Below are 56,550 nucleotides of genomic sequence, written 5' to 3'. Positions count from 1 at the left end.
AGGGCATCCGCTGTTCGCCAGCGTCAGCATTGCCGGGCCGGGCTTCATCAATATGACGGTGAAGCCGGAAAAGTGGCTGGAGGAGTTTGCAAGAATCCCCGCCGACAATTCCGATTTCGGCACGCTCCCGCCCGTTCCCGGCGAAAAGGTGCTGGTGGAATTCGTCAGCGCCAACCCGACCGGCCCGTTGCACATCGGCCACGGGCGGGGCGCGGCGGTGGGCGATGCGCTGGCCCGCCTGCTGAAAAAGGCGGGGTACGACGTCACCGCCGAGTATTACACCAACGACACCGGCCTCCAGATGGAAAACCTCGGGCGCAGCACGCTGATCCGCTACAAGCAGCTTTTCGGCCGGGACGATGCCCTGCTGGAAAACAGTTACCAGGGCCTTTACATCCGCGATATCGCGCAGGAGATAAAGGACGCGCACGGCGACAGGTTTTTGAAGCAGGGCGACGCCGAGTCGCTTCCTTTTTTCACCGCCTGCACCGCCGATAAAATCCTCGGCGACATAAAAGAAGACCTGAAGAAATTCCGGGTGAACTTCGATAACTGGGCCAGCGAGAAAAGCTTTCACGAATCCGGCGCCGTGGAAACAACCATCGCGCATCTGCAACAGCACGGGGCCATCTACGAAAAGGACGGGGCGCTTTGGCTGAAGACCATCGAACTGGCGGGGGACGAAAAGGACCGCGTGGTGAGGCGGGCCAACGGCATCACCACCTATCTCGCGGCGGACATCGCCTATCACGACGATAAATATGAGCGCGGTTTCACGCGCCTGATCGACATCTGGGGGGCCGACCACCACGGCTATGTGGCGCGGATGAAGGCCGCCGCGAAGGCGCTGGGAAAAAATCCCGCCTCGTTCCAGCCGCTGCTCATCCAGATCGTCTCGCTCAAAAAAGGGGGCGAGCTTGTCGCCATGTCCACCCGCTCCGGCAAGTTCACCGAATTGAAGGAGGTGGTGGACGAGGTGGGGGTGGACGCCTGCCGCTTCACGTTCCTCACCCGCGGCTACGACGCGCAGCTTGAGTTCGATGTTGATCTGGCCAAGAGCCAGAGCAACGAAAACCCGGTCTACTATGTGCAGTACGCGCACGCGCGGATAAGCAACATATTCAAAACGGCGGCGGAGCGCGGCATCGAGCCGTTTCCCGCCGCGCCCGATTGGGCGTTGCTCAATCACGAGGACGATCTGCGGGTAATTAAGAAAGCGCTCTTCTTCCCGGCGATGGTGGAAGACGCCGCCAAGGGGCTGGCCCCGCACGCCACAACCCACTACCTGACGGAGTTGGCGGGGGTTTGGCACAAGTATTACACCGTTAACCGGGTGTTGTCGGACGACATTCCGCTCACCGCCGCGCGGCTGGCTCTGGCGGCGCGCGTCCGGACGGTTTTGAAAAACGGCCTTGAACTGTTGGGGGTTTCCGCCCCCGAAAAGATGTAACTTCCAAGAAATTTAGGCTAGAATAGCCGAAATATGGCAGCCAAAAAGAACGACGATCAGGATCAAAATCCCGATAAACTCAATTTTTCCAAAACGCAGCTCACCGTCATAATCGGCAGCATTGCCGCCATCGTGGTGTTGGCTTTGGCGGTTGGATTTCTGACGAAAAAGAACGACGCCCAGGTGGAGGAGCAGGCGGCGGTGGAAGCCCCGCCCGCCGAACAGGCGACGGAGATGCCGCTCCCCGATGGGGCCAAGAAGGAAGAATTAAGCAAGCTGGAAGGAACCCTGCCGAAGCAGGTGCCGTTGACCCCCGAAGAAGAGCTGAAGCAGAAAGCCGAACATAAGGCTGAAAAGAAACCTGAAGCCGCTCCACAACCGGTTCCCGCGGCGCCGGTCCCCGCCGCGCAGCCCAAGGCCGCCGCGCCGGCTCCCGCCCCCGGCGCCATCGTTGAAAAGACCGCTCCAAAGCCGTCTCCCGCGATAGAAGAAAAAAGCGCCGAGCCGAAAAAAGAGAAAAAAGCCAAGCGCGAAAAGCCGAAGAAAAAGAGGGTGCATGCCATTCACCGCAAAACGCCGGAGCCGCTTAAGAAGCAACTGGACGTTAAGAAGGTAAATGCCGCCCCCAAGGCCGAGCCGCGCAAAGAACCCAAGGAAACCGGCGAAGCGCCGGTTCAGGATACCAAGGCCGGAAAACTGGAAAACAAGCCGGGGCCATCGTCATTCAGAACCAGGTTACCCGATACTTTGCGGCCCATGACCGTTGCGGTTGAACCCTCTCCCGACGCAAAGCCCGATGCCATTGAGCCTGGCGCCGCCGCCCCGGTGACGGCCGAAGCCCCCGCGAAACCGGCCCCCGCCGCCGCCCCGGAAGCGGCCGAGCCGAAGTTCGCCCTTTTGGCTGAAACGGTGGCGAGCGAGGCCGACGCGAAGAGCCGCGTTGCCGCCCTCAAAAAGAGCGGCTATCAGGCCTATTACCTGAAAACGGTGACAACCAAAAACACCTGGTACCGGGTGATGGCGGGCGCCTACGCCACGCAGGAAGAGGCGGATGCCGCCGCCGCCGAATTCGGCCGGAAAGAACACGCCAAGGCCAAAGTCCTTCCGTACGAAAAGCCTTAACCGTTTTTTCCCTCCCTCCCATACCCCCTTAATTCTTATAAACCGGATAGAATTGCCGTATGAAGCAAAAAGACACCGGCGGGATAAAGATTGTGGCGACGAACCGCAAGGCGTACCACAACTATGAAATCATGGAGACCGTCGAGGCGGGCCTCGTCCTGCAAGGAACCGAGGTGAAGGCGTTGCGCGAGGGGAACGTTCAGATGGCGGACGCCTACGCCAGCGAGCGGCGCGGCGAGCTCTATCTGGAAAAGCTGCACATCAGCGAATATTCCCACGGCAATGTGCAAAATCACGAACCGACCCGCCCCCGCAAACTGTTGCTGCACAGGGCGCAGATGGTGAAGCTCATCGAAAAGACGCAGGAGAAAGGGCTTACGCTCCTGCCGCTGAAAATTTATTTCAAGCAGCACTATGCGAAGGTGGAGCTCGGCCTCGGCCGCGGAAAAAAGATGCACGACAAGCGCGAAACGCTGAAGAATAAAGCGCTCGACCGGGAAACGGAGCGCCAGTACAAAATAAACAAATGAACCGCTACGCTGTGAGTAATCCGGGATGAACGTCCGGCGCGGCGGTGAACAGGGGACTCCGCTTGTTTTCGTCCACGGCTGGGCGATGAGCGGCGCGGTCTGGCAAAAGCAGTTCGATCATTTTGGCGGCACCCACCGCGTTTTCGCCGTGGATCTTCCCGGTCACGGGTTGAGCGCGCCGCTGGAAGGCCCGATCACCATCCGCCGCTGCGGGGAAGAGCTGGCCCGCTTTCTCGACGAAGAAAAGCTGGAAGGGGCGGTGCTCATCGGCTGGTCGCTTGGCGCTCAGGTTGCGTGCCATGCGGCCCTGTTGAACCCCGCGCGGGTGGCGAAGCTGGCGCTTGTTTCCGGCACCCCCTGTTTTACCGCGCCGTCGAAAGATGACCGGTGGGGTGTTCCCGCCGCCAAATCGAAATGGTTCGCCCGTCAGATGCGCGCCGATTTCGAAAACGTTTTGCGCGGCTTCATTCTCACGTTCTTTGCCGGCGGGGAAGCCATTTCGCCGGAGGAGGAAGCGGTTATCAAGGAGCTTTTTTTCGTCCACGCGCCGGATCGCGCATCGGCGCTCGCCTTGCTGGATGATTTGCACGTGTCCGACATCCGCGAAGAACTGCGGCGGATCGCCGTTCCGTCTTTGATAGTCCACGGGCGGGATGATAGAATCATTCCGGTGGAGGTAACGGGGGTATGGTCGGGGTTTCTGGCGCCACGCGCGAATATCGTTCTTATTCCGGGTTGCGGCCACGCGCCGTTTCTTACCCGCCCGGAACTTTTTAACCGCGTGTTGGAGACATTTTTGGAATGATTCCGGCACGCATAAAAAAATCCTTTGCCCGCGGCGCGCGGACCTATGCGCGCCACGCCGCGCTGCAAAAAGAGGTATCGCGCCGCTTGGTGGCCGAATTTGCCCAAATGCCGGAGGCGCCGTGCCGCGTTCTCGACATAGGCTGCGGCACCGGCTTCACGTCGCTCGATGCGTTGAACCGCTGGTCCGCCGCCCGTGTCTGTGCCATCGACATCGCCTTGCCGATGGCGCGCGAAACGCGCAATGCGGGGATACGGGCGGTGGCGGTGGCCGACGCGGCACGTCTGCCGTTCCGCGATGGAACGTTCGACGCGGCGGTTTCATCGCTCGCATTCCAGTGGGCCGCCGCCGAACCCGGATTTTTCGGCGCCACCGCCCGCGTGCTGCGCCCCGGCGGGCGGCTTTTTTTCGCCACGCTGGCGGAGGGGACGCTGGCGGAATTGCGCGAAGCATATGCCGCCGCTTGCATGGAGTGTACCGGCCGCCCGGCGAATTTTTTGCCGCTTGCCGCTCCCGCCCGGCTGGCACAGCTTATGGAATGCGAGGGCTTCCGCCGTATACGCTGGAACAGCGAAACCGCCGTGCGGCGGTACGCCGGCGTGGACGAACTTTTCGCCGCGCTCAAGGGAACCGGCGCCGCCGCGGCCGGCCGGCCCGAAAACGCGCCGCGCCGCGACATCCTGGCAAAAACACGCCGCTATTATCCGGCGGCCGGCGGCGGTATCACGGCAACGTGGGAAATAGCCTATTTTGAAGGGGAGCGCGCATGAAGCATAAGGGGCTGTTCATCACCGGCACCGGCACCGGCGTCGGCAAGACCGTGGTGGCCGGCGCGCTGGCGCACCTGCTGGCGGAAGAGTGGTACGACGTGGCGGTGATGAAGCCGGTTCAGACCGGCGCTCCGGTGCGGGGGGAGAAAGCCGTTTCGCCCGACCTCGACTTCATGCGCATCATGGCCGGCACGAGCGACAAGGACGACCTCGCCATGCCCTACGCCTTTTCGCTGCCGCTTTCCCCCTATCACGCGGCGCTGGCCGAAAACCGCCGCATCGAACCGGCCAGGATCGTCAACGCGTTCCGCGCCCTTTCCGGACAGCGCAACATGGTGGTCGTGGAAGGGGCGGGGGGGCTTATGACCCCGCTCACCGACGAACTGTTTTGGGCCGATGTCATCAAGATGCTCAACATTCCCGCCGTGATCGTCACCAGCACAAAGTTGGGGATGATCCACCAGACGCTCGCCACCGTGCTGGCCGCCGAAACCTACGGCGTGGAAATCGCCGGCATCGTGGCGGTGGAGACCGACCCGAAAGACAACCCGCCGGTCGACCTGAAATTTCTTGAGAAGAACTGCAATGTTCCGGTGTGGGGCGTGCTCCCCTACTGCAAGGGGCTGGCGCGCAAGATTCCCGATTACCTCGAACTGCGCCGCGCCGCGGCAAACTGTTTCGATGGCGCGAAGCTGGTGGAATACATCGACCGGGAAAACGCCTCCCTGCTCCAGCAGCGGCTGGAGCGGATGGACCGCCAGCACGTCTGGCATCCGTTCACCCAGATGCGCGAGTGGGAAAAGGAACCGGTGCTCATCGTCAGCCGCGGCAACGGCGTCCGGCTCGCCGACCTGGAAGGCGAGGGGTATTACGACGGGCATTCCAGCTACTGGGTGAACGTACACGGCCACGGCCACCCGCGCCTTACCCGCGCATTGGCCAAGCAGGCGGCCCGGCTGGATCACGCCACTTTTTTGGGACTTTCCAACCGGCCCGCCATAGAGCTGGCCCAGCGGCTGACTGAGATCACGCCGCATAATCTCACGCGCGTGTTTTACAGCGACAACGGCTCCACCGCGGTTGAGGTGGCGCTGAAAATGTCGGTGCAGTATTTCCGCAACACGCTGGGAAAGAAATCGAAGAAGACCAAGTTTTTGGCAATCGGCGGCGCCTACCACGGCGATACGCTGGGGGCCGTCGCGGTGGGCGGGGTCGATCTCTACCGCCGCGTGTTTGGGCCGCTATTGGCGGATGTTTTTTTCGCCCCCGCGCCGCACTGCTACCGCTGCCCGCTGGGCAAGACGTATCCGGACTGCGCGCTCGCCTGCGCGTCGGAACTGGAGCGGATGGCCGAGATGCACCACGAAAAGATCGCCGCGCTCATCATCGAGCCGATTGTGCAGTGTCCCGGCGGCGTCATCACCGCCCCGCACGGCTACCTGAAAAAAGCGCGCGAGGTGTGCGACCGATTCGGCATCCTGATGATAGCGGACGAGGTGGCGGTCGGTTTCGGCCGCACCGGGCGGATGTTCGCCTGCGAGCATGAAGAGGTGCAGCCGGATCTGATGGCGCTCTCGAAAAGCCTCGCGGCGGGGGTGCTGCCGCTGGCCGCCACGATGGCCAGCGAAAAGGTGTACGAGGCGTTTTTGGGCGGCTATGAGGAGAAGAAAACCTTTTTCCACGGCCACACCTTCACCGGCCATCCGCCGGCCTGCGCGGTGGCGCTGGAAAGTTTGAAGATGTTCCGGCAAAAGAAGGTGCTGGCGCAAGTGGAGGCGCGGAGCCTTCAGTTGCTGGACGAACTGGTGAAATTCGAGAACCTGCCGCATGTGGGGGACGTCCGCCACAAGGGGATGATCGTCGGGATCGAACTGGTGAAAAACCGCGAAACGCGCGAACCGTTCGCCCCGCACCTGCGCACCGGCCACGCGGTGGCTATGGAGGCGCGGCGGCAGGGGCTGATCGTCCGCCCGCTGGGCGACATCATGGTGCTCTTCCCGATTTTAAGCAGCACGCAGGGCGAGCTGAAGAAGATGGCCGACATCCTCTACCACTCCGTCGCCACCGTCACCGGCGATTTCGCATAGCTTCGCTTTACCGCCGATAAAGCCGGCTCAAGCGCCAAATTTTTCAAAGAACGCGGGCAGTGTGTCAGTTTGAATTATCATGTTCTTTTTCCTCCCCTTGCGGTGCAAGGGGAGGTGCGGGAGGGGTTAAAAACCTCCCCTGTATCCCCTCCTTGCAAAGGAGGGGACTACTTCGTTGCCAAGTTAATTTCAACCTGACCCACTACCCTTTTTTTCCACGGGTTGTTAATTTCCCCTCCATAAATTATGATTCCCGTAAAGGGGGGATTGCATGACACGAAACACGGTTTTGACCCGCATTTCACTTTCCGCTCTAGTGGCGTTTCTCGCCATGATGCCCGTTCCGGCGCACGCCAAGGACATGACCGCGGTGAAAGGGACCGGCTGCCAGGCAATGGGGGAATCGTTCTCCGTCGCCGCCGCCCGCAAGCTGGCCAAAGACAAGGCGGTGAAAAACGCCATCGAATCGGCGATGGTATCGAGCCAAAACCTTTTTGTCGATGTTTCCGGCACGGATGCCAAAGAAGAGCACCAGAGCATCATACGGATCGTGGAAACCACGGTGGCGGGGCGGATCGTCGACCCGCGGTTTTCGGATTTTTATGAAAAACCCAAAGATACCCACTGCATCGACGTTGCCGGCAAGGTGGATATGGATGAGCTGCGCGACCTCGTGAACGCCATTCAGGGGGTGGATCCCGCTTTTGAAACCCAGCTCCGCGTTAAAACCGATGAATACGCAAAAGCGAAAGAGCCGAAAACCGCGGCGGAAGCCGACGCGCGCAAGGCGGCGCTGATGGAGTTCGTGCTGAAAAAACCGGTGGTGCAGATCGCCTACGGCGAAACGCCGGGGACCGACAACAAGACCCCCAAGCAGAGCAAGGCCGAGGCGGAAGATAAGGCGCTGGTTCTTGCGCGCAAGGTGGCGCTGAACCGGTTGGTGGCCCGCCTGGGCGATCTGCCGCCCGATGTGCTGGCCGTGCCGCTGCCGCAGGCGAAGAACATGCTGGATGCCGGGCTCAAGCTGGCGGCTAAATCGTATATGGATCAGGGAGGAAAGCCGGTGGCGGAGCCCGTCTGGGAAGGGGGCGCCGCCATCGCCATCGTAAAGGCGGCCTACGCCTATCAGGGGGATGCGAAGTCCTTTGTCGCCGCGGGCGGCGCCATTGCCGCCAAGGGGGGAGCCCCCAAAGGGGCCGCGGCGGGCGCATCGATGGTGTTGATGAGCCTCAACGTGAACGGGGTGATACCGCCCGACGTGCGCAAGCTGTTCGCCAAGGGGGTGGAGAAAGAACTGGGCAAGAACTATCAGATATTCAGCGGCAAGAAGGTGGAAGCCGCCGAAAACAAGGCCGTGGAAAATTATAAGGCGAACAACTGCCACGAAGACGACCATTGCGTGGCGGACGTGGCGAACGCGCTCGGCGCGTCCTACGCCGCGATCCCCTCGGTGATGAAAGCGAGGGGGAATTATGTCCTCGGGCTGCGGATTTACAGCGTGACGAAGGATGACGATCTTTTTGACGACGAAGCGCAATGCCCCGGCTGCTCGGACGCCGACGCGGCTGTCGCGTTCGAGGCGCTGGCGGCGAAAAGCGCCGCCCCGGCGCAATAACGGCGGAATGAAACCAAAATACATTATGGAGGTGCGGATGAATCGGATTGCGATGCGGGTGTGTATGGTGATGCTTGCGGCGTTTTTTTGCGCCGCGCCGGCGGCGTTCGCCAAGAAAGATAAAATTTCCCTCGGCGTGAAGGAGTTTCGCAACAACACCCACGCCGGGTGGTGGCATGGCGGGGTGGGGGACGACCTCGCCTCGATGCTGAGCAACGAGCTTTCCTCCAGCGGAAAATTCTCGCTGGTGGAGCGGGATAAGCTGAAAGGGGTTCTGGACGAACAGGATCTCGCCGAATCCGGCAAGGTGAATCCCAAAAAGGCGGCCAAGGCCGGCAACCTGACCGGCGCGCAGTATATCGTTTACGGAACCGTGTCGGCGTATGAAGAAGACACCTCCAGCACGGGCGGCGGCCTCAGCTTCGGCGGCATCAGCGTCGGCGGCGATAAGGGAACCGCATACCTCGCGGTCGATATCCGGGTCATCGATACCACCACGGGCGAGATCGAGCTTTCCCGCACGATCGAAGGAAAGTCCGGCAGCGGCGGCCTCAGCGTCGGCTTTTATAAGAGCGGGCTGGGCGGCAACCTGAAAAAAGAGGAGAAAACCCCGGCGGGCAAGGCGATCCGCGCCTGCGTGGTGGAGATATCCGAATACCTCGAATGCGCCATGGTGGACAAGGACGACTGCATGGACAAGTACAAACAGAAAGAGGAAAAGCGCCGCAAGAAGACCAAGGAAGCTATCGACCTCGACGAATAGCCAACGATTGGACATGACAACGGGGCGGCTCCTTTAAAAGGGCCGCCCTGTTTTTTTATATTGCGGTGACGGCAGCTTCGGCGAGGGCGGTTTTCTTGTCGATGGTGAGGGTGAGGTTGCCCATGCGGGTGTCGGTGATGCCGCCGCCGGCGCAGCAGGTGGGAACGGCCTCCTCGAAGCTGACGCCGCAAGTGATGTGCAACGCGCCGCCACGATCTTCCACATCAATATCGTACAGCGAGAAGGGGCCGTCTTTGTAGGGCCATCCCCCTTTTTTGCACAGCTTTTCCAGCGGCAGTTTCCAGAGGTTATCCAGCAGTTCGCGCGCCAGAGTATCATTGAACGCTTCCGTGCCGTATGCGGCAAGTGTTTTTGGCAGCGAGAGCGGTTCGCTCATTCGTTTTCCCCGAAGATTTCGGCGAGCAGCTTTTGGGCCAGCGGATGCCCGGCGATGCAGCTTTCGATGGCGCTGGCCGCTTCGCTGGCCGGCTCGCGCATGCCGTTGGCCAGATAGATTTGCCCCGCCCTGTAAAACCATTCCACCGCGCGCTCCTCGTCCAATTTCACGCCGCTGCCGTTTTGGTACATCACGCCGATGTTGTACGCCGCTTCGGCGGTGCCCCCCTCCGCCGCCTCCTCGAAAAGCGAAAGGGCGCGGTTAAAATCCCGCCGGACGCCGTGACCGTTGTAAAACATCAGCGCGAGGTTGTAGGCCGCGCCGGAGTGGCCGTTGCCGGCCGCTTCCTCATACCAGCGGGCCGCTTCGAGGAAATTCCGCTCAACGCCGTGGCCGTGGAAATGCAGCCCGCCGAGCGAGTTCTGCGCCTCGGCCAGCCCCTCGCCGGCGGCCAGCGTGAACAGCCGGTTCGCCTCTTTAAAGTCCTGCCGTACGCCGTGTCCGCCGCAATACAGGAGGGCAAGATTGCTCTGCGCCTCGGCCAGCCCCTGATCTGCCGCCCGCTTGAACCAGTGCGCGGCCTCCTTAAAATCCTGCTCCACCCCCGCGCCGTTGTGCAGCATGAGGCCGAGATTGTTGGCGGCCCATACGTGTCCCTGCTGCGCGGCGGCGCGGTACCAGCGGGCCGATTCCGCGAGGTCCGGCTCCATCCCCTCGCCCGTCCGCAGCAGTTCGCCGAGGAGATACTGCGCGTTCATATCGCCCTGCTGCGCGAAGGCGCGTATTTGGTCCACGTCCAGATTTTTATTCAATTGAGGTTCCTGTTCGTTTGTCATTGGGAAAAGGGTAAATGATACGGCGCGGAGGCGCAAGCAAAATGGGGCGGCCCCCTGTCATCCTGAGCCAAAGGCGAAGGATCTCTTTCCGGAAAGGGATTCTTCGCGGAGTTTACACTGAGCGGAGCGAACGTGCTCAGAATGACAAGCGGTGCGGCTATCCGAAAAGGGCGTCGGCGATTTTCCGCTTAAGCTCTTCCAGCCCCTGGCCGGTGGCGGCGCTGATGCCGAGCGCGCCGTGGCGGCGGCAGATGTTTTCGGCCTGTTCCGCGTCCGCCAGCTCTATTTTGTTGAACACCGTGATGACCGGAATTTCCGCCAAGCCGATATCCTCGATGATCTCTTCGGTGACTTTCATGTGCGCGTCCAGTTCGGGGTTTGAAATATCGGCGAGGTTGATGAGCATATCCGATTCGGCCAGCTCTTCCAGCGTGGCGCGGAAAACGCCGCGCAGCGATTCAGGCATGTTGCGGATAAGCCCCACCGTGTCGCTGATGACCGCTTCCTTGCCGTTCGGCAGCCAGAGCCGCCGCGTGGCCGGGTCGAGCGTGGAGAACAGAAGGTCTTTCACCAGCAGGTCGCTGCCGGTGAGCCGGTTGAGCAGCGTCGATTTTCCCGCGTTGGTGTAGCCGAGTATCGAAACGGTTTTCACCTCGGCGCGGCCGCGTTTTTTCCGTTTTTGGGCGCGGCGGTTTTTCAGGTTTTCCAGTTCGTGCTCGAACTGGGTGATCCGGCTTTGCAGGTGGCGGCGCTGCGTTTCGGCGGTCGTCTCGCCGGGGCCGCGCAGGCCGATGCCGCCGCGTATGCGCGAGAGGGCCGATTCCTTCGCGCCCAGCCGCGGCAGCAGGTATTTCATCTGCGCCAGTTGGATGCGCACCTTGCCGTCGCGGCTGGTGGCGCGCTTCTCGAAAATGCCGAGGATGAGCTGCGTCCGGTCGACGACTTCCAGATCGGTGAAATCGGAAATCGCCTTTATCTGCGCGGGGGTCAGTTCGGTGTCGAATATCACCATGTCGACCCCCAGCGAGAGCGCTTTTATCATGAAGTCCTGCATCTTGCCGTGCCCCATCAGGAATTTCGGATCCGGCACGTCGCGCCGCTGCGTCACCCGCCCCGCCACGGCGATGCCGGCGCTGCGGGCCAGTTCGGCCAGTTCGTCCAGCGAGATGTCCATTTGCAGCTTCGGCTTGTTGGAAACGTGTATCAACAGCGCGCTCTGTTCCGTCTCCACCTTTTTGGCGATGACGGTTTTTTCGAGGTCGCGCTCCACCTGCTCGATCAGCCCCTGGTACAGCTCTTCCGCCAGCGGGTGGGTGAGCGCGCCGTGCATGGTGTAGCGGTCTTCTTCCCCCGCCTCGATGTGGGCGAGGTGCAGTTTTCCCGCCGTGCCGTCCGGCCGCACATCGATGGCGGCCATCGCGTCCAGCCGCAGCAGCAGGAGGTCGTTCAGGTCGTCCCGCGTGACCGGCTCCCCCTTCAGGTGGGTATGTATGCAGCGGTAGCCGGCCAGCCGTTTGCCGGCCACGCGGCGCTGCCCCAGATTCGGGATGACGATCTGATGGTCGTTGCCGGCGATGACGTGGGTGATTTTCCCCTTGCGGTCGATCAGCAGGCCGATTTGCCGCGCCAGCTCGCGCGAGAGCTTGGCGATGTACGTCAGGAGTTCGTCGGTGATGAGCTGGCCGGACGGGATTTTGCGGCGGTAGACGCGCTCGAGGCTTTTGAGGGCCGCGTGCGGCAGCCCCGCGATATTGCCGTGAACCGTGTGGGAAATGGCGCAGCTCCTTGCCGTTAAAAACCTTCGAGTATGAGTCCGACCAGCCGGTCGCCCAAGTAGTCCGCCGCCTCCCTGTCCGCCTGATTGCGGGCGGTTTCGGCCGCCGGAATATCCGCGCCGACGTTGTAATCCCACTGCACCCGCAGTTCGCGGTCGAACGCGATTCCTTTACCGGCGTTGTCGGTGAATGTAACCTTCACCGTCATCTTAACGCGGTATTGGGAAACCCGGTTGAGGCTGTCGAAGGCGACCGGCTCCAACGAGTAGCTTTTAATGGCGCCGAGCAAGAGGCTGTCGGCCCCGCCGTCCACCACCGCCAGCCGGCCGTCCCTGATGAATTTTTCGGTCACCGCCCGCGTAACGGTGATATCGAGGTTCGGCTGCTGCACATCGTTTTCAAATACGGGAATGCCGATGCTCCTGATCCCTTCGGGAAGGCCGCTCCCCTGCCCCGCGAGGCGGTAGCTGCAACCCGCGGCGAAGAGAACGGCCAGAAAAAGGGGTAACAGCCGTTTCAAGAAATCTCCCCGCCGCAACTGGAGCCTTGACCGGCGGTGCAGCCGTAGCAGTGCGCGCCGGTGACGATCTGCCGCCCGGCGAGGGCGCGCTGGTTCCAGTCGTTGATGTGGAAGGGGGCGCCGTGGTTGACCCGCAGGCCGAGCATCTGGTTAAAATCGCAGTCGAACAAAAATCCGTCCCACCCGACCGATACCATCGAACGGCACATCACGTTTTCGGCGGCCGCCGGGTTGAAGGCCCCCGCGAGACGCAGCAGGTAGCTGTCGTGGGCGTTTTTCCGGTTGAGGTAATCCTTGAACCGGGCTATCGGCATGTTGCTCATGGCGAACAGGTGGTTGAAGGCGACGCCGTGGTTTCTTTTCAGCTCGGCGCGGAACTGCCGCTCCATCGGCTCCTGCGGCGCGGGGAGAAACGCCCCGGCCGGATTGTAGACGAGGTTCAGCGTAAGCCCGCTCCCCTCGATGCCATAGCCCGTTTCGTTGAGATGCTTAAGGGCTTCGATGGATTTTTCAAAAACGCCTTTGCCCCGCACCGCGTCGGTCTCTTCCCGGCGGAAGTAAGGGAGCGAGGCGACGACAATGACGTTATGCGTTTTCCAGAACGCGGGAAGGCCGTGCATTTCCGGTTCGCGCAGGATGGTGAGGTTGCACCGGGTCATGGCCGCCGCGCCGGTGCCGCGCGCGCTTTCGACAAACGTCCGGTAGCGGGGGTGCATCTCCGGCGCGCCGCCGGTGATGTCCAGCACCGGTATCCGTTCTTCCTTCAGCAGGCTCAGGCAGCGTTCCATCACCGCATCCCCCATCATCTCGGTGCGGTTCGGCCCGGCTTCGACGTGGCAGTGGTGGCAGGCCTGGTTGCACTTTTTGCCCAAATTCACCTGCAACGTGGCGATGCCTTCGGCCCTCAACGGGTAGAGGTTGCACGATTTGAGCGCGTCGTCGAACGGCGTGATGGCGGCGGGCATCGTCAAAACGAGATTTTTTCCGCGGCGTTGCGCATTTGCACTCCATGCACCATCGCCGCGCCCCCCTTGATGGCGGCGGCCACATGGATCGCTTCGGTCATCTGGCCGGTGTTGGAGCCTTTTTCAAGGCAGTCTTTGGTGTAGGCGTCGATGCAATAGGGGCATTGCACGGCGTGGGCGACCGCTAAAGCGATGAGCGCCTTTTCCCGTTGGGTGAGGGCGCCCTCCTGAAAGACCTTGCCGTACCACTGCGAAAAAGCCTTCCACAGTTCCGGGGCATCCTTCCCCATGTCGCCAAATTTTTCGAGATCCGCCGGATTGTAATATGTTTCCATTATTTCTCCTTTACTCTTGTCATTCTGAGGAACGAAGCGACGAAGAATCCCTTTCCGGAAAGAGATCCTTCGCCTTCGGCTCAGGATGACAACGCCCGCGTAACAAGCGTTATTTTCCAAACAAAGATACCGCCATTTTTCGTGATTGTAACACAAGAACCGCCAGCCCGGCGGCGTTATAGACGCCAGAAAGCCAGCGTGACCGCCAGCCCGGCCGCCACGGCGGCGGAAGCCCAAGAGAGGGTATTGAACCGCCCCACATACGCGTCGAGCCGCCGCAACTCCCCGCTGCCCGATGAGGTCAGAGAAGGATCGTATGTTCCCACTTCCCGCGCGGCGTGGAGCACCGCTTCACCGTGCGGCGCGGCGGCAATGGCGCCGGTCAGGTCGGCCCCGGCGCTATGCTTGTTCATATGCAAGCCGTTGTTCCAATGGCGTGATTCGGTCACATCGTATACCTTCCCCTTGAAGGCGATGAGCGCGCGCCGCCCCTTGCGGCCGTTAAAGAGTTTGAGGTCGCCGGGTGAAAACGCCTTGAACCGGGAAAAATCGGGCAAGGCCAGCAGTATCTCGGCCTCTTTGCGCCGTCCCGCCGTCTGGCGCGCCACGATCAGCCTGATCGTCATAAGCAGAACCAGCATGTTGGTCAGGACAATCTTGAGGCCAAGAAAAGTGCCGTAGGTGGAATGCCAGAAATCGTTTCCCGGCACATAGACGAACGGAACGAGTAGCGCGCCGCAGCCGATGGCCAGCCCCATCGATGTCCAGATGAATTTGCGCTCCGTGGGGGAAATATCCTCCCGCGCCAGCGGGCGCGGCACAAAGCCGAGGAAGATGGCCGCCCCCGCCAGCGCCACCGCCGCCGCGGCATGGATCGCCAGCAGCAGATGGCGGATTTTCCGTTCAAGCGCGGCGCCCAGGCCGCTCTTCGGCTTTCCACTCGCGGTGTTTGGAAGCTGATAATAATTCCGGACGAACAGGTTGCCGTCGGCGGTGAACTCAAGATTGTCGGGGCGGCCGATATGGCAGTAGTCGCAGTTTTTCCCCGTCTGATCGGCGAATATCTGGGTGGCGCGCGCCTCTCCCGCCAAAAGCGGCGTCAGGGCGAGCAGCGCCACGGCAATCACGGGCCGGAATATCGTTTTCATCGGGTTTATGGAACGACAGTTTACCGCGCCGCCGCGCCGTCGGCCAAACATATTTACACGCTTCTGTCATTCTGAGCCGCAGGCGAAGAATCCCTTTCCGGAAAGAGATCCTTCGCTGCGTTCAGGATGACAAAGAAAAAAGGGTTATTTCTTTTCTTCGGCTTTCTTTTCTTCGGCCTTCACTTCAGCTTTCGCTTCGGTTTTGGCGGCTTTCTTGTCGGCCTTCTTTTCGACTTTCTTTTCTTCGGCCTTCACTTCTTCAGCGAACGCCGGGGCAACGAAGCAGGTGAAAGCGGCGGCCACAAAAGCGATAGTCAGGAACTTTTTCATGGGAATCCTCCAAGGTGTACAACCATTACCGCGGAACCGCCGCGCAACATGCGCGGCAAACCAGTGTCCCGCGGTAAAATTCGTTTAATTATTGCCGGTTGCGAATTGTACCCCAGCCATACCGGAAATAATCAAATTAATTATTTGGCCGATACCGCCTGGAAGTCAGGCCACGAGCAGGAGAAGCGTTTCGGCGGTTTCGTTCACCGCTCCCAGTATGTCGCCGGTCACCCCGCCGATCCGCTTTTCGGCGAACTTCCGCAGCGCCAGCGCCGTTCCCGCCGCCACCGCCGCGAAGAGCGCCAGTTTTTTCGGGTCAATCACAAAGCCGCCGGCAAGAACGGTCGCCGTGGCGATGAGGATTGTTACCGCCGAAAATTTGCCGACGAACGCCGCGCCGGTGCCGGTGGCGCGGGGGTAGGGGGCGTTGCAGGCGGCCACCATCATGCTCCAGCGGGAGAAGGCGAGCGCCGCGGCGATGGCGGCGAACCGGCCCTGTTCGCAGAGCAGCCAGAGCGCCGCGAACTTGCCGATAAGGACAAGGAAAATGGCGGTGTAGCCGAACGGGCCGGTGAACGGCTCCTTCATGATCTCCAGCGCGCGTTGCGGCCCTTTGCCGCTCAGCAGGCCGTCCGCCGAGTCGGCCAAGCCATCGAGGTGCAACGCGCCGGTGACCAGCGTCAGCAGCAGCAGCGCGGCGAATGCGGCAACGCGCGGGTCGGCCCCCGCCGCCATCAGTCCGTATGCGGCGGCGGCCGCAATGCCGCCGATAACGGCCCCCGCCAGCGGGAAGAAGGCGAACGACGCGCCGAAATCGGCCGCACCGTATTGCTTCACCTGCGGCAACGGCAGACGCGTAAGAAACGTGAATGCCAGGTGCAGCGGTTTCAGCATCGGCGGAAACGCGCCCCGCCGCTCACAGCGCGGTGGAAACGCCGGCGCCCCCGAAGGTGGCCATTTCGTTGTAGATTTTCACGGACGCTTCGATAATGCCGATGGCAAGCGCCGCGCCGGTTCCCTCCCCCAGCCGCATATCGAGGTCGAGTATCGGCTTCACCCCCACCTCTTCGCAGATGCGGCGATGCCCCCGCTCGGCTGAGAAATGGGCGAAGAAGACCCGCTGATGAACCGGCGGCGCGCTGCGAATGGCGACGATGGCGGCCGCCATCGAGATGAATCCGTCCACCACCACCGGTATCCGGTTTTTGGCCGCGCCGAGAATGAGGCCGGTCAGCCCGGCGATTTCCAGCCCGCCCACTTTGCGGAGGGCGTCGAGCGGCGAAGCGAACGGCGTGTGCAGCGCGAGAATGCGGTTGAGCACTTCGGTCTTGCGGGCGATGCCCGCGGCGTCCAGCCCGGTGCCGGGGCCGACGATGGTATCGGGCGACAGCCCCAGCATGGCGGCATACAGCGCGGTGGAGGGGGTGGTGTTGCCGATCCCCATGTCCCCCGTGCCGATGATATCGACGCCGTTTTTTGCCGCTTCTTCGGCGAGGCCGATGCCGGCGAAAATGGCCTGCTCAAGTTCTTTTTCGGTCATCGCCGCTTCTTTGGCGATGTTTTTGCTTCCTTTGGCGACTTTCCGGTTGACCAGCCCCGGCGTGTTTTCAAAATCGTAATTCACCCCCATGTCGACCACCACGGTTTCGCAGCCGGTGTGGCGCGCCAGCACATTGATGCCGGCGCCGCCGCGCAGGAAGTTGAGCACCATCTGCGGAGTTACTTCCGCCGGGAAGGCGCTCACCCCTTCGGCGCAAACGCCGTGGTCGGCCGCCATGATGTAGATCGCCTTTTTTTTCAGGCGCGGCGGGTAGCTGTCCGAGGCCCTGATGAAGCGGGCGGCAAAATCCTCCAGCCGCCCCAGCGAGCCGAGGGGCTTGGTGAGATTATTGAGGTGCGCCTGGACCTCGGCGTCGCGCGCGGTGTTCACCGGCTCGATGCCGGCGATGTATTGCTCTATCCGTTTCATGGTTTCATTTCCCCTTTATCATGAGCGGCAACCCCGCCACCATCAATATGACCCGGCCACAGGCCGCCGCCAGCCGGGCGTTCACCAATCCCAAACGGTCGCGATAGGCGCGCGACAGCGGGTCGGCCGGCACGATGCCCAGCCCCACCTCGTTCGTCACCACGATCACCGCCGCCGCCGCGTTCATAACCACGGCGGCCAGCTCGTCCGCCTTGCGGGCGAACGCGGCGTCATCGGCCTGTTCCAGCAGGTTGCTGGTCCACAGCGTTAAACAGTCTATCACGATACAGTTTCCGGCTATGCCATGCGCCGCCACCGCTTCGGCCACCGCCAGCGGCTCCTCCACGGTGATCCACCGGGCGCCGCGCTCGGTTTTATGTTTTTCGATGCGGGCGCGCATTTCGGCGTCGCGCGCTTCGGCGGTGGCGATAAATATTTTCGCGCCCGGCGATTGATCCGCCAGCATAAGCGCGTGGGCGCTTTTGCCGCCGCGCGCCCCGCCGGTGATCAGCGTCTTCATTGTTGCGCCGCCACGTTAAAAAACCGGCGCGCGCCGTGGGCAAGGCAGCGGACCGATTCCACCACGTCCCCCACCGAAAAATTTTCTATGATCACCGCGCCGGCCGGCTTGCAATCGGCCACGGCGGCAAGGACGGCGGTAAGCGTTTCCTCCGGCAGGGCCGACAGCGGGCGGTGGTCGCGGTCCGCCACGCCATGAATATGGCACATCCGTATCCGGCGGCCGTAGGTATCGATGAAGGCGAGCGGCTCGCCCTTTTCGTAAATGTGGTGGCCGATATCAAAGCAGACCGAAACGCCCAGCCCCTTCACGGCCTCCCACACCGGGGCGAAGGGGGTGCCGACGGTGTTCTCCACACAGATGCGCTCCGGGGCGACGCCGGTCTTCTTCAAAATCCGCTCCAGCCGTTTGGCGGCGAGCGGCAGGTCGAAATGGCCGTTTTGCTCTATGTGCAGCACGTAGTTGCCGATGCCGGCCGGGGCGAAGGTTTCAACCGCCTTGATGATGGCCGCTTCGCCGGCGCCGCCGGGGGCCGCCAAACCGCTGGGGGCCGGCAGGTGGAGCGAGTAGGAAAACCCGCCGTCCTTGAGCGCGGCCAGTTGGCGCAATTCGTCATCGGTTACCGGGGATTGATCCAGCGCTTCATATGCCAGCAGTTGCACCTCTCCAAAAACCCCTTTGAGGCGCTTGGCGTTTTCGGCATAACCGGCGGGCCAAACGAATGAGGAAACGCCCATCCTGACGGGAAAGGCGTCCAACGCGCCACGATAGGCATCCAGCGGATTGTCGGCAAACGGCATCAAAACCCCTTCACTGAAAAATGGTTATCGCGTCATATTACCCCCATTGCGGCGGCGATGCCCCCGGAAAATGATTTTGGCGCCCCAGGGCATGGGTGCGGCGGACGCCGGAGCGGAATTGCTCCGTCGCGTGGCTATTGGGCGGAGGTTTCCCGCACGGGTACTTTGGGGGGGATGAGCGGGGCGCTTTTTTCGCCGATGTCGCCGATCCCCTTGAGATTGATGCTAAGGAAAAAGCGGGTTTCCGTTTCGGAGCGCACCCCGCCGTCAGCCAACTGCTCGGTGCGGCGGCGCGAGCCGGCGTTGAACGAAACTCCCCAGCAGCACGATTCCCAGTTCACGGTGGCGAGCGAGCCGGTGGCCTCGCCGCGGTCTTCATCGTAGATGGCCGAGAGTTCGGTGGAGAACGCCTTGTTGAACCGGTAGCCCAACAGCCCGGAGGAGAAGGTTGAACGCGGGGTGTTCACGAAACGCCGGTCATATGAGATATGGAAATCGCCCCAGGTAAGCCCCGCCTCCTGGTTCATGGCCGATGGCTCATGCTCGTAGTGGTTATATGCCAGGTCGGCGTTGAGCAGCAGCCATTCGGCGGGGCGGCTCTTGAATTCCACCGTGAGGTCGGCCCAGGGGCGCGTTTCAGCGATGTCGATCCGTTGCGCTTCGCGGAAGTCGTACCCTTGGCTGATGTTGAGCCGCGCGATTTCGTCCGCCCGTGAGCGGGAATAGATGCGGTTCAGCAGCGAAACGGCGGCGAGGGTTTTGGGGCCGTGCTTGTCCAATATGTCCAGCGGCACAGCCTGTTGGCGGCCATCGCCGCCGGTTTCGTATCCGGGAACGTATGTAAAATCGAGCCGGGGGGTGACGACATGCTTCCAGGCATTTTCATCCCCGTTGAATATCCGGTGGATGCGCGGCCCCTCCACCCCCGCGCCGGCCGCGTAGTAGTTCACCGCGAACGCCCGGTTTTCCGTTTCGGAACGGCTGTACCAGGTGGAACGCCCCTCCGCCCACGGCGTAACGTTAAAAAAAGGCGATAGGGTGAATGGCGCCGATAAGCGGGGACGGGCGTCAAGGCGGCTTATTTCGCCGTCGCCATGCCGGTTCGCGGCGAATGAAACGGCCGATGCGCTCCCCTCCGCCACCAGCGGCAATCCGGCGATTTGCCGGGGCATCGCCGCGAACAAAAGCTCGGGCCGCTTGCCAAATACCTCGCCGCCGGTAACCTCCAGCTCGCGCTGGTCGCGTCCCGTGAGCGACAGGGCGTACGGCCCTCCGGTAAAATGGGCGTTGACGAACGAATCGGTGTAGCGCCGGGTGCGCATCATGATGCTGTTGTCAAATTCCTTGCTGTAACTGGTGCGGCTTTCAATATCCGCGCGGGCCATGCTGTCGGCGTAGTCGTTGATTTTCATCCGGTGGTCGTACTTTGCGCTGTAGAGCGGCTCTTGCAGTTGCCGGTCGTGAAGGTAGTCGAGGTTCAATTGGCCGTAGGTGCGCTCGGCGAAGGCGTAGCGGTATTCCAGCCCTTCGCGGATGCCGCGCCAGTCCATCCAATCAAGGTAGAGGGTGGCGTCGTCCTGATCCGAGATGGCCCAAAAAAAGCTGTTTTTCACCGTGGCTCCCCCCGTGGAGGAATAGCCGATGCCGGGAAGCAGAAAACCGGTGGAGCGCTTGGTAACCGCCGGCGCAAACCAGTAGGGGGAATAAAAAACCGGCACGCCGTAAAACTGGAGCGAAGCCCCTTCAAAGACGGCGATCCCCTCCATCCGGACGTCGAGCCGCCGCGCCTTGAAAACCCATTCCCGGTTATCGGCCGGGCAACTGGTGAGCGATCCTTCATCTATGATAAAGCGGTCGGCGGATTGGCGCTCGATTTTGCCGGCGGTAAAAGTAAGGTTGCCGCCAAAAACCCCTTTGGCGTCCCACAGGGTGCCGAGTCCGCTATCAAGGGAAAACTCCATGTTGTGGGCGGTGATGTCGGCGTTTTGCACCTGCAGCCGCACATCCCCCTGAATGAACCCCCTCTGGATTTCGCGTTGAATCGTGCATTCCTGGCCGGTGACGGTGAAATCGCCATACGTGATCCGGATGTCCCCCTTGGCGGCCAACGTCTGTCCCTTTTCGGAATAGTTGATGCTGTCGGCGGTGATCTGAAGCGTTTTTTGGCCGTCCCGTCCGGCGGCCTCCTGATGCGCCTGCTTCGATGCGGGTGGCGCTTCTTCGGCCGCGGCGGCGGACACAAAAAGAAAAAGCGCGCACACGGGCGCGCTTAGAAGAAAAATCAGCCGGGGACTATGCATGCTCCCCGGCCTTGGTTACAGAATAAAGACGGCTAGCGCGACCACGGTGTGCCACACGCGGCCTTTCACTATTGCGGTTTGGGTGATATTGCGGGTGTTGACGATCTTGTTGCTGATCTTGAACACCTGGCGGCGCTCGTCCCAGCTCTGGCTTTCGTCGAACTCGATGCCCAGCGTGGAGGCCAGCATCGCCGCGGCGAGGTCTTCGGCATAGTCGCCGGCGCTTTTTTCGGTTTCGCCGTAGGAGTGGTGCTCGCTCAAATAACCGTAGGCGTTTTTATCGGTGGGGATGGCGCAGCCGATGCTGGTGGCGACCAGCCGGTGCGGCTCGTTGCTGGCGATGCGGGCCTGCACCACGAACGTGATGGCGCCGGACTCGAGAAGTTTTTCCCCTTCTTTGCGGCTGATGATCTTGCAGCGCGGGGGAAGGATGGAAGACACCGTCACGAGATTGCAACGTTCAACGCCCGCGTCGCGCAACGCCAACTCATACGAACGGAGCTCCTCCTTATGGACGCCGACTCCCCTGGTGAAAAATATTTTCCGCGGTACAAGGTTACTCACTATCTTCTTTTGCCTCCACCCAATCTATAAAAAACCGGTTTGTGATTGGAACCCTTCGATCCTTCCCGAACGCTTTCGGCGTCAGCTTCACGCCCGGCGCCGTCTGGCGCCGTTTATACTCGCTTTTATCAACTAACGAGACCGTCCTCTTCACGTCGCGCCCATCATAACCAAGCGCTATTATCTCCACAACACTTTTTTCTTCTTCCACATATAACCGGAGCACCTCGTCCAGGACGCCATATTCCGGCAGGGAGTCGCTATCCAACTGGTTGGGGCGCAATTCGGCCGACGGCGGCTTGGTGATGGTGTTGTCCGGTATCCGGGGAAGCTCCGGACGGCCGTTGATCCAGCGGCAGAGATCGTATACCCGGGTTTTGGGCAGGTCTTTGATGACGGCGAACCCCCCCGCCATGTCGCCGTAGAGAGTGCAATATCCGACGCCTATCTCGCTTTTGTTCCCGGTGGCCAGCACCAGGGAGCCGAACTTGTTGCTAAGCGCCATGATGAGGTTCCCCCGGATGCGCGCCTGGATATTTTCCTCGGCCAACCCCGGCGCGGTGCCGGTGAATAGCGGCCCGAGCGCGCGGTCAAAGCCGTCCATCAGATCCGTGATGGGGATGACGTCGAAGCGGATGCCAAGGTTGCGGGCCAGCGCGCGGGCGTCGGACACGCTCCCTTCGCTGCTGTATCTGGAGGGCATCGCCACGCCCCAAACCCTTTCCCGCCCCAGCGCCGCCGCCGCCACGGCCGCGGTGAGCGCGCTGTCGACGCCGCCGGAGAGGGCTACCAGCGCGTTCTTGAAGCCGTTTTTCTCCACATAGTCGCGGGTGCCCAGCGTGAGCGCGTTCCAGACGTTTTCCGGATAGGCCAGCGGCGGCGCGATTTTGTTGGCCGCCGCTTCACCCGCGTTCAGCGGCACATCGGCGATAAGCATATCCTCGGCGAATTCGCGCGCGGCGGCAATCACCGCGCCGTCCGCGCCACAGACAAACGACCCGCCATCGAACACCAGTTCGTCCTGTCCCCCCGCGAGATTGCAATAGACCAGCGGCTTGCCGCATTTTTTCGCAAAGGCGGTGGCCGCGCCGCGGCGCGTTTCGGTTTTGCCCAGATGGTAGGGCGATGATGAAAGATTCAACACCAGGCCCACATCGGCGCGGGCGCAGCGCGCCGCCACCGGCGAACCCTCCACCCAGATATCCTCGCAGATGGTGATGCTTATGCGCACGCCGTTAACCGTGACCGCGCCGCCGTCACCGGAGGCAAAATACCGTTTTTCGTCGAATACGCCGTAGTTCGGCAATTCGGTTTTGTGCGCCACCGCGGCCACCCGGCCGTCCATCAGCGCGGCGGCGGCGTTGTAAAGCTTCCCCTCGTGGCGGCGGGGATAGCCCACCACGGCGCAGATGCCGCGCGCCGCTTTGGCGATGTCGTCCACCGCCCGCGCCGCCGCATGAATGAAGTTATCCTTGAAGAGCAGGTCCTCGGGCGGATAGCCGGTCACCGCCAACTCGGGAAAAACGACGAGCGCCGCCCCTTCCCCTTTCGCCGCTTCGATGGCGGCGGTGATTTTGGCGGCGTTGCGGGCGAAATCCCCCATCACCGCATTGATCTGCGCCAGCGCCACGCGGATCATTGCTTCTCCGTCAGCGCGCCGCTGTTGGTTTTGTCCCGCATGACGCGGAGCGCCACTCCTTCCGCTTTTACCAGATTCACAACGATATCGCCAAACGCCATGTTTAGCCTGAGCCGCACCGGAATCTGGTACTCGTCATCGGTGAGCCAGATGTATAACAGGTTGCTGCCGGTGAAGGCTCCCTCGAATTTCAGCCGGGCGATGAGCATAACGGTATCCACCTGGCCGTCCAGCACCGGTATCCGCTCCCGCTTGATCACAAAGATGTCGGCGTGATAATTCTTGTTATCCTCAAAAATCGGAACCAGCAGCTTCTGTTTCGGCTTCAGGCGCGTGGCGCGGACAAGATATGACGCGCTGAAAAAGTCCTGCGCTTCGGGGTTGAGGCGGAACGTTTCGGGCGGCTTCTCGTCCACCGTCACGAGGGCCGTGCCGCGGGAGTGGTCGAATTCCAGCAGCTTGTCCTTGGTGGTGGTGCTTTCGCGTATCACCGCTTTCATGCTCGCGGGCAAACGGGCCGCCGGATCCCACAGCGACTCGAATTTGTCGTCCATCGTAAATATCCTGGCGATAACATTGGTGGTCCAGGTGTGCAGGGTGAACCGCAGATATTGGCGGCCGTCCCGCTCCACCGTTTCGGGTATGGATGCTTCCATTATCCCGGCATCAAAGAAAAGCCACCGGGCGGAATAGATCAGCGATTCGCCCGGTTTGAACGGCAGGTCCTGCGCGCGCGCGGGGGCGGCGAAAAACAACAGCGGCAGCAGAAACACGAATAGCCGGCGGGCTACTCCCGCTTTATTCACGGAAAGCGGGAAAACCGTCAAGCTTTTGAAAAGACGCGGCGGCGCGGCATTTTTAGGGGAAAACATACTGACGGTATGTTGACCGATAAAAATGCAAGCCAACGCGAAAATTTTCAAAAGATCGGCGGTTTCCGGATTATGAACAGCATCGCTGTGAATAATCCGGATTACTTCGTGTTGGTGGCGAATACGATGGACCACGGGTCGAACTTCTTCATCCTGAAGCATGAATCGACCTGCAGCCCCGAGGCCGCGGCCAGATCCGGAAGCGCCAGTGTGGCGCGCCATCCCAACTTGCGGCACACGGGATCCAGCAGCTCCTCCGCCCGCGCCAGCATCCTCTTCTCGCTCAGGAAGTGGTTCACCAGCACGATCGGCTGACCCGGCTTGCAGACCCGTTTCATTTCGGCCACCGCCTTCACCGGGTCCGGCACCACGCTGATGACAAAGGTGGCGAGCACATGATCGAAGTTATCATCGGGAAACCGCAGATCGCAGGCGTCCATCTCCATCAGGGTCACATGATCCAGCCGGTGTTTCTGTTTTTTGCGCTCGGCTTTTTGCAGCATCGACCGGGAAAGATCGATGCCGGTTATTTGGCAATCACGCGGATACAGCGGCAAGGTAAGGCCGGTGCCGACCCCCACGTCGAGCACGCTTTCATTGGGCCGTATCTTCATGCCCTCGATGGCGTGCCGCTGGCGCGGATAGAACATCAGCTTGAAGATGAAATCATAGACGTTGGAATAGTTATGATAAATCTTCTTGATGCTGTCGTGATCCATCGATACTCCCCTTTTCCGTTTCATAACGCCGACGGCCAGAATATCAGATTACCCTTTGATTTCCCAATGCCCGCGGCGCGCGCGGCTTAACGCGGCGCGCCGGAAAGGCTTTCGAAAAGCCCCGGCTGCCGGATATCCATGCCGGGAAGCGGCACCGGGTAGGCTCCGTTGAAACAGGCGGTGCAGAAGTCCGCGCCATGCGCGCCGAACACATTGAGCATCCGTTCGTTGGCGAGGTAGGAAAGCGATTCGCACCCCAGATACCGCTGGATTTCAGCCACCGACTTGTTGGCGGCGATAAGCTCCTCTTTGCGGGGCGTGTCGATGCCGTAATAGCAGGGATTCGTGGTGGGGGGGGAACTGATCCGCAGATGCACCTCGCGGGCGCCCGCCTGCCGGATGAGATTGATGATCTTGCGGGAGGTGGTGCCGCGAACGATGGAATCATCCACCACGACCACCCGTTTCCCCTCGATCAGCTTTTTGATCGGGTTGAGCTTTATCTTCACCCCGAAATGGCGTATCTGCTGCGACGGCTCGATGAACGTGCGCCCCACATAGTGGTTGCGGATCAGCCCCATCTCGAACGGGATGCCGGATTCCTCGGCGTACCCCATGGCGGCCGGCACGCCGGAATCGGGGACGGGGATGACGATATCCGCCTTGACCGGGTTTTCCTTGGACAACTCGCGCCCGAAAGCCTTGCGTATTCCATAAACCGATTCCCCAAAGACCATCGAATCGGGCCGGGCGAAATAGATGAACTCAAAAACGCAGTGCGACGGGCGGCGCTTCGGAAACGGATAGAACGACCGCACCCCCTCGGGCGAAACGACGACCATCTCGCCGGGGTTCACGTCGCGCACGTATTCCGCGCCGATGAGATCGAACGCGCAGGTCTCCGAGGCGAACACCGCCGCGCCGTCCAGCTTCCCCATCGCCAGCGGGCGGAAGCCGTTCGGGTCGCGCACCGCCACCATCTCCTCTTCGGTCATCAACAGCAGCGAGTAGGCCCCCTGCACCTGCATGAGCGCGTCCACCGCGCGGGAGATGAAATTCCCCGCGGCCGACTTGGCGATGAGGTGGACGATCACCTCGGTATCGATGCTGCTGCGGAAGATCGAGCCGGCATCTTCAAGTCGGCTGCGGGCCTCGGCGGCGTTCACCAGATTGCCGTTGTGCGCCACCGCCAGCGCCCCCAGCGAATAATTGATCGCGACCGGCTGCGCGTTTTTCAGCAACGATTCGCCGGTGGTGGAATAGCGGTTGTGGCCGATGGCCAGGTCGCCGCGGAGGAGTTCTATTTTATCTTTGCTGAAAATATCCGCCACCAGCCCCATGCCGATCTCGGCGTAATGCGAGGCGCGGTCGGAGGTGACAATGCCGGAGCTTTCCTGCCCGCGGTGCTGCATGGCGTACAGGCCGAGATATGCGAGGTTGGCCGCCTCGGGATGGCCGTACACGCCGAATACGGCGCACTGATCGTGGAATTTTCCTTCTTCGTTGCGTATCATTTACTGATTATACCTTAGCCCTCCCTCCAACGGTAGCGCCGGGTAGCGCCCCCGTTTGAAAAAATATGGCGGGCAGGACAGACAGCAGCCTATAGGCCATCTCCGGAGCGGATGGAAAAAAGCCATCCCGCTCCTCCCATCTTGTCTGTCATCAGCCCGAAAGGGCTGACAAAATTGGCCCTAACGGACCAACGACACGCGTGTCCCGCCGTGAAAATAAGGCGCCACCCCCAAATTACCGTTCCACCCAAATCTCCGGCTAAGGAAGTGTGTTGCGCCGGTACAACGGAATTCATTCTGTTGTTGGCCCGCAAGGGCCAAGAAGGCTTGCCCCCTTCGGGGACAACCGCAGGATGAATCCTGCGGTACCAAGCCGTCCCCAAATCACCCAATGGGTGTGAAAACCATGTTGGGCCGGAAAGCGGCGTTGATACCGTCAATCATGGTTAGAAGCCGTTTCTTCACGCATGGTGACCCCTTTAGCCGGAGATTGAGGTTCCAAACTGCGCCTTTTCAATTCGGGCGGCCTTTGATATAGTATTGCTCTGGATTGCGGAGAGGATGGGCGGGAGTTTTTCCCGGCCGAAGTTAGTGGAGGATCGGGTGTCCAAACTGTTTGCGGCGTTTGCCTTCGCCCTTCTGGTGCTCCCGGGGTTTGCCTGGGCGGAAGAGTCCTGCCACCGCGGACAAGCCGGGAAGGCCGAAGTGGAAACAATTGACGCCAACGAACGTCACGCCGGTCACGCGCATTCCGCGGCCGGCGGCATCGAAGAGATTCCGCAAACCGCGCCGGTTTCTTCGGCTGACGGACACAACATGAATGGGGACTGCCCCCATAATTCCGGTTTTGGCCAGACATATTCCTCGCGCCTCGCCCTGATGAAATGCGGCACGGGCGGCTGTTGCATAAAAACCGAAATACCGCTCGCGGACGGCGGTTTCTCCCCCAAAGCCGCGCCCGAAATGGCGGTGGATGCCAGCCAAGGGCTTAACACGCTTTCCTCAAAGGAGCTTGCCGCTCCGTATCTCCTCGAAAAACTTTCCAACCTCTATCCTCCCGTCCCGCGCCCCCCGGCCGCCTGATTTCCTCAACCTATCTTAAGTAACGCCTGAAGTGCGTCTTTTTCGCGCGGGTTCCGCGCAAGACCGCCCTTGAGGCGTTAACAACCATGTTTTTTACATCTTGAGGAATTATGTACGGAAGATTTTTTGGAAAACTGTTATTGACGGCGTCGCTCTGCGCGGTGATGGCGATACCGGCGTTCGCGGAAGAACCGGCGGCGGAACAACCGGCGGCGGAAGCTCCAGCACCAACACCGGCGGCGGAAGCTCCAGCACAGGCACCGGTGGCGGAAGAACCGGCGGCCCCGGCGGCGAAACAATCAAAACACGAAGGCCCGGCATTGGTCCTTGATGACGTCGTCGTCACAGGCACGCGCGAAAAGGAAACCAAGGCGGAGACGCCGCTGGCGGTCGGCGGCGTGAAGGAAAAGGAAGTTCAGGAAACGCGGCCGCAGCACCCCGCGGAAATCATGGGGCGCGTCCCCGGCGTGTATGTGAACGTCACCGGCGGCGAAGGGCATATGACCTCCATCCGCCAGCCGATGACCACCAGCCCGGTGTACCTCTTTCTGGAAGACGGCATACCGACCCGCTCCACCGGATTTTTCAACCACAATGCGCTGTATGAAGTGAACGTTCCGCAGTCGGGCGGGATTGAAGTGGTCAAGGGACCCGGCACCGCGCTGTACGGCAGCGACGCGATAGGCGGCACCGTGAACGTGCTCACGCGCCCCGCGCCGGTCAACCCGGAGCTGGACGTATCGCTGGAGATGGGCGGATTCGGCTTTTGGCGCACGCTGGTATCGGCCGGCGGCCACGGCGTCCGCGCCGACGTGAACGTATCCCACACCGACGGCTGGCGCGATATGACCAAATTCGACCGCCAGTCCGGCACCATCCGCTGGGATGTGGAATCCGAAAGCGGCTCGCGGTTCAAGACGGTGGCCACCTATTCGAATATCGATCAGCAGACCGCCGGCACCTCGCAGATTTCGCTTGCCGATTACCAGAACAACCCCACCGTCAACTACACGCCGATCTCCTACCGCAAGGTGAAGGCGCTCCGCCTTTCCTCGGCGTACGAAAAGGAATCGGGCGATACGCTGGTCAGCATCACCCCCTATGTGCGGTCGAACAGCATGGATCTCCTGCCGAACTGGTCGCTCTCGTACGACCCCCAGCGTTCCAGCGGCGGCAACGACTCGTTCGGCGCGCTGGCCAAGTACCGCGTCGATCTGGAATCGCTGCGGGCGCGCATCATCGTGGGAGCCGATTTCGATTACAGCCCCGGCCGCTACGACGAGGACAGGCTGACGGTCACCAAGACCGGCAATATCTACACCGGCTATGCCGTCGGCGCCAAGAGTTACGACTACACGGTGGCCTACCAGGGTCTTTCCCCCTACGCGCATACCGAGTTTTCCCCCACGGAAAATCTGCGCCTGACCCTGGGGCTGCGCTACGACAACATGGGATACAGCTACACCAACAACCTGTCGACGGTTACCACCGGCGCCAAGCGGCGCCCCGCCAACACAAACGTGAACTTTACGCATTTCAGCCCCAAGGCGGGCCTCACCTACCGCTTCGCCGAGTCCTTGAGCGGCTTCGTCTCGTACCGCCACGCGTTCCGCACCCCGTCCGAATCGCAGCTCTTCCGGCAAGGGCAGGCGGAAAACACCGTGGACCTCAAGCCGGTGAAGGTGGACAGCTATGACCTCGGCCTGCGCGGCGAGGCGGGAGAGAGCTTCGGTTGGGAAATCACCGCCTACTCGATGACCAAGACGGACGACATCGTGAGCTACACCAACACCGCGAACAACACCCGCGAGACGCTGAACGCCGGCGAAACGCTGCACCGCGGCATCGAGACGGGAATCACCGCCCGGCTGGCCGACACCGTGGGAATGGAAATCGCCTATTCCTACGCCAAGCACACCTACGGGAATTGGAGCCCCAAAACCGGCCTGAACTACGACGGCAAGGAACAGGCATCCGCCCCGTCCGAAATCGGCAACCTGCGCCTGAACTGGCGTCCGGCGGCGCTGGGCGGCGGCCGCGTGGAAGCGGAATGGGAACGCCTCGGCAGCTATTGGATGGATGACGACAACACCCACAAATACCCCGGGCACAATCTGTTCCACCTGCGGCTTTCATACAAGGCCGGCGAGAATCTGGAGTTTTTCGGCCGCGTCACCAACATCGCCGACGAGCGGTACGCCATGTTATCGGCGTACACCGCCGCATCCGGGGAACAGTATGCCCCCGGCATGCCGCGCACGTATTCGGCGGGCGTGGAATACCGCTTTAAATGAGAATGAAAACCATGTTTGAAGTAACGGCAAAAAAGGGGGCCGCCGCGCTGGCGGCCTCCGTCTTGATGCTTGGCCTTGCCGCCCCTGCCTGGTGCGCCGAGACTTCCGGGGAAATGGAATTCGCGGAGATAGGCGGGGTAACGCATCCCTCCAAGGCGGTCTCCACCCCCGCCGCGGCGATGGACGCGAAGGGCGCGGTTTATCTGGCGTGGTTCGAGGAGGAAAAGGATCACAACCTCTTCCATGTCGCCGCATCGGCGGACGGGAAGGATTTTTCGGCCCCCGTGCGGGTGGATGGCGGGAACGACGAGCCGGCCGGCATCCACGGTTCCCCCATGCTTGCCACCGGGCCGAAAGGGGAACTCTACGCGGCGTGGACCACTCCCCGCGCGGGAGCGGCGTTTGGGGCGGACCTCAAATTCAGCCGTTCGATTGACGGGGGCAAAACCTTTTCCCCCGCCGTGAAAGTGAGCGATTCACCGCAGCCCGCATCCGCCGGATTTGAATCGATGGCGGTGGGGCCGGATGGCGCCATCTATCTTGCGTGGCTCGACGGGCGGGAAAAAGCCACCGTGGGCTCGGCCACCTATTTTGCCGTTTCGCGCGACGGCGGCAAAAGCTTTTCGCCGAACGTGAAGATCGACGGCGGCTCCTGCCCCTGCTGCCGCACCGCGTTGGCTATCGCCCCGGACGGCACGGTCTACGCCGTATGGCGCAAGGTCTTCGCCAACGATGTGCGGGAGATGGTGGCCGCCTCGTCGCGCGACGGCGGCAAAACATTCGGCGCGCCCGCCGTCGTGGGAAACGACAAGTGGGTCATCGCCGGCTGCCCCCACCGCGGCGCGGGCCTCGGCGTGGATGGCGGCGGCAAGCTGCACGTCATCTGGTATTCGGAAGGGGGCGGGAAACCGGCCATCTATTACGCCGTGTCGGCGGACCGCGGCGCGGCCTTCACGAAGGAAGAGATCGCCGTCACCCCCGGATTTTTCCCGGATCATCCCGCGCTTGCCGTGGCGGGCGGGAAGGTTTACCTGACGTGGGAAGAAGTGACGCCGGTTTTCGGCAACATCATGTTCAAGGCGGCCTCCGGCGGCACGGCGCGGCGGCTGAGCGACGGGGTGCGGAAATCCTCCTCCCCCGCGGTTGCCGCAAACGCCAACGGCATGATGGCCGTGGCATGGTCGAAGGATGAGATGCGCAACACCCGCTCGCTGTTGCGCGTGGCCCGGTAAAGGGGAGAAACAGGCGGTATGCAATACATGATGGATTTCGTCGTTCACAGCGATTACTGCATGAAGCTGCTGATGGTCATCAGCATCGCCTCGATAACGGTCATGGTGGCGAAAATCGCCGAGTATAAAAAAATCGGCGAAGAGGTGCGGGCGCTCGACCGGATAACCGGGCTGGGCCAGACCGGGCAACTGCCGGAAGGGATTATTAAAAAAACGTTCGGCGAGATAGCGGCATACGGCAATGGCGCATCGCTGGAGCCGTTTATCCAGACCAAGCTGGCCGCGCTGGACGGCAAGCTGATGGCGCGGGTCACCATCCTCGGCCTCATCGCCACGCTCGCGCCGATGATAGGTCTTATCGGCACGTTCATCGGGGTCTTCCACGTGTTTGAGGGGGTTTCGTCCTTGGGCCTGACCGATCCGAAAGCCGTCGCGCACGGCATCAAAGAGGTGCTGCTGGATACGGTGGGCGGGCTGGTGGTGGCGATCCCCGCCATGGTGGCCTACAAATCGTTCGAGGTACACGCGTCAAAGGTCTCCCTCGCGGTGGAGGAAAAACTCTACCGCCTCCTGGGGGGCGTTTCCGCGCCGGAACAGGGGGAACAGCCGTGAGACGCAGGAGAAGGCCCGAGTTCCACATCGAGATCGCCCCGGTGAACCTGATCGACCTCGTGCTGATTCTCCTTATTTTCTTCATCACCACCACCACGTTCCTGAACCTGAAGCTGATAGAGATGACGTTTCCCGAAGCCTCCAGCGCCGCCGCGCCGGATCAGGCAAAGCCGAAAACCGTCATCAACATCGATGGGCTGGGAACAATGTATATCGACCAGCGGAAGGTCTCGCGCGAGGAACTGGAAAACGCCGTGCAAGGCCTCCCTCCCGAAGCGGAGGTGCTGCTGGGCGCGGACGAGAATTGCCGCCACGGCGATTTTATGGGGGTGATAGACGCCCTCAAGGGACGCGGCATACACAACATCGACATCATCACCCGGCCGAAAAATCCCGCTTGATGGGGCATGGAGGACACGATGAAAAGAGTTAAAGCCGTCTGGTTCCCCGCCGCCGCCGTTTCGCTGGCGGTTCACTGCGCCGTGTTCGGTTGCGCCGCCTGGGCGCTGGGCGCGAAAAAAGATTATCTGCCCACGGAGGTTTACCGCTTCCGGGAAGCGCCGATGGCCGTGCGCAGGGCGGCGCCCGTTTCCCATACCTCCACGGCGTGCGCTCCGGTGCCGCCGCCAAAGCCGGCGAAACCCCTCCCCAAACCGGAGCCGGCGCCCGTAAAGCCGGAGCCGGTGGAACCCATCGTGGCGAAGGCGGAACCCCCCGCGCCGCAACCGGAGACCCCTCCCGCTCCCGAAGTGGTCGCCCAGAATGCGCCCCCCGCGCCGCGGACGGAGAGCCTGCCCCCGGGACCCGCGTATCAGGAGACGGAGCAGCTGTCCAACCTCCCCTATTTCCGCACGAACGTAAAACCGGTCTATCCCCGGACGGCGCTCAGGTCGGGACGGAAAGCCCGCGTGGTGGTGGAAGTTTTTATCAACGAAAAGGGCGGCGTGGATGACGTCCGCATCGCCCAGAGCGGCGGCGAGGATTTCGACGCCGCCGTGATAGCCGCCCTGAAGCAAAGCCAGTTCGAGCCGGGATACATTTCCGGCAGGCCGGTCGCCGTTCGGGTGCGGATACCGTTCAACTTCCGCGTCGGCTAACAGGTTGTCGAAAACCATTCTTGTCATTCTGAGCCAAAGGCGCGGGAGCGGCGGAGAGAAGATGCGGCGGCGAAATGCAATGGAGCCAGCCGCGTACAAACCGCCGCGGAAACGTCCTGTAAGGGCGAAGAATCTATTTCCGGAAAGGGATTCTTCGTCGCTTCGCTCCTCAGAATGACACGGGGGTTTTTCAACGCCCCGATAGAAAGGGATCGCCTGGATTTTATTCCGCCCCCCGCCTTGGCGCGGGGAGCGGATTGCGTTTCAGTTGTTATGCGGCGACTTTGCGGCACTCCGCGATGCATTTCTTGCACGACTCGGCGCAATCCATGCACTCTTTATGCTTCTCGAATTTCCGGCATTCCTTCTCGCTCTCCTCGCACACCTTTATGGTGAGCCGCGCCATTTCCTTCACGCTGGCCGAATCAAAGGAAGAAAACGACCCCAGGGCGGTGCAGGCGATCTTCAGCTCGTTCATTTTGGCCGCGCATTCGGCAAGCGATTTGTCCCCTTTGCCCAACTCCACCAGGCAGTGCCGTATCCCCGTTTCGGCGGCTTGAACGCAGTCGAACGCGGAAGCGGCCAACGCGGCGGTTCCCGGGGCGGCGGCGTGGTGTTCGTGCCCCTTCTCGGCGGCGAAGGCGATACCCGAAGTGGCGGCGATGGCGGCGATGCCGCCGAGGGTGGTAAGCATTTCACGTCTGTCCATAAATCCTCCTGCTGATAGTGTTGGTTACTTTTCCGCCGCCGCCCGGCTCCGCTAACGCGGGCGCATCAGGCGCGGCTTTGCCAAAAACGTGTACATATTTAAAGAGGGCATGCCGCGCGGGGGGGCGGGGATCGGGTTCCGGCGGGTTTCTTTGCGGGTGGAGCCGATGGGGAGCGGCATTCACCAGCCGTCCGCCGGCGCGGGGCTGGCCGGCGGAAATGCCCAATGCGTTGTCGTCGTTGGTGGAAAGGCGGTTGCTGAGGCCGGTGGAGAGCGGGCCATCGGCCTTGATGCAGCACCCTTCCATGTTGCACTTGGGCATCATGCTTGCCTTGATTGTGCGGGGCTGGCCCGGATGATTCGGACAGGGCGCGGCTCCGGCGGCCGGGACGCTTTCGACCGGTTCGGCGCGCGCGGCGTGATTGGCGGCATGACTTTGTTCGTGGCGGCAGTTGGCCGCGGCCGCCGCGGATAGCGGCATGAGCAGCAGGAGCGCGAACGCCGGGAAAACCCACCTCACCATTGTCAATCCACTATAAGGCCGCGCTGTCGGCGAGTCAAACCGCGCCCCAGATTGGTGTCTCAGTTTGAAAAACAGCTTCAAACTTAATCAGCTTGGTGGCGCGGACACTCTTGTCCGCGTTGCGCCTGCAAGGCGCAAATTCTTGCAAACGCAGTTCGCGCGTCCCGGCAGACGCGCCGCGGGCAGGAAAGGAGGAGCGGAATGGAATTTCTCAATCCGCTCCGGAAATGGCCTATAGGCCGTTGCCCGTGCCACCGTTGGGAAGGGCAACTCCGAAAAATTCAAATTGAGACACCCCCCAATCTCCAGTGCATCGGCTTATGGCCGCCCATTTAAAATCAGACGAGGACGCCCCGGTATTCCAACTCGGCCCGGCGCGCTCCTTCCACCCAGGCCGACCAGCGCTTTTCCAGTTCCTCATCCGGGAAGCCGAACTTAAACCAGAGGGAAAGCCCTATGCGCGGGGGGGCGCCTTCAAGGTCGGGAACAAAACCGACGCAATCGACCCGGTTTTCGAATACGCCGGTTTTCCCCCAGGTTTCAAAGCGGAGTCCATGCACCTCGAATTTTTTGGGGGTATCCATTTCCACCCGCGCGCCATGCTTCGATATGGTGATGGGGGCCGCGGTTCGCTCTTCGCCGTTCATGAATTCAACCAGCACTTTCATTTTCACGCGGTCGGCGAAATACCGGTTTTCATGCCGCCGGTTCTTGGCCCGGCGCATTTTTTGTCCGCCCCAATAGTGGCGCAGCAGCGGGTTCATCCGCGTCCGCATGTCGTCCGCCACAAAGGGTTTTAGCAGGTAGTTGTCCACCCCCTCGTAGAGGGCGTTGTTCACGTCGCGCGCCAGCGATTCGCCGGTAGTCATGATAACGGGCAGGTCCTTTATGAACGGCTTGGGGGAATTGCGGATGGCGCGCACCACCTCGATGCCGGGAACCTTCGGCATGTTCCAGTCCAGCAGAACAAGGTCGATATGCCCGGGCAAGGCATCGGGCTGGTTCATAATGGCCGCCAAGGCTTGATCCCCGTCATAGGCCCGGAAAACGGAATTGGATTTTCTCTTGAACGCGCAAATGGAGACCAGCATGTTTTCGATGGTTTTCACCATGTTCTTCTGGTCGTCAACGATGAGAACCTTCATCGCCGCCAACTTGCGCAGAAACTCAAGATCGTTCAAATCACCCATGTGTTAATTCTATCATCCGCGTGAAAACATTTCAGGCGGGCTTGGGCGCCTTTTGCCGCAATTCAAACGCCAGGCAGGATGCGCCGGAATTTTGCAGAACATCCAGTTGCGGGCGGCGTTTGCTCTTGAAGCCGATCGCCCGGCAGCCGTATGGAAATGCCACGTCCCATGTGATGTGGTAATGGGCACATTCCAAACAGTTGGGCGCTTGCGGCTCTGATTCCAACATCGGCTCGGCGATCCCTCCCCTCTTCCGTTAATGATCAGCGCAACTATAAATTGTTTGGAGGACGCTAACAAACAAAAATGGCCGCCATTTTCACCTGCCGCCCCCTCTCCCCGCCAAAGAACTGTCAACGCGATCTGGCGGTTTTGGCGGAATTGGTGGATTTGGAGCATTCGTGGGCGGGCCGGGCGGCCCTACCCCCTCCCCTCCCCCACGTTTTTCAACCGGGCGCACGGTGAAAGATTTGGCGCGGTTGGCGGTTTTGAAAGAATTGAAGGCAAAATAAACGCAAAAAACGCCCCCCGAAAATCGCCGTTCCGCCAAGAACCTAAAAAATAAGGTTCCCCCCTCCCCTCCCCGCGCGGTAAAATCCCGGAATGCTGCTGATGGTCGATAACTACGATTCGTTCACCTACAACCTCGTCCAGTACTTCCTCGAACTGGGGCAGATGGTGGAGACCTTCCGCAACGACGCCATCACCGTGGCGGATATAGAGGTTCTAAAGCCGGACTATATCGTCATCTCCCCCGGTCCCTGCACGCCCAACGAGGCGGGTATATCGCTCGCCGTGGTGGAAAAGCTGCAAGGGAAGTTCCCGATACTGGGGGTCTGCCTCGGCCACCAGTCGATTTGCCAAGCCTTCGGCGGAAGGATCGTAAAGGCCAAAAAACTGATGCATGGAAAAACATCGAACATCCTCCACGACGGCAGAACCATATTTTCCAACATTCCCAGCCCCTTTACCGCCACCCGATACCACTCGCTGGTGGCTGAAAGGGAGAGTCTGCCGGACGATCTGGAGATATCGGCCTATGATGATGAGTTGCACGAAATCATGGGCGTTAGACACAAAACCTTGCCGATTGAGGGGGTGCAGTTCCACCCGGAATCAATACTTACAAACCACGGGAAAGGTATTTTAAGTAACTTTTTGACCATATATGGGGCAAAAGTATGATTAAAGAGGCTATAGCGAAGGTTATTGACCGCCTGAACCTGTCCGAAGCGGATATGGTTCAGGTTATGGATGAGATCATGACAGGGGCCGCCACCCCCGCCCAGATCGGCGCCTTTTTGGTGGCACTCCGGCTGAAGGGGGAGACGGTGGACGAGATCACCGGGGCGGCGCGGGTGATGCGGGAAAAGGCGGTGAAGATCGATACCCCCAAAGGCCAGACGGTGGTAGATACCTGCGGCACCGGCGGTGACTCGGCCGGGACTTTCAATATTTCCACCACCGCCGCGTTCATCACCGCCGGCACAGGGCTGATTGTGGCAAAGCATGGGAACAAGTCGGTCTCCAGCAAATCAGGAAGCGCCGACCTCTTGCAGGCGCTTGGGGTGAATATCGAGGCGGAGCAGAGCCGGGTGGAGGAGTGCCTCCGGCAGTGCGGCATAGGCTTCCTTTTTGCCCCGATGATGCACGGCGCGATGAAATATGCCATCGGCCCCCGCAGGGAGATAGGCGTAAGGACGATATTTAATCTTTTAGGCCCCCTCACCAACCCGGCCGGAGCCGAAAACCAGGTGATTGGGGTCTATTCCGACGCCCTCACCGAGCCGCTGGCCAACGTATTGAAAAGACTTGGCTCAAGGCATGTTTTTGTGGTGCATGGACACGATGGGCTGGATGAGCTAACGCTCACGACTACAAGCAAGGTGAGCGAATTGAAAGATGGAAAAGTAACGACTTACGATTTCGATCCCCAAAAGCACGGTTTTTCCTGTTGCAAGCCGGAAGATTTAAAAGGGGAAGACCCCCAAGCTAATGCCCGGATAACCCTTAGAATTTTAAAAGGGGAGGAAAAGGGGCCAAAAAGGGATATCGCCATCATGAATGCAGCCCTTGCCATTATGGCTGGCGGCAAGGCAAAGGATTTTAAAGAGGCTGTTGCATTGGCCGATACCTCAATAACTTCCGGCGTTGCCATCAAAAAGCTTGATGAAATGAAACGGTTGACCAATTAGCCTCTAAGCATTTCATGATAACAGCTTATTTAAAGTGTTTATTAATGCATATATGAGTATTTATTCCCGTTTTCTTAACAATTTATGAGTGTTGCTTATCTTTTGGTCAGTATTGTGTGCAATGTTAACTAAATGTTTGGTGTTGATGTCGTCGCTATATTGATTTTGGTCATTATCGATCTTTGAAAGTTTAAATATATGTCAATTGACATATATTTTGTGGTTCGGATGGCAATTCCGGCTGGTCTTTTCAACGGCCATTTTTGTATTTCGGTGCACCTAAAAGCATCCTGATAAATCCCAAGATATAATAATACTGGCCGTAAAATGCTATATGTTGACATATTATATGTCAACATATTTATAGTCGGATCGGCCATTTTTTACCCTAGTCTAATGGCTTTGTTAAAATCCTTTTCCCTCTAAATCAGGATGCTGGAATGGCGCTAAACATGGTGTTGGAGTTGCTAAATCCAGCCAATACAACCAGCCTGCGACAAACAAATATAATAAACAGATAATGCTGACCCTTTGGTTTGTAATAGCCATAAAACGCAATTAATATGGTTTTTGAGCCCATATAAATTACATTATGTTCTTATTAATAGTTTATTTTGAGATTGGTATCTACCATTTCCAATTAAGCAATATCCGGAAGCGGGCAAATTCACTGTAAATTGCCATCAAAAGATTGACGTTTAGTCTCATTGGTCTTATCCAATAACAATGACGAACTTTAACAACTATACAACCAAAGCGGCCGAGGCGATCCAAGGGGCAATGCAGCTTGTGGGGAAGCTATCCCATCAGGCGATAACCCCCCTGCACCTGCTCCTCACCCTCATACGGCAGGAGGGGGGGCTTGTTCCGACCCTTCTGACCCGGCTGGAGGTCTCGCCCGAAAAGCTCGCGGAAGAGGTTAAAGCCGCACTTGAGTCCATGCCGCGCGTGACCGGTGTCGAGGGCAGCTACCTTTCCCCCGAAGCCAAAAAGGCTCTGGAGGGAGCGGAAGCGGAGGCGGCCCAGCTTCACGACGAGTACATAAGTACCGAACATCTCCTTTTGGGGATGCTGGCTCAGCCAGCGGTGAAAAAACTCCTCAAAATAACCCGCGACGAGGTTTTAAAGACTCTTGCTTCCGTCCGGGGGAGCCAGCGTGTGACCGATGCCGACCCGGAGGGGAAGTATCAGGCGCTTGAAAAATACACCGTCGATCTCACCCGGCAGGCAAAACAGAACAAGATAGACCCGGTGGTGGGGCGGGAGGATGAGATTCGCCGGGTTATGCAGATACTCAGCCGCCGCACCAAGAACAACCCCTGCCTGGTGGGGGAGCCGGGAACCGGCAAGACCGCCATCGTGGAGGGTTTGGCCAAGAAGATCGTGGAAGGGGACGTCCCCGCCACCATTAAAAACAAGCGGTTATTGTCGCTTGATATGGGCGCGCTCATCGCCGGTACCAAATACCGGGGTGAATTTGAAGACCGGCTTAAAGCGGTCATAAAGGAAATTGAATCGGCGGAAGGGGAGATAATCCTCTTCATCGACGAGTTGCACACTATTGTCGGCGCCGGCGCGGCGGAAGGCTCGATGGACGCGGGCAACCTATTGAAACCGGCCCTTGCACGGGGCAAGCTGCACACCATCGGTGCCACCACGCTGAAGGAGTACCGCAAATACATCGAAAAAGACGCCGCCCTAGAGCGCCGGTTCCAGCCGGTGATGGTGGAGGAGCCTTCTGAAAAAGACGCCATCTCCATCCTGCGGGGAATTAAGGAGAAATACGAATTGCACCACGGCGTACGCATCCGTGACAACGCCATTGTGGCTGCGGTTACCCTTTCGGCCCGCTATATTTCCGACCGTTTTTTGCCGGACAAGGCAATCGACCTGATGGATGAGGCGGCCAGCGGCCTCAAGATGGATCTTGAAAGCCGCCCCGCCGAGTTGGATCGGCTCGACCGCAAAATACGGCAGATGGAAATTGAACGCGCCGCCCTTAAAAAAGAGGCCGACGAAGCGAGCAAAAAGCGTCTGGAAGAGCTGGAAAAGGAGTTGGCCCAATCTGCCGAGGAGTTAAAAACCGTTGAACTTCAATGGCGGAACGAAAAGGGGGTTATCGACGCCATCAAGAAGGCGAAGGAGGAGATCGGCCGCCTGAAGGACGAGGCCGAAAAGGCCGAGCGGGCGGGCGAACTTCAAAAAGTTGCCGAGATACGCTACGCCAAAATTCCCGAGCAGGAAAAACTGATGCGCGAGACGCAGGCGAAGCTCGGTGCGCTGCAGAAAAACCGCTCCATTCTCAAGGAAGAGGTGACGGAAGAGGATATCGCCGCCGTGGTTTCCCGTTGGACCGGCATCCCGGTTACCCGGATGTTGATGGAAGAGAGCCAAAAACTCACTCACCTCGAAGAGGAGCTTGCCCGGCGGGTAGTGGGCCAAAAACAGGCAATTAAAGCGGTCAGCAACGCGGTGCGCCGCAGCCGCGCCGGGATACAGGAAGAAGGGCGTCCAATGGGGAGCTTTATTTTCCTCGGGCCGACCGGCGTGGGAAAAACCGAGCTGGCCAAAGCCTTGGCGGAATTTTTGTTCAACGACGAGCGGAACATCATCCGCGTTGATATGAGCGAATACATGGAAAAACATGCCGTTGCGCGGCTTATCGGTTCGCCCCCCGGCTACGTGGGGTACGAAGAGGGGGGACAGCTCACCGAGGCGGTGCGCCGCCATCCCTATAGCGTGGTTCTTTTCGACGAGATCGAAAAAGCGCATTCCGATGTCTTCAATTTGCTGTTGCAGGTGCTGGATGAAGGGCGGCTCACCGATGGCAAGGGGCGGACAGTCGATTTCCGCAACACGGTGTTGATAATGACCTCAAACATCGCGGCGGAGCAGATCGCCGAATTTAAAGACGATGCCAAGCGGCAGCGCGAAGAGGTGTTCGCCGCGTTGCGCCGTCTTTTTCGGCCCGAGTTCCTCAACCGGATAGATGATACCATCATTTTCCAACACCTTGGGCGCGAAGAGTTGGCCGAGATCGTCCAAATACAGGTGGCGCGGGTTGCTAAACGGCTGGATCAAAAGAAGATAGCCCTGCGCCTCACCAAGCGTGCCACCGAGCGCCTAGCCGTGGCGGGCTACGACCCGGCCTTTGGCGCGCGGCCGCTCAAGCGCGTCATTCAGAACGAGATTCTGGATGAGTTGGCCCTGCGCATCGTGGAAGGAAAGATCGGCGAAGGAAGCAACGTGCTCATAGACTACAAAGATGGATGGGTGATAACGGCTTAATTACTTTGACCGTAATCTTAACCGGAACGCCATCAAATCGTAACCGCCGCCGCCGTATCATGGCGGCATGAATAAGGAAACGCTCGAACGGCAAAGCGCGAGCCTCTCCATCGTCACCCACGATCTGAAATCGCCGATGGTGGCCATCATCGGCTGTTCCCGTTTCCTCCTGCGCGATATGCGGAACAAGCCGCACGATCCCAATTGGCTGCTTATGGTGGAGCGAATGGTGAGGGCGGGGGAAGGGATGCTGGAACTCATAGAAACCATTCTCGCGATGGGAAAGATGGAAGCGGGAAAAGAGCATGTGGAACCGGCATGGACCGCGGACCTCGCCGGCGAACTGCGGGAGACCGCCAAAACTTTCGAATACGAAGCGGGAGCAAAAAATATCCGGCTCTCGGTTGACACACGGACGCCGTTGCCGCCGGTTTTTTGGGACATGATGCGGCTGCGCCACCATGTTTTCAATAACATCATTTCGAACGCCCTCAAATTCACCCCGGCGGGCGGCAGCGTAACACTTTCAGTGGAGCAGCGGGATAACCTGATAAATATCCGCGTGGCCGATACCGGCCCCGGTATTGCGCCGGAGGAGCGGGAAAAAATATTTTCCCGTTTCGAGCAGGGGAGCATGACCTCAAAGCGGGTATTCAACGGGGCTGGCCTGGGCCTCTACAACGCGCGCCTTTTTGTGGACCGGCACGGCGGAACAATCGCCGTGGAAGACTCCCGCGAAAAGGGGACGGTCATCCTTATCTCGCTGCCGCTGGTGAAGACCGACGCTACCGCGCCCGCGATGGCGTAGTCCAAAACGCTTCTTTCCCCCACTCTGTGCTATTGATACAATCGTTTCCATGAACAGATTTTGGAGCGAGGGGCTAAGAACCCTCAAACCCTATGTGCCGGGGGAACAGCCGAAAGAGGGGAGCGTCATCAAGCTCAACACCAACGAAAACCCCTATCCCCCCTCGCCGCGCGCCATCGCCGCCATAAAGGAAGCGGCGGACGCGGGGCTGCGGCTCTATCCCGATCCGGACGCCTCCGCGATGAAAGCGGCCATCGCCCGCTACCACGGCGTGAAGGCCGAAAACGTCTTCGCGGGAAACGGCTCGGACGAGGTGCTGGCGGTCGCGTTCCTCGCGTTCTTCCGCAACAAATTGCCGCTGGTTTTTCCCGACATCACCTACAGCTTTTACCCGGTCTACTGCGAACTGTTCGGCGTGCCGTTCACCACGTTTCCGATTACCGATGATTGGCAGATCGATCCCGCCCGCGCCCCCGCCAAAAACGGCGGCGTGCTTTTCGCCAACCCGAACGCCCCCACCGGCTGCTTCACGCCGGTGGCCGAAATCGACACGCTGCTGCAACGCAACACCGATACGGTGGTGCTGGTGGACGAGGCATACGTCGATTTCGGCGGCGAGAGCGCGATACCGCTGGTGAACAAATACCCGAACCTGCTGGTGACGCAGACGTTTTCCAAATCGCGGTCGCTGGCGGGGTTGCGCGCCGGGTTCGCCGTCGGCCACGCCGAATTGATAACCGGCATGGAGGCGGTGAAAAACTCGTTCAACTCCTACACGATGGACCGGCTTGCCATCGCCGGAGCCGCCGCCGCGATGGACGACAAGGACTATTTTGAAAAGTGCCGCGCGGCCATCATCAAAACACGCGAAGAAACGGTTACCATCCTAAAAAAACATGGATTCGAAGTGCTCCCCTCGAAAACGAACTTTGTCTTCGCCCGCCACCCCCGCCACGGCGGACAGGAATTGTATGACGCGCTACGCGCCAAAAACATTTTGGTGCGCTACTGGAACAAGCCCCGCCTATCGGATTTCCTCCGCATCACCATCGGCACCAACGATGAGATGGCCTCCCTCGCATCCGCCCTGCGCGACATCCTCGCGTAAACTTTTATTGAGAGAACCTTTTTGTAAAAAGGCTCTCTCAAACTCTCTCCAAAAACTTTCTATCTTCCCGAAAAAGCCCCCTTAACAAGGGGACTTTTTCGGGAACACAAAGTCTTTGAAGGGGGTTTTGGGGGAAATCTTTCTACAGAAAGTTTCCCTCAAAAAAGCTTTCAGGCGGGCTGTCAGGCCAGCAGGGCGGCCACGTCTTTTACCGTTACCATTGCTGAAAGAAGGAGCAGAAAGACCATCCCGGCGTTGTTGACCAGCGCAAGCGTCCGTTCGTTGAACGGCGAGCCTTTGAGACGTTCGGCGGCGATCATGACGATCTGGCCGCCGTCCAGCGCGGGGAGCGGCAGAAGATTCATGATGCCGAGGCTCAGGCTCAGCACCGCCACGAAATAAATGATGCTCCAGACGCCAGCGATAGCCGCGGCACCGGCCATTGATGCTATGCCGACCGGACCGGAAAGCCCGTCAAGCGAGCCGGTGCCGACAAGGTGGTATAGAAACCGGCCTGCCGCAACAAATGCGGTGTGCATGAGGGCGGCCGATTTCGCCGCCGCCGCGGGAAGCGGCATCCCGTCATGGAACATGAAATAGAGGGGAAACAGTATTCCCGCGAAAACGATATTAAATGCCGGACCGGCGGCGATCACGAAAAGTTTTTGCCGCGATGAAAGGGCGCCGAATCCGCCCGGCTCGTCCCCGCCGGAAAAACCGACAAAGCCGCCTATCGGCAGCAGCCGGATGGTGAATTCGGTTTCGCGGTGCCGGAAGAGGGTGATGACGCGCGGGCTGAACGGAAAGCCGATGGCGAATTCCCCCACCAGCAGGCCGCACCGGCGGGCGGCGAAAAAGTGCCCCAATTCATGCACGATAACCGCCGCGCTGAACACGGCCATAAACCAGAAAAACGATGTCATCTTTTTCTCCCGCCAATACCAATACTTGTATGCCGTGGCCGCCCGCGCCGGCCGCTTGCCGTTATTCGATATCTTTCTTCATCCGTTGATATTCCTCGCGGCTGATTTCCCCGCTGGCGTAGCGCCGGTCGAGAATTTCCCGCGCGTTTTCCCTCTTGTGCGTTCGATGGCCGCCACACATAGGCCAGCCGCTTCCACGGAAGAGGAAGAGCAGCATCACGATGAAAAAGAGCAGCGGGAATATCCACATCCACGGAAACCCATACCACGGTTCATGCATCCACATAATAATGTTACCTCTTGTGAATTGAGTAAAATTATATCATGAGGCCCAGACGGGAGGGGCGGCGGCGTTCCCTTCGGTGGAGGCGCGGCGGAAGATGCGGTTCTTGAATTTGGCGGCGAGAAGGCGCATTTCCTTTTTGCCGCGTATCATCGTCAGATAGCGCCATGCCACATGCGGGCGGAAATAAAACGCGCGGTACGCGCGGCGGTGCCACCGCTCCATCTCTTCCACGCCGATGCCGCGCGGATGGTATACCAGATGCTCCACCGATTGGTTGCCCCACGCGGGGGTGAATTCCGGCTCGTGTTCGGCGAGGTAGGCCGCCACTTCCGTTCCCGGCGTGGCGCGGAACGGCGCGAAGACCGCCATATCAAGCGGCAGGCGGCAGGCGAGGTCGATGGTAGCCCGCATCGTCTCGCGCGTTTCGGTGGGATAGCCGAGGATAAAGAACCCCTGCACCAGCCAGCGGGTGTTTGCTTTGATGAGCTTTATCTTCTCCTCCACCAACGCGACAGTGACCCCCTTCTTCATGAACGCCAGCATTTGGTCGCTGCCGGCCTCGATGCCGACGGAGGTGCCGTAGCAGCCCGCCTGCTCCATTGCGCCCAGCAGTTCCGCGTCCAGCGTATCCAGCCGTGTACCGTACGGTGTGGCCCAGTGGATTTTGAGGTTTCGTTTTTGCAAATTCTCGCAGAAGGAATAGACGTACTTTTTGTTGATGGTGAAGATGGAATCGGTGAGGTGTATCTCGTCCACGCCGTATTCGTTCACGAGGAGCGCGATTTCATCCATCACTTTTTCCACGGGGCGGTAGCGGACGTTGCGCCCCGCCACGATGAAATCGGAGCAAAAAGTGCATTTGAACGGGCAGCCGCGGCCGACCGATATCGGCGCGGTCACTTTTCCTTTGCTGAAGAACCAGAGGTCTTCGTGTCCAACATAGCGGCGCGGATCGATAAGGTCCCATGCCGGAAGCGGCAGCCGCTCGAGATCGAGGAACGACTTGCGCGCATTCACCCGTATCACGCCGCCATCGCGGAAAGCGATAGCCTCGATATCGGCCACGCTTTTCCCCTCGGCGAAGGCGCGGGCCAGCGCGATCACCGCCGTATCCCCCTCGCCGATAATGCCCACGTCGGCGGCGGGGCAGCTTTTGAGAGCGTCTTCCGGGGCATAGGTTGGATGGGGCCCGCCGATGATTATCTTGGTTTGCGGCAGCGCCTCGCGCACGGCGTTCAGCACCTCGTTCGCCTCGGGCAGCGAGGTGGAAAAAACTTTTACGCCGACGAATAGATACGGTTCGCGCCGCAGCCGCTCGATGAATCCCGCGCGGGAAAAGCCGTCGCGCCGCACGTCGATAAAATCCACGTCGAACCCCGCGCCGCGCAGGGCGGATGCAAGGAAGCCGATGCCGAGATCAGGCGTAAGCTGTTTCGTGGCGTTGGTCGGCGGGGCCACAAAGAGTATTTTTGCTGCCATCGCTCAAGTGTAAGGGCGGCGCGGGAACGTTGCAAGGCGCTGTCTCAGTTTGAAATTACCGCTTGAATGGATAATGGGATTGCTTCGCTCACGCTCGCAATGACAGTGATTGGTCATTGCGAGGCCATCGAAGATGGCCGCGGCAATCCCAAACTGAGGCACCGACCCGACGATAAAGGGGCTATACGCCTTTGTCGCGGTTTTCCAAAAACGCGCGGCAGGCTGTCACAAAATCCGTGGCCATCCTAAGCGCGGTGGCGGCATCTTCCGCAGTGCTTTCAGGAACCGCCATGTAATCAGCTTGCGACCGTTGATAGAACAAATCCAGCGCCAAACGATGGTACCTCTTATCCAAAAGGCCCGGAGCGGAGATATGCTCGCCGAACGCCGACCAAAGCGAGTGATGTGAACCCCTTTCGATATTGATCGCCATTAAAAGACCCGTCGCCGCGTGAAAGGTAGCGTAATAGGAACGACTTACCGAATCGGCAAAATGCCCATTGCCGCACAATTCTCCCGCGCCACGCCAAGAAGTTCAGCCGCGCGGTCAAGGTGCGCGGCGGTTTCCCTTCTCATGCAAAAACGCCTTCGCGGGCGATGCTCCTGAAAATAGCCAGCGGCTTTTCCTGGTATTCCTCGACCGAAAGGAAAAAGGGGACTATAAGGTAGCGCCCTGTCAGGCACATATCCGAAAATATTCCCACTGTCCTATGAGTTTCAGCAGTGCGATCCACCTTGCCCGCCAGCACTATTGCCACGTCAATATCGCTGTCATCCCGCGCGTCATCCCGCGCATATGATCCGTAAAGGTATACGCCTTTCAAGCGGTCTCCATATGTGCGGTCAAGCTCGACATGAAGCTTCCGGACAATCCGCAGCACTTCCTCTTTTGAAAGCTTTTTCATCGACACAGTTTACCATATGCGACGGCCCCTTTTTTTTGGCGGGGGGCCGCTATACAATGTCGCCATGCGTTTAAAAAATATCGCGGCGTTGGTGGGAGGGGTACTCACCGGTGACCCGGAAAAGGAAGTTAACCGCTGTTCGTCGCTCGCCAGTGCGGGATCGGACAGCATCGTATTCATTGAAAATAAAAAGTTCATTGAACAGCTCGGCGCGCGCCGTCCCGCCTGCGTCATTGTTCCCGCGGGCATACGGCTGGAAGGGGTCAACACCATCGAGGTGAAAAACACACACATCGCCTTCGCAATAGTGTTGGACGCGCTGCATCCGGAAAAAAGGCCGCCAGCCGGGATTCACCCTTCCGCCTCCGTCCACCCGGACGCGAAGCTGGGTAACGGATGCCATATCGGCCCCTGCGTCTGCATCGGCGCGGGGGTGCGGCTGGGCGATAACGTCATTGTCCACCAGTCGGCTTCCATCGGTGAAAACACACAGATCGGCGATGGAGGCATCATCCACCCCAACGTAACCATCTATCCCAACGCCGTTGTCGGCAAACGGGCCATCATCCACGCCGGCGCGGTTATCGGTGCGGACGGTTTCAAATACCTCGTTGGGGAAAAAGGGCGGCGGATCAAGGTGCGCCACATTGGCCGCGTGCGGATAGGCGACGACGTGGAGATCGGCGCGAATTCCTGCATCGACCGGGCGATGCTGGATGAAACGGTGATCGGCGACGGCGTGAAGATCGACAATCTGGTGCAGATCGGCCACAACTGCGTCATTGGCGAACAGACCGTGATCGCCGCCGGATGCGGCGTCGCCGGTTCCGTAACCATCGGCAAAAATGTCACTATTGGCGGGCTGGCCGGGATAGCCGACCACGTAACCATCGCCGACAACACCTTCATCGCGGGAAAAACCGGCGTCACCGGCGACATCGGCCCCGGCATCTTCGGCGGCGCCTACGCCATGCCGATCAACGAATGGCGGCGCGCCGAGGTTGCCTACCGGCGCGGAGCTGAAACATTGCGCCGCCTCTCGGCGCTGGAAAAGAAAGGGGAATAACCGCTCATGGACATCAAGGACATCATCGCAACCCTCCCGCACCGCTACCCGTTCCTGCTCATCGACCGGGTGCTGGAGATGAAAGAATTTGAACACATCAAGGCGGTGAAGAACGTCACCATCAACGAGCCGTTTTTCACCGGCCACTTCCCGGGGCAGCCGATCATGCCGGGCGTGCTTATCATCGAAGCGATGGCGCAGGCCGCCGCCTACCTCGCCATCAAAAGCGCCAAGGACATCCCCGGCAAGAAGATACCGCTCTTCGCCGGCATCGACGGCGCGAAATTCAAGCGCCCCGTCGTTCCGGGGGATACCCTCATCCTCGACCTGAAGGTAACGAAAACCCGGCAACGCATCTGGTGGCTGGCGGGCACGGCGCACGTGGGGGACGAACTCGCCTGCAAAGCGGACATCACCGCCGTGTTGAGCATCGAAGAATGAGCATCCATCCCACGGCCGTTGTCCACAAGGACGCGCGCATAGACGCAGCCGCGACGGTCGGCCCCTTTGCCATCATCGGGGGCAACGTCGAAATCGGCCCCCGGTGCGCCATCGGCCCGCACGTCTGGTTGGATCACGCGCGCATCGGGGAGGGAACAAGGATCGGCGCCAGCTCGCTCATCGGGGGGGATCCGCAGATGCTGAACTGGAAGGAAGTCCCCTCCCTCGTCCGCATCGGCGCGAACAACGACATCCACGAGCTTGTCACCATGCATCGGAGCAAGGACGAAAACGGCGTGACGGTGGTGGGCAACGATTGCATGATCATGACCAATACGCACATAGGGCATGACTGCGCCATCGGCGACAACGTGATCATCACCACCTATGCCGGGCTATCCGGCAGCGTGACGGTGAACAACCACGTTATCATCGGCGGGCAGGTGGGCATTCACCAGTTCGTGCGGATAGGCGAATACGCGATGATCGGCGGGATGGCCCGCATCGTCCAGGATGTGGTTCCCTATATGCTGGCCGAAGGGAGTCCCGCGCACATCCGCAACTTCAACGTGGTGGGGCTCAAGCGGAAGGGCTTTTCAGAAGCGGCGCGGGCGGAGATAAAACAGGCGTTCAAAATCCTCTTCGCCGGGCGCGGCAATCTGAAGACCGCCAAGGAAGGGCTGGCGGCCCTGCCGGACGAAAGCGGGTATATTAAAAAAATCATCGCCTTTATCGGCGACAGCAAGCGCGGTATCACCACCGGCAAAAACAGCCGCGAAGAACCCGAAGCATAACGCCTCTTTGCGTTGCCTGTTTTCCCCAGCGTTCCACCATCCCGACAAGTAAAAAAACCCGCCGGTTCCAGTGGGGGGAATCCGGCGGGCGGGGAGGAGGTAGAGACTTATTGAACGGTGAACGCCGTCCAGCCGGCCTGGGAAATGGTGCCGGTGGCGCTGGCGGTTTCAACGACGGCGTTATAGGCGCCAGCCGCCAACGCCGTGGCGGCCGGGGCGGTGCCGATCAGCGTTACCGTGGCTCCCGCGGCCGTCTGATCGCCCAGGTTCACCGGACTGTTGATGCAGTTGGTGCCAACGGTGGCGCATTTAAGGCCCCACTTGATGGTGGTGGAGCCGGCCAGCGTTACATAGACCTTATAAACGGCGGAGGCCGGTATCCATGTGAAGGTCGGCGTGGTGGTGGCGGTAATGGTGGCCGGCGCGGCGCTGACAGTAAAGGCCACGGTGTAGGTTGCGGTCTGGCCGGTGGTGGTCGTCGTGGTGGAGGTGGCGGTTGTGCCGGTGGTCGCCGTGGTGGCGGTTGTGCTGGTGGTTATGTTGAGTTCGCCGGTATTGTTGTCGGCGCTGGTCTGTGCGTGCGAAAGCTCGTTGTCCGACGTTGATTCTATTTCATCATCGTTACCACCCGCATTGGATGAGGATGTGCCGCACCCGGTTAAAAGCCAGCCCGCGGCAATGCCGGCTAACAGAACCGGGCCGAAGCGGGAAATATTGTTTCTCATGTTTTCTCTCTCTCAGGTTTTTGTTATGTTCCGGTTTTTCATGTTGCTCACCCCATTGTGAAAGCACTCTTCATGCCAGCAAATAAACCCCTTGCAAAACATGGGTTTTGGCTATTCATGCGCAGCATGTCCTCCGCGGGGTCAAGGACACCTGTTGTGAATCGGGACAGCGGGATATGCCTATCCATTTAAAAAAGAAGATGTGGGCAGGCCGCAAAATCAGCTACAATTCTTTGTTCGAAAACCAACTTTTCAGGAGACCATGAAAGTTCATGTTTAAAACTATCGAGAGCGTCGTTGAGCGAATCCTGTGGGAAAGCAGGCTGGTAATCATCTTTGCCGTAGCCGCCTCCATCCTGTCGGCAATGCTGCTCATTTTCATCGGCACATACGATGTGTACAAGGTCTTCGCCGAGCTGTTGCACACGGCCGCCGAAGGGATGGAGGAATTCCACGCCCTTGCGGTGACGCATATCATCGCCGCGGTGGACAGCTATCTCATCGCCACGGTGCTCCTCATCTTCGGGATGGGGCTGTACGAGCTGTTCATCAGCAAGATAGACATCGCCGAAGCGGACACCAAATCGTCGCGCATCCTTGTCATCCACGATCTCGATCAACTGAAGGAAAAACTGGCAAAGGTCATCTTGCTGGTGTTGATAGTCACTTTTTTCAAGCACGCCGTCTACTTCAAATATGAAGATGTGCTGAGCCTGCTGTACCTCGCCATCGGCATCTTCCTTATCGCGCTTTCCATCTATCTGACCCACAAGGGACACGGCGGCAATAAAGGGGAAGACCACTGATGATGGAGTTCATTTCCGGCGCCGTGCCGTTTATAATGCATATCGACGCGCACCTTGGCGCGTTGGCGCAAGACTACGGCGCGTGGACCTATGCCATCCTCTTTCTCATCATCTTCGCAGAAACCGGCCTGGTGGTGACGCCGTTCCTCCCCGGCGATTCGCTGCTCTTCGCGCTCGGCGCGCTGGCGGCCGGCGGCGCGTTATCGCACGAGACGCTGTTCTTTTCGCTGGTGGCGGCGGCCACGCTGGGGAACATCACCAACTACGCCCTCGGCGGCATCATCGGCCCCAAGGTGTTCAAATGGCGCTGGGTGCCGTTTTTGAAGGAAGAATATCTCGACCGCACGAAACTTTTTTATGAAATGCATGGCGCCAAGGCGGTGATTCTGGCCCGCTTCATGCCGCTCTTCCGCACTTTCGTGCCGTTCGTCGCCGGCATCGGCGCGATGAATTATCCGAAGTTCCTCATCTATTCCGTTGTGGGCTGCCTGGCGTGGATAGGCTCGCTGCTCTACGGCGGCTACTTTTTCGGCAACATCCCGGTGGTGAAAAACAACTTCGGGCTGGTCGTCGTTGGCATCATCGTGATTTCGTTCATTCCCGCCGCGGTGGAATTTTTCCGCAACCGCCGCCTCCCCAAGCGCGCGTAATCCACTGTTTGACCATCTCCCACAATGCCGATAGTATTAACTGCATGGGAATTGACCAGAATATTATTGACGTTATAACGAAAAGGATACTTTCCGTCACAAAACCGCGCCGCATCATCCTGTTCGGTTCCGCCGCCACGGGCGCCATGACAAAAGACAGCGACATCGACCTGCTGGTGCTTGAAGACCATCCCCAAAACGCCCGCAAAGAGATGGTGCGGATAGGGGGCGCGCTACGCGGCCTTGAATTTCCGGTCGATGTGATGGTCATGTCCACCGTCCGCTTTGAAGAGAGCAAAGGAGTGGTTGGAGGGCTGGCCTATCCCGCGCACAAGTACGGCACGGTAATCTATGAAGCCGCCTGAACAAGTTAAAAGGGAAATGGTTCGGGAGTGGCTGGAAAAAGCTGACAAGGACTTGGCTTTGGCCACCCACCTCTTGAACGAAAATGCGCCCTTCCCTGAAGCCATAGCCTTCCATGCCCATCAAGCCGCTGAAAAATACCTGAAAGGGCTGTTGGTTTATCTTCAAATCGAATTTTCAAAAACGCATAATCTGGGAAAGCTTCTCGACCTTATATCAGCCAAAAATCCTTCCCTCGCCGGTTCTCTGGAAGAAATAACAGTCCTTAATCCGTATGCGGTGGAGTTCCGTTATCCCGGCCCATTGGATATAACCCTTGAAGACGCCCAAAAGGCCGTGCAACTTGCCGCCAAAACAGGAGATGCGGTTAAAGGAACGATTGGTTGATATTATGAAAGAAAAATTTCCAACCAAAGAACGGATTCTTGATTCGATAAACAGCTTAGCAGAAAGACTGGGCCGAACCCCTTCCCGAAGGGAGTTTAAAGAATTTTCAAAGATAGCTGATTGGCATATACAAAAGTATTTTACAAGCTGGAATGAAGCTGTCCGTACGGCAGGTTTCAAGCCAAATGAAGAAAACATAAAATTGGATGACAATGTTTTGCTTGAGGATTGGGCAAAACTTGTAAAAAGAAAAGGGAAAATACCCACCACTAATGAATACCGGAGAGAAGGAAAATACAGTCAGGTGTTGTTTTGGAAACGATTTGGAAATTGGAGTGGCATACCTGACAAATTCAGGGAATTTGCTGAAAACAAACCCGGATTTGAGGATGTATTGGCTTTGCTGCCCGAAAGCAAGCCTCTTGAGAAAAAATCCAATTCTGACGCCATCACAATAAGCAACACTTCTAAAAATCCAAAACATTCCAAATTGGATGACAGAACCACCTATGGAAATCCTTTGGACTTCCGGGGACTTCGCCACGAGCCGGTTAACGAAAACGGAGTCATTTTCATATTTGGCATGGTGGCAAATGAACTTGGCTATTCCGTGGAGGCAATACAGCCCGGGTTCCCCGACTGTGAGGCCAAGCGCCGCATCCCCAATGGCCGATAGCAAAGGGTGAAAATCGAATTCGAGTTTGAAAGCCGCAACTTTAAAGAGCATGGTCATGCACCGGATGGATGCGATGCGATGTGATTGTTTGCTGGCATCACAATTGGAGCGATTGCCCCCCTCATCTGGAAGTCATAGAACTAAAAAAGGAGATACAAAATCTTTCGGCGGTGACGGGCGCATAAATCCCGCCGCGGTGGAATTTTTCCGCAACCGCCGCCTCCCCAAGCGCGCGTAATCCGTTTGACTTCCTCCCGCAACACTGATATGTATGCCACTAAAGGTCTCGATGTAACGCCCGTTTTGCCGGGGCAAATTGGACTAATAAGGTGGAATTGGAGGTATTTATGGCATTTATTCCCTGGGAAGAAAAATACAGCGTCGGAATAAAAAGCATCGATGACCAACACAAAAAGCTCTTCGGCATGGTAAACGAGTTGAGCGAAGCGATACCGCAAGGAAAAGGCAAAGAGATCACGGGGAAAATACTCGACGAGCTGGTGAAATACACCGTCTCGCATTTCGCCACCGAAGAAGAGTATTTTAAAAAATTTGCCTATCCCAACACAGCCGCGCACAAGAAGGAACACGACGAACTGACGAAGCAGGCCTCCGATGTTCTGAACAATTTTAATAGCGGAAAAGCCGTGTTATCGATGGCCGTCATGGTTTTCCTGAAAGACTGGCTGTACAACCATATCCTCAAGACGGATATGCTGTACAAGGATTATCTGATCGGTAAGGGTGTGAAGTAAAAGTTCCCGGAAAAAAGCCCGTCTCCCGTGGTGACGGGCTTTTTTTTAGTTCAGCAAGTGCCCCGTTTTCTTTCGGCGCGGCGGTGTTATAATTCCCCCCATATGCAGATAGAAGGAAAACCGCGTGTAGGGGTTATCGGCACCGGACGAATGGGGCAGTTCCACGTGAATGTCCTTTCCGAAATGCCGGAAGTGCGGCTTGCCGCCGTGTCGGACGTCAGCGCCGTCCGGGGCCGGGCCGTCGCCGACAAGTACCGCGTTCAATACTTTGCCGATTACCGCGAGATGCTTCCCCATGTGGACGTGGTCTGCGTGGCGGTGCCCACCCCCCTGCACCACGCGGTCGGCATGGCGGTGCTCGGCGCGGGCAAACACGCCATCGTCGAAAAACCGGTTTCCAACAATTACGAACACGCCAAAGAGCTGTTCGATCTCGCCGCCGCCAAGGGGGTGGTGCTGCATGTGGGGCACATCGAGCGCTTCAACGGCGCGGTGCAGGAACTGCACAAGATCGCCCCGGAGCCGCTGCTCATCCAGTGCAGCCGGATGGGGCCGTTCGACCCGCGGGTGAAAGACGACAGCGTGGTGCTCGACCTCATGATCCACGACATCGACATCGTGCTGGGCCTCGTCAATTCCGAGCCGGAGCGGATACACGTCATCGGCGCCAAAGTCTTTTCCCAAATGGAAGACGTGGTGGACGTGCAGGTGAAATTCGCCAACGGCACATTGGCCACCTTCACCGCCAGCCGGGTGACGCAGCACAAGTCGCGCATGATGACCATCTCCTGCAAGGAGCATTTTGTCAGCCTCAATTTCGCCGACCAGGAAATCCATGTACACCGGCTGGCCCGCGCCGCCACCGAGGTGAGCCGGCAGGAGCTTAAATACAAGGAAGAATCGACCTCCGAACGGATCTTCGTCCACCGCGACAACCCGCTCCGCCTCGAACTGCGCCACCTCATCGCCTGCGCGAAAGGGGAAGCCGACCGCAGGGTAAGCGTGGAAGACGAACTCCGCTCGCTCAAGCTGGCGCTCCAGATACTTGATCTTTGCCGCGGCGGAAAGTAATGGAGCCTCTCGGCCTTATCGCCGGCGGCGGCTCGCTTCCCCGTATCGTCTGTGAAACCGCGCATCAACGCGGCCGTCCGGTTGTTGCCGTATGCTTCCAGGCGGAATCGGCCGACGCGCTCAACGGCCTCGCCACGGTGCATCGTTGCGGCCTCGGGCAGGCCGAAAAGGTGATAGGCGTTTTTAAAGACGCCGGTGTGCGCGAAGTGGTGCTCATTGGAAAAATCGAAAAGACGGCGATTTTTGAAAACCTGAAGTTCGATCTGCGCGCCGTGAAAATGATGGGGCGCCTGCTGCAAAAGGACGACCGTTCCATCATGACCGCCATCATCGCGGAACTGGAGGGGGAGGGGATGACTGTGGCCAAACAGACCGACTGGCTGCCGGCCCTCATCCCGCAAAAGGGGATTTTAGGAAAAATCGCGCCGTCCGCCGCGCTGGCCGGGGAATTTGAACGCTCCATGGCGCTTTGCCGCGAGCTGGCCGGCAAGGAGATCGGCCAGACCATCATCGTTAAAGAGGGCGTGGTGCTCGCCGTGGAAGCGGTGGAGGGAACCGACGAAGCGATCCGCCGCGGCTGCGGGCTGGGGGGAAAAGGAACGGTGATGATCAAGGCGAGCCGCCCGAATCAGGACCGCCGCTACGACATCCCCGCCGTGGGGGAACGCACCGTGCAATTGCTGGCCGAGTGCGGCGCGGCCGCGCTTGCCGTGGAGGCTGGCGGCGTGGTGGTTATCGATCTTCCCGCGGTAATTGCTTTTTGCGATAGGCACAACATCGTGCTGGCCGCCGTATAAGGGCGCGGCACCAGTGGATTCAAAACATAGTGAAACCGGCATCGTCTGGCGCACCCGCTCCCTGATCCTCGTCGGCGCATTCACCCTTTACCGGCTCACGGTGATGGGAACCACCGGCCTGGGGGACAGCGAATCGTATTACTGGACCTGGTCGCGCCACATGGACCTGAGCTACTACGACCACCCGCCGCTGGTGGCGTGGCTCATCCGGTTTTCCACCGCCATCCACGGCGATACGCCGTTTTGGGTGCGTTTCCCCTCGGCCATTATCTTCATAGGCGTCTGTTGGCTTATCTACAAAACCGCCCACGACATCTTCAACAGCCGCGAGACCGGCTTTTGGGCGCTGCTGCTGTTCAACGTGTCGCCGCTGTTCGCTTTCGGCGCGCTGCAGATGGTGCCGGATATCCCGGCCGCATTTTTCTGGATGCTCTTCGTGAACCTCGCTGCGAAGGCGGTGCGCGAGGACAAGCCGCTCCTCTGGTATCCCGCCGGCCTCGCCATCGGCGTGGGGCTGTTGGGGAAATACATGCTGGCGCCGCTCGTTCCTTCCGCATTGCTGATGCTCGGCTTCCACCCCAATCTGCGCCACCACCTGAAAAAGCCGCATATTTACCTCGGCGGCGTGCTGGGGCTTGCCGCCTTCGCGCCGGTGATAGCCTGGAACGTGATCAATAATTTCCCCTCGTTCAAGTTCCACCTTGTCGACCGCAACGTGGAACGGCATTTTGGGTGGAAACACTGCGGCGAGTTTTTGGGCGGGCAGGGGCTGTATATGTCGCCGCTCATCTGGTTCGGATTGTTGTATGTGGCGTACCGCGCCGGCAAATCGCTCTTCGCCGAACGCGATACGCGCTTCGTGCCGATCTTCTGGCTCGGCGTGCCGCCGCTCGTTTTTTTCTACTACATCGGGCTTTGGTCGCACACTTCCGAACCGCACTGGGCGGCCTTCGCCTACCTCACGCTCTACATGGCGTGGGGACACTACTTGACCGTGCGGCGCGAACAATGGAAAAAATTCAGCTATGCCGCCATCGGACTTTCCGCCGCGCTGGTCGCCGCAGCCTACATCCATGTGTTTTACCCCATCCTGCCGTTGAAGCCGAAGTACGACATCATCAACGAGCTGCACGGCTGGCCCGAAGTGGGGCATGCGGTGGAAGGGGAATTTGCGGCGCTCCCCGGCGCACACGGAAAATTCGTGATGGCCCACCACTGGGTGATGTGCTCGCAACTCGCCTTCGCCACGCACAACAAACCGCCGGTCTATTGTCTCAACGGGTCAACCGACCAGTTTGATTTCTTTCCGGATAAAATCCCCCCCGCCGGGGCCGATTTCATCTTCGTGGCGGACAACCGTTTCGAGGAGCCGCCGGACGCGTTCTACCTTTTCGATAGGGCGGAAAAAACGAAAGAGATTACCATCAATCGCGGCGGCCAGCCGGTGCGCCAATTCACGCTGTACCGCGTCTACGGCTTCCGCGGCGAAAAGTAGTTTTCCGATGGCGGCAACGGTGCCCAAGGTGCTGGAAAGCATGAACGTTTCGGTGACGCAAAGCGGCGCGAACAACGCGGTGATAAGCGGCGCTGACGCGGCAACGGTGCGGGCCAATGACGTTCTTATATTGGACAACCCCTATGGCCAGTCGCTAAAAAAAGTCATTGTCGCCAAGACCGGGGCAGGGAGTGGAGCACTCCCCACAAATACCACCGTCAGGGAATCAGCTTTGATGTGAACCATGCCAACGGCGCCGGTAATGCGACTGATGAGGTTGCATTGGATGACCTAAGTGAAAGCGTTGGTTGCGAGCGTTGGGAATGGCCGACTTTAATTCACTACGAGTGCAAGAATCCCTGGGATGGAGGGTTGCCCCAATGAAACGGTTATTGCTTATTCTCTTATTTGCCTTTTTTACCGACCACGCAGATGCGGCAACCTATT

The 56,550-nt window shown here is 59.5% G+C and carries 58 protein-coding genes (1 of these 58 only partly in view); 32 read left to right on the top strand and 26 right to left on the bottom strand.

All coding sequences use genetic code 11. The features are described 5' to 3' along the window. The 8 genes from HZA03_07300 to HZA03_07265 all read left to right on the top strand — a co-directional run. Nucleotides 1–1,450, top strand: the 3' portion of a protein-coding gene (locus tag HZA03_07300; GenBank protein ID MBI5637757.1) for an arginine--tRNA ligase. The gene continues 206 nt to the left of window position 1, outside the view; 1,450 of the gene's 1,656 nt are visible here — the last part of the coding sequence; its start codon lies beyond the left edge, outside the window; its stop codon occupies nt 1,448–1,450. Nucleotides 1,451–1,483: 33 nt separating this feature from the next. After that, complete coding sequence (locus HZA03_07295; GenBank protein MBI5637756.1) at nt 1,484–2,572, top strand: SPOR domain-containing protein; 1,089 nt, start codon at nt 1,484–1,486, stop codon at nt 2,570–2,572. Nucleotides 2,573–2,631: 59 nt separating this feature from the next. Further along, entirely contained in the window at nt 2,632–3,102 is a 471-nt protein-coding gene (gene smpB / locus HZA03_07290) for an SsrA-binding protein SmpB (protein MBI5637755.1), read from the top strand. 25 nt (nt 3,103–3,127) lie between these two features. Then, entirely contained in the window at nt 3,128–3,907 is a 780-nt protein-coding gene (locus tag HZA03_07285; protein MBI5637754.1) for an alpha/beta fold hydrolase, read from the top strand. Further along, the gene (locus tag HZA03_07280; protein ID MBI5637753.1) at nt 3,904–4,677 is read left to right on the top strand and encodes a methyltransferase domain-containing protein; all 774 of its coding nucleotides are present in this window, start codon (nt 3,904–3,906) and stop codon (nt 4,675–4,677) included. Before HZA03_07285 ends, HZA03_07280 begins: the two co-directional genes overlap by 4 nt. Continuing rightward, nucleotides 4,674–6,764 (top strand): adenosylmethionine--8-amino-7-oxononanoate transaminase, encoded by a 2,091-nt coding sequence (gene bioA, locus HZA03_07275; protein ID MBI5637752.1) that lies wholly within the window; start codon nt 4,674–4,676, stop codon nt 6,762–6,764. Before HZA03_07280 ends, bioA begins: the two co-directional genes overlap by 4 nt. Nucleotides 6,765–7,035: 271 nt before the next feature. Further along, complete coding sequence (locus HZA03_07270) at nt 7,036–8,379, top strand: hypothetical protein (GenBank protein ID MBI5637751.1); 1,344 nt, start codon at nt 7,036–7,038, stop codon at nt 8,377–8,379. Nucleotides 8,380–8,431: 52 nt separating this feature from the next. Then, a complete protein-coding gene (locus HZA03_07265) occupies nt 8,432–9,142 on the top strand; it encodes a CsgG/HfaB family protein (GenBank protein ID MBI5637750.1) in 711 nt (236 codons plus the stop codon). 55 nt (nt 9,143–9,197) lie between these two features. Here HZA03_07265 and HZA03_07260 read toward each other — a convergent pair whose 3' ends face one another. From HZA03_07260 to HZA03_07180, 17 genes are all read right to left on the bottom strand, one after another. Continuing rightward, a complete protein-coding gene (locus HZA03_07260) occupies nt 9,198–9,539 on the bottom strand; it encodes a hypothetical protein (GenBank protein ID MBI5637749.1) in 342 nt (113 codons plus the stop codon). Next, nucleotides 9,536–10,375, bottom strand: a complete 840-nt coding sequence (locus HZA03_07255) for a sel1 repeat family protein (protein ID MBI5637748.1) — start codon at nt 10,373–10,375, stop codon at nt 9,536–9,538. The genes HZA03_07260 and HZA03_07255 overlap by 4 nt, the downstream gene beginning before the upstream one ends. 157 nt (nt 10,376–10,532) lie before the next feature. Then, nucleotides 10,533–12,287 (bottom strand): GTPase HflX, encoded by a 1,755-nt coding sequence (gene hflX, locus HZA03_07250; protein ID MBI5637747.1) that lies wholly within the window; start codon nt 12,285–12,287, stop codon nt 10,533–10,535. A gap of 379 nt (nt 12,288–12,666) precedes the next feature. Next, nucleotides 12,667–13,635, bottom strand: coding sequence for an arsenosugar biosynthesis radical SAM protein ArsS (arsS, locus tag HZA03_07245; protein ID MBI5637746.1), 969 nt, complete (start codon nt 13,633–13,635; stop codon nt 12,667–12,669). A 2-nt stretch (nt 13,636–13,637) separates the two neighbouring features. Further along, the gene (locus HZA03_07240; protein ID MBI5637745.1) at nt 13,638–13,970 is read right to left on the bottom strand and encodes a carboxymuconolactone decarboxylase family protein; all 333 of its coding nucleotides are present in this window, start codon (nt 13,968–13,970) and stop codon (nt 13,638–13,640) included. A 176-nt stretch (nt 13,971–14,146) separates the two neighbouring features. Beyond that, complete coding sequence (locus HZA03_07235; GenBank protein ID MBI5637744.1) at nt 14,147–15,118, bottom strand: hypothetical protein; 972 nt, start codon at nt 15,116–15,118, stop codon at nt 14,147–14,149. Nucleotides 15,119–15,262: 144 nt separating this feature from the next. Next, nucleotides 15,263–15,448 (bottom strand): hypothetical protein, encoded by a 186-nt coding sequence (locus tag HZA03_07230; GenBank protein MBI5637743.1) that lies wholly within the window; start codon nt 15,446–15,448, stop codon nt 15,263–15,265. A 165-nt stretch (nt 15,449–15,613) separates the two neighbouring features. After that, nucleotides 15,614–16,342 (bottom strand): adenosylcobinamide-GDP ribazoletransferase, encoded by a 729-nt coding sequence (cobS, locus tag HZA03_07225; GenBank protein ID MBI5637742.1) that lies wholly within the window; start codon nt 16,340–16,342, stop codon nt 15,614–15,616. 22 nt (nt 16,343–16,364) lie between these two features. Further along, entirely contained in the window at nt 16,365–17,417 is a 1,053-nt protein-coding gene (cobT, locus tag HZA03_07220) for a nicotinate-nucleotide--dimethylbenzimidazole phosphoribosyltransferase (protein ID MBI5637741.1), read from the bottom strand. 4 nt (nt 17,418–17,421) lie between these two features. Continuing rightward, complete coding sequence (gene cobU, locus HZA03_07215; protein MBI5637740.1) at nt 17,422–17,937, bottom strand: bifunctional adenosylcobinamide kinase/adenosylcobinamide-phosphate guanylyltransferase; 516 nt, start codon at nt 17,935–17,937, stop codon at nt 17,422–17,424. Further along, nucleotides 17,934–18,737 (bottom strand): TIM barrel protein, encoded by an 804-nt coding sequence (locus tag HZA03_07210; GenBank protein ID MBI5637739.1) that lies wholly within the window; start codon nt 18,735–18,737, stop codon nt 17,934–17,936. Before HZA03_07210 ends, cobU begins: the two co-directional genes overlap by 4 nt. A 134-nt stretch (nt 18,738–18,871) precedes the next feature. Beyond that, the gene (locus HZA03_07205) at nt 18,872–21,037 is read right to left on the bottom strand and encodes an LPS-assembly protein LptD (GenBank protein MBI5637738.1); all 2,166 of its coding nucleotides are present in this window, start codon (nt 21,035–21,037) and stop codon (nt 18,872–18,874) included. 15 nt (nt 21,038–21,052) lie between these two features. Then, nucleotides 21,053–21,604, bottom strand: a complete 552-nt coding sequence (locus tag HZA03_07200; protein MBI5637737.1) for an arginine decarboxylase, pyruvoyl-dependent — start codon at nt 21,602–21,604, stop codon at nt 21,053–21,055. Further along, nucleotides 21,594–23,240, bottom strand: a complete 1,647-nt coding sequence (locus HZA03_07195; GenBank protein MBI5637736.1) for an NAD+ synthase — start codon at nt 23,238–23,240, stop codon at nt 21,594–21,596. Before HZA03_07195 ends, HZA03_07200 begins: the two co-directional genes overlap by 11 nt. Beyond that, nucleotides 23,237–24,046 (bottom strand): DUF3108 domain-containing protein, encoded by an 810-nt coding sequence (locus HZA03_07190; protein ID MBI5637735.1) that lies wholly within the window; start codon nt 24,044–24,046, stop codon nt 23,237–23,239. Before HZA03_07190 ends, HZA03_07195 begins: the two co-directional genes overlap by 4 nt. Before the next feature lie 167 nt (nt 24,047–24,213). Beyond that, nucleotides 24,214–24,855: a class I SAM-dependent methyltransferase gene (locus HZA03_07185; GenBank protein MBI5637734.1), complete on the bottom strand. Its 642-nt coding sequence runs from the start codon at nt 24,853–24,855 to the stop codon at nt 24,214–24,216. Nucleotides 24,856–24,917: 62 nt separating this feature from the next. Continuing rightward, entirely contained in the window at nt 24,918–26,345 is a 1,428-nt protein-coding gene (locus tag HZA03_07180) for an amidophosphoribosyltransferase (GenBank protein MBI5637733.1), read from the bottom strand. A 603-nt stretch (nt 26,346–26,948) separates the two neighbouring features. On the opposite strand from HZA03_07180, the gene HZA03_07175 reads away from it, so the two are divergent. The 6 genes from HZA03_07175 (at nt 26,949) to HZA03_07150 (ending at nt 32,663) form a co-directional block, all read left to right on the top strand. Continuing rightward, on the top strand, nt 26,949–27,428 hold the full coding sequence (locus HZA03_07175) for a hypothetical protein (GenBank protein MBI5637732.1): 480 nt from the start codon (nt 26,949–26,951) through the stop codon (nt 27,426–27,428). A gap of 110 nt (nt 27,429–27,538) precedes the next feature. Then, complete coding sequence (locus tag HZA03_07170) at nt 27,539–29,722, top strand: TonB-dependent receptor (protein MBI5637731.1); 2,184 nt, start codon at nt 27,539–27,541, stop codon at nt 29,720–29,722. Then, nucleotides 29,719–30,954, top strand: a complete 1,236-nt coding sequence (locus HZA03_07165) for an exo-alpha-sialidase (protein ID MBI5637730.1) — start codon at nt 29,719–29,721, stop codon at nt 30,952–30,954. The genes HZA03_07170 and HZA03_07165 overlap by 4 nt, the downstream gene beginning before the upstream one ends. A gap of 18 nt (nt 30,955–30,972) precedes the next feature. Further along, on the top strand, nt 30,973–31,566 hold the full coding sequence (locus HZA03_07160; GenBank protein MBI5637729.1) for a MotA/TolQ/ExbB proton channel family protein: 594 nt from the start codon (nt 30,973–30,975) through the stop codon (nt 31,564–31,566). Further along, a complete protein-coding gene (locus tag HZA03_07155) occupies nt 31,563–31,967 on the top strand; it encodes a biopolymer transporter ExbD (GenBank protein ID MBI5637728.1) in 405 nt (134 codons plus the stop codon). Before HZA03_07160 ends, HZA03_07155 begins: the two co-directional genes overlap by 4 nt. A gap of 18 nt (nt 31,968–31,985) precedes the next feature. Beyond that, entirely contained in the window at nt 31,986–32,663 is a 678-nt protein-coding gene (locus HZA03_07150) for an energy transducer TonB (GenBank protein MBI5637727.1), read from the top strand. A gap of 271 nt (nt 32,664–32,934) precedes the next feature. On the opposite strand, the gene HZA03_07145 is transcribed toward HZA03_07150, so the two are convergent. The 3 genes from HZA03_07145 to HZA03_07135 form a co-directional block, all read right to left on the bottom strand. Then, nucleotides 32,935–33,372 (bottom strand): four-helix bundle copper-binding protein, encoded by a 438-nt coding sequence (locus HZA03_07145; protein MBI5637726.1) that lies wholly within the window; start codon nt 33,370–33,372, stop codon nt 32,935–32,937. Continuing rightward, the gene (locus HZA03_07140; GenBank protein ID MBI5637725.1) at nt 33,359–33,895 is read right to left on the bottom strand and encodes a hypothetical protein; all 537 of its coding nucleotides are present in this window, start codon (nt 33,893–33,895) and stop codon (nt 33,359–33,361) included. The genes HZA03_07145 and HZA03_07140 overlap by 14 nt, the downstream gene beginning before the upstream one ends. Before the next feature lie 338 nt (nt 33,896–34,233). After that, nucleotides 34,234–35,085: a response regulator gene (locus HZA03_07135; protein ID MBI5637724.1), complete on the bottom strand. Its 852-nt coding sequence runs from the start codon at nt 35,083–35,085 to the stop codon at nt 34,234–34,236. Nucleotides 35,086–35,688: 603 nt separating this feature from the next. On the opposite strand from HZA03_07135, the gene HZA03_07130 reads away from it, so the two are divergent. From HZA03_07130 to HZA03_07110, 5 genes are all read left to right on the top strand, one after another. Beyond that, nucleotides 35,689–36,270, top strand: coding sequence for an aminodeoxychorismate/anthranilate synthase component II (locus HZA03_07130; protein MBI5637723.1), 582 nt, complete (start codon nt 35,689–35,691; stop codon nt 36,268–36,270). Further along, entirely contained in the window at nt 36,267–37,280 is a 1,014-nt protein-coding gene (gene trpD / locus HZA03_07125) for an anthranilate phosphoribosyltransferase (protein ID MBI5637722.1), read from the top strand. The genes HZA03_07130 and trpD overlap by 4 nt, the downstream gene beginning before the upstream one ends. A 726-nt stretch (nt 37,281–38,006) precedes the next feature. Further along, nucleotides 38,007–40,568, top strand: a complete 2,562-nt coding sequence (gene clpB, locus HZA03_07120; GenBank protein MBI5637721.1) for an ATP-dependent chaperone ClpB — start codon at nt 38,007–38,009, stop codon at nt 40,566–40,568. Between the two features lie 67 nt (nt 40,569–40,635). Beyond that, a complete protein-coding gene (locus HZA03_07115) occupies nt 40,636–41,376 on the top strand; it encodes a HAMP domain-containing histidine kinase (protein ID MBI5637720.1) in 741 nt (246 codons plus the stop codon). Nucleotides 41,377–41,425: 49 nt separating this feature from the next. After that, a complete protein-coding gene (locus tag HZA03_07110) occupies nt 41,426–42,484 on the top strand; it encodes a histidinol-phosphate transaminase (GenBank protein MBI5637719.1) in 1,059 nt (352 codons plus the stop codon). Nucleotides 42,485–42,666: 182 nt separating this feature from the next. Here HZA03_07110 and HZA03_07105 read toward each other — a convergent pair whose 3' ends face one another. From HZA03_07105 to HZA03_07085, 5 genes are all read right to left on the bottom strand, one after another. Further along, entirely contained in the window at nt 42,667–43,407 is a 741-nt protein-coding gene (locus HZA03_07105) for a site-2 protease family protein (GenBank protein MBI5637718.1), read from the bottom strand. Nucleotides 43,408–43,468: 61 nt separating this feature from the next. After that, complete coding sequence (locus HZA03_07100; GenBank protein MBI5637717.1) at nt 43,469–43,693, bottom strand: SHOCT domain-containing protein; 225 nt, start codon at nt 43,691–43,693, stop codon at nt 43,469–43,471. Nucleotides 43,694–43,729: 36 nt separating this feature from the next. Beyond that, a complete protein-coding gene (locus tag HZA03_07095; GenBank protein MBI5637716.1) occupies nt 43,730–45,172 on the bottom strand; it encodes a cobalamin B12-binding domain-containing protein in 1,443 nt (480 codons plus the stop codon). 181 nt (nt 45,173–45,353) lie between these two features. Further along, nucleotides 45,354–45,683 (bottom strand): HEPN domain-containing protein, encoded by a 330-nt coding sequence (locus tag HZA03_07090; GenBank protein MBI5637715.1) that lies wholly within the window; start codon nt 45,681–45,683, stop codon nt 45,354–45,356. A 61-nt stretch (nt 45,684–45,744) separates the two neighbouring features. Next, nucleotides 45,745–46,077, bottom strand: a complete 333-nt coding sequence (locus HZA03_07085) for a nucleotidyltransferase domain-containing protein (GenBank protein ID MBI5637714.1) — start codon at nt 46,075–46,077, stop codon at nt 45,745–45,747. A 64-nt stretch (nt 46,078–46,141) separates the two neighbouring features. On the opposite strand from HZA03_07085, the gene lpxD reads away from it, so the two are divergent. Genes lpxD through lpxA form a run of 3 tightly spaced genes read left to right on the top strand, consistent with a single transcriptional unit; the run spans nt 46,142 to nt 48,378 of the window. Then, complete coding sequence (gene lpxD, locus HZA03_07080; GenBank protein MBI5637713.1) at nt 46,142–47,143, top strand: UDP-3-O-(3-hydroxymyristoyl)glucosamine N-acyltransferase; 1,002 nt, start codon at nt 46,142–46,144, stop codon at nt 47,141–47,143. Between the two features lie 6 nt (nt 47,144–47,149). Continuing rightward, nucleotides 47,150–47,584: a 3-hydroxyacyl-ACP dehydratase FabZ gene (fabZ, locus tag HZA03_07075; GenBank protein MBI5637712.1), complete on the top strand. Its 435-nt coding sequence runs from the start codon at nt 47,150–47,152 to the stop codon at nt 47,582–47,584. Further along, nucleotides 47,581–48,378 carry an acyl-ACP--UDP-N-acetylglucosamine O-acyltransferase gene (gene lpxA, locus HZA03_07070; protein MBI5637711.1) on the top strand — a complete coding sequence of 266 codons (798 nt, stop codon included), beginning with the start codon at nt 47,581–47,583 and terminating at the stop codon, nt 48,376–48,378. The genes fabZ and lpxA overlap by 4 nt, the downstream gene beginning before the upstream one ends. 107 nt (nt 48,379–48,485) lie before the next feature. Here lpxA and HZA03_07065 read toward each other — a convergent pair whose 3' ends face one another. After that, nucleotides 48,486–49,103 (bottom strand): hypothetical protein, encoded by a 618-nt coding sequence (locus tag HZA03_07065; protein MBI5637710.1) that lies wholly within the window; start codon nt 49,101–49,103, stop codon nt 48,486–48,488. A gap of 272 nt (nt 49,104–49,375) precedes the next feature. Here HZA03_07065 and HZA03_07060 point away from each other — a divergent pair, with 272 nt between their 5' ends. The 10 genes from HZA03_07060 (at nt 49,376) to HZA03_07015 (ending at nt 56,344) form a co-directional block, all read left to right on the top strand. Beyond that, nucleotides 49,376–49,909: a YqhA family protein gene (locus HZA03_07060; protein ID MBI5637709.1), complete on the top strand. Its 534-nt coding sequence runs from the start codon at nt 49,376–49,378 to the stop codon at nt 49,907–49,909. A 2-nt stretch (nt 49,910–49,911) separates the two neighbouring features. After that, on the top strand, nt 49,912–50,559 hold the full coding sequence (locus HZA03_07055) for a DedA family protein (protein MBI5637708.1): 648 nt from the start codon (nt 49,912–49,914) through the stop codon (nt 50,557–50,559). A gap of 44 nt (nt 50,560–50,603) precedes the next feature. After that, on the top strand, nt 50,604–50,924 hold the full coding sequence (locus tag HZA03_07050; protein MBI5637707.1) for a nucleotidyltransferase domain-containing protein: 321 nt from the start codon (nt 50,604–50,606) through the stop codon (nt 50,922–50,924). Continuing rightward, the gene (locus HZA03_07045) at nt 50,911–51,309 is read left to right on the top strand and encodes a HEPN domain-containing protein (GenBank protein MBI5637706.1); all 399 of its coding nucleotides are present in this window, start codon (nt 50,911–50,913) and stop codon (nt 51,307–51,309) included. Before HZA03_07050 ends, HZA03_07045 begins: the two co-directional genes overlap by 14 nt. A 4-nt stretch (nt 51,310–51,313) precedes the next feature. Further along, nucleotides 51,314–51,985: a hypothetical protein gene (locus tag HZA03_07040; protein ID MBI5637705.1), complete on the top strand. Its 672-nt coding sequence runs from the start codon at nt 51,314–51,316 to the stop codon at nt 51,983–51,985. 347 nt (nt 51,986–52,332) lie between these two features. Further along, nucleotides 52,333–52,740 carry a hemerythrin family protein gene (locus HZA03_07035; protein MBI5637704.1) on the top strand — a complete coding sequence of 136 codons (408 nt, stop codon included), beginning with the start codon at nt 52,333–52,335 and terminating at the stop codon, nt 52,738–52,740. Nucleotides 52,741–52,842: 102 nt separating this feature from the next. Continuing rightward, entirely contained in the window at nt 52,843–53,811 is a 969-nt protein-coding gene (locus HZA03_07030; GenBank protein ID MBI5637703.1) for a Gfo/Idh/MocA family oxidoreductase, read from the top strand. Then, entirely contained in the window at nt 53,811–54,608 is a 798-nt protein-coding gene (lpxI, locus tag HZA03_07025) for a UDP-2,3-diacylglucosamine diphosphatase LpxI (protein ID MBI5637702.1), read from the top strand. The genes HZA03_07030 and lpxI overlap by 1 nt, the downstream gene beginning before the upstream one ends. A gap of 13 nt (nt 54,609–54,621) precedes the next feature. Beyond that, nucleotides 54,622–56,103, top strand: coding sequence for a glycosyltransferase family 39 protein (locus HZA03_07020; protein ID MBI5637701.1), 1,482 nt, complete (start codon nt 54,622–54,624; stop codon nt 56,101–56,103). Nucleotides 56,104–56,110: 7 nt separating this feature from the next. Then, entirely contained in the window at nt 56,111–56,344 is a 234-nt protein-coding gene (locus HZA03_07015) for a hypothetical protein (GenBank protein ID MBI5637700.1), read from the top strand. Nucleotides 56,345–56,550: the final 206 nt, after the last annotated feature.

It is taken from the genome of Nitrospinota bacterium, from assembly GCA_016217735.1.
In the GTDB taxonomy this organism is placed as follows: Bacteria; Nitrospinota_A; UBA7883; order JACRGQ01; family JACRGQ01; genus JACRGQ01.
The sequence above is the reverse complement of the archived record's forward strand: the minus strand, read 5'-3'. Positions and strand labels throughout refer to the sequence as shown.

Coding starts and splice junctions, on each gene's coding strand:
- HZA03_07210 (MBI5637739.1), bottom strand. CDS start 18,737: ATGCCGTTTGCCGACAATCCGCTGGATGCCTATCGTGGCGCGTTGGAC.
- HZA03_07065 (MBI5637710.1), bottom strand. CDS start 49,103: ATGAGAAACAATATTTCCCGCTTCGGCCCGGTTCTGTTAGCCGGCATT.
- HZA03_07045 (MBI5637706.1), top strand. CDS start 50,911: ATGAAGCCGCCTGAACAAGTTAAAAGGGAAATGGTTCGGGAGTGGCTG.
- HZA03_07150 (MBI5637727.1), top strand. CDS start 31,986: ATGAAAAGAGTTAAAGCCGTCTGGTTCCCCGCCGCCGCCGTTTCGCTG.
- HZA03_07145 (MBI5637726.1), bottom strand. CDS start 33,372: ATGGACAGACGTGAAATGCTTACCACCCTCGGCGGCATCGCCGCCATC.
- fabZ (MBI5637712.1), top strand. CDS start 47,150: ATGGACATCAAGGACATCATCGCAACCCTCCCGCACCGCTACCCGTTC.
- HZA03_07260 (MBI5637749.1), bottom strand. CDS start 9,539: ATGAGCGAACCGCTCTCGCTGCCAAAAACACTTGCCGCATACGGCACG.
- HZA03_07110 (MBI5637719.1), top strand. CDS start 41,426: ATGAACAGATTTTGGAGCGAGGGGCTAAGAACCCTCAAACCCTATGTG.
- trpD (MBI5637722.1), top strand. CDS start 36,267: ATGATTAAAGAGGCTATAGCGAAGGTTATTGACCGCCTGAACCTGTCC.
- cobS (MBI5637742.1), bottom strand. CDS start 16,342: ATGCTGAAACCGCTGCACCTGGCATTCACGTTTCTTACGCGTCTGCCG.
- HZA03_07030 (MBI5637703.1), top strand. CDS start 52,843: ATGCAGATAGAAGGAAAACCGCGTGTAGGGGTTATCGGCACCGGACGA.
- lpxI (MBI5637702.1), top strand. CDS start 53,811: ATGGAGCCTCTCGGCCTTATCGCCGGCGGCGGCTCGCTTCCCCGTATC.
- lpxA (MBI5637711.1), top strand. CDS start 47,581: ATGAGCATCCATCCCACGGCCGTTGTCCACAAGGACGCGCGCATAGAC.
- HZA03_07100 (MBI5637717.1), bottom strand. CDS start 43,693: ATGTGGATGCATGAACCGTGGTATGGGTTTCCGTGGATGTGGATATTC.
- HZA03_07235 (MBI5637744.1), bottom strand. CDS start 15,118: ATGAAAACGATATTCCGGCCCGTGATTGCCGTGGCGCTGCTCGCCCTG.
- HZA03_07285 (MBI5637754.1), top strand. CDS start 3,128: ATGAACGTCCGGCGCGGCGGTGAACAGGGGACTCCGCTTGTTTTCGTC.
- HZA03_07230 (MBI5637743.1), bottom strand. CDS start 15,448: ATGAAAAAGTTCCTGACTATCGCTTTTGTGGCCGCCGCTTTCACCTGC.
- HZA03_07085 (MBI5637714.1), bottom strand. CDS start 46,077: ATGAAAAAGCTTTCAAAAGAGGAAGTGCTGCGGATTGTCCGGAAGCTT.
- HZA03_07195 (MBI5637736.1), bottom strand. CDS start 23,240: ATGATCCGCGTGGCGCTGGCGCAGATCAATGCGGTGATGGGGGATTTC.
- HZA03_07130 (MBI5637723.1), top strand. CDS start 35,689: ATGCTGCTGATGGTCGATAACTACGATTCGTTCACCTACAACCTCGTC.
- HZA03_07135 (MBI5637724.1), bottom strand. CDS start 35,085: ATGGGTGATTTGAACGATCTTGAGTTTCTGCGCAAGTTGGCGGCGATG.
- HZA03_07160 (MBI5637729.1), top strand. CDS start 30,973: ATGCAATACATGATGGATTTCGTCGTTCACAGCGATTACTGCATGAAG.
- smpB (MBI5637755.1), top strand. CDS start 2,632: ATGAAGCAAAAAGACACCGGCGGGATAAAGATTGTGGCGACGAACCGC.
- HZA03_07105 (MBI5637718.1), bottom strand. CDS start 43,407: ATGACATCGTTTTTCTGGTTTATGGCCGTGTTCAGCGCGGCGGTTATC.
- HZA03_07050 (MBI5637707.1), top strand. CDS start 50,604: ATGGGAATTGACCAGAATATTATTGACGTTATAACGAAAAGGATACTT.
- HZA03_07015 (MBI5637700.1), top strand. CDS start 56,111: ATGGCGGCAACGGTGCCCAAGGTGCTGGAAAGCATGAACGTTTCGGTG.
- HZA03_07170 (MBI5637731.1), top strand. CDS start 27,539: ATGTACGGAAGATTTTTTGGAAAACTGTTATTGACGGCGTCGCTCTGC.
- HZA03_07280 (MBI5637753.1), top strand. CDS start 3,904: ATGATTCCGGCACGCATAAAAAAATCCTTTGCCCGCGGCGCGCGGACC.
- HZA03_07255 (MBI5637748.1), bottom strand. CDS start 10,375: ATGACAAACGAACAGGAACCTCAATTGAATAAAAATCTGGACGTGGAC.
- HZA03_07265 (MBI5637750.1), top strand. CDS start 8,432: ATGCGGGTGTGTATGGTGATGCTTGCGGCGTTTTTTTGCGCCGCGCCG.
- HZA03_07240 (MBI5637745.1), bottom strand. CDS start 13,970: ATGGAAACATATTACAATCCGGCGGATCTCGAAAAATTTGGCGACATG.
- HZA03_07035 (MBI5637704.1), top strand. CDS start 52,333: ATGGCATTTATTCCCTGGGAAGAAAAATACAGCGTCGGAATAAAAAGC.
- HZA03_07205 (MBI5637738.1), bottom strand. CDS start 21,037: ATGCATAGTCCCCGGCTGATTTTTCTTCTAAGCGCGCCCGTGTGCGCG.
- HZA03_07295 (MBI5637756.1), top strand. CDS start 1,484: ATGGCAGCCAAAAAGAACGACGATCAGGATCAAAATCCCGATAAACTC.
- lpxD (MBI5637713.1), top strand. CDS start 46,142: ATGCGTTTAAAAAATATCGCGGCGTTGGTGGGAGGGGTACTCACCGGT.
- cobU (MBI5637740.1), bottom strand. CDS start 17,937: ATGAAGACGCTGATCACCGGCGGGGCGCGCGGCGGCAAAAGCGCCCAC.
- clpB (MBI5637721.1), top strand. CDS start 38,007: ATGACGAACTTTAACAACTATACAACCAAAGCGGCCGAGGCGATCCAA.
- arsS (MBI5637746.1), bottom strand. CDS start 13,635: ATGCCCGCCGCCATCACGCCGTTCGACGACGCGCTCAAATCGTGCAAC.
- HZA03_07270 (MBI5637751.1), top strand. CDS start 7,036: ATGACACGAAACACGGTTTTGACCCGCATTTCACTTTCCGCTCTAGTG.
- HZA03_07185 (MBI5637734.1), bottom strand. CDS start 24,855: ATGAAACGGAAAAGGGGAGTATCGATGGATCACGACAGCATCAAGAAG.
- HZA03_07040 (MBI5637705.1), top strand. CDS start 51,314: ATGAAAGAAAAATTTCCAACCAAAGAACGGATTCTTGATTCGATAAAC.
- HZA03_07060 (MBI5637709.1), top strand. CDS start 49,376: ATGTTTAAAACTATCGAGAGCGTCGTTGAGCGAATCCTGTGGGAAAGC.
- HZA03_07055 (MBI5637708.1), top strand. CDS start 49,912: ATGGAGTTCATTTCCGGCGCCGTGCCGTTTATAATGCATATCGACGCG.
- HZA03_07165 (MBI5637730.1), top strand. CDS start 29,719: ATGAGAATGAAAACCATGTTTGAAGTAACGGCAAAAAAGGGGGCCGCC.
- bioA (MBI5637752.1), top strand. CDS start 4,674: ATGAAGCATAAGGGGCTGTTCATCACCGGCACCGGCACCGGCGTCGGC.
- HZA03_07095 (MBI5637716.1), bottom strand. CDS start 45,172: ATGGCAGCAAAAATACTCTTTGTGGCCCCGCCGACCAACGCCACGAAA.
- HZA03_07115 (MBI5637720.1), top strand. CDS start 40,636: ATGAATAAGGAAACGCTCGAACGGCAAAGCGCGAGCCTCTCCATCGTC.
- HZA03_07180 (MBI5637733.1), bottom strand. CDS start 26,345: ATGATACGCAACGAAGAAGGAAAATTCCACGATCAGTGCGCCGTATTC.
- HZA03_07140 (MBI5637725.1), bottom strand. CDS start 33,895: ATGGTGAGGTGGGTTTTCCCGGCGTTCGCGCTCCTGCTGCTCATGCCG.
- cobT (MBI5637741.1), bottom strand. CDS start 17,417: ATGAAACGGATAGAGCAATACATCGCCGGCATCGAGCCGGTGAACACC.